This is a genomic window from Bradyrhizobium sp. USDA 4506 (assembly GCF_054058795.1).
Genome location: NZ_JBSSBM010000002.1, coordinates 5,098,529 through 5,156,199, shown reverse-complemented (window position 1 = coordinate 5,156,199; position 57,671 = coordinate 5,098,529). Strand labels below are relative to the sequence as shown.

Here is a 57,671-nt window from a genome sequence, read left to right as displayed (position 1 = left end):
ATTTCCTAGTGCGCGTCCACTCCCACGGCATTGCCGAGAATGCGGACGTATTCCTCTATCATGGCATCCAACGAATAACGCGACTTCAGGCCCACGGCACTTTGCCGCAGCTGGTCGCTCAACAAACGATCGGTCAGGACTTTCGACACGGCGGCCGAAAACTCCGCCTCGTTAGCCGCGTCAACGAACACTGCGGCAGGCTGTCCCTGGTAGGACAGCACCTCGCGCAGCACCGGCAGATCGTTGACAACGCAGGGGATGCCGGCGCTCGCGGCTTCCACCGCAGCGAGGCCGAAGGTTTCGGCCTGCGTCGGAAAGACGAAGACGTCGAGGCACGCCAGAAATTCGGCCATCTGGCGCGGTTTGATCTCGCCGACGAAGTGCAGCCGGTCCGCGACGTTCAGCTCGCTCGCCAGGGCTCGCAGCCGTTCCTCGTCCGCGCCTTGTCCGGCGAGGGCAAGATGCCAGGATTGGTCGGCGGCCAGCAGGCGAATTGCCGCATCGAGCCGCTTGTGCGGATGCAGCCTTGCCGCGCAGCCAAGCAGCGTGCGATCCGGCGGCAGCCTGAACTGCTGCCGCGCGACGTTCTTCGGCAGGCTGTGCGACTTGTCGTCGAAGCCATGCGGGACGTGCGTCATGCGCGCGCGATAGGTCGCGGGATAGCGGGCGTATTCACGCTCCATGTCCCGCGAATTCAGCGTGATGCACTGGAAGAAGCCGGTCGAGCCCATGAAGATGTCGGCGGCGCGCACCGGCATGCTCATCGACATCGCCGAGGACACCTGATTGGCGATCACCGGGGCTCGGCTGACGAGCCGCGACACGCCTCCGCCGATCACATTGCCGAAGTGCTGGAAGGTCAGCACGACATCGGGCCTGATGGTCCTGAGATGACCGGCGAGCGTCCACAGCATCCGCAGCAGCGCCAGCGGGTTTCCTGGACGGCTCGGCGCGCAATAGAAAGTATTGGGCGGCTCGTCGAAGGAATCCGATTTGCGGAAGAAGAACAGGTTGGCGACGTCATAGCCGCGCGCGGAGAGGCCCGCGCCGAGCAGCCGCGATATCTCCTGCGCGCCGGCGTTCTCGGCCTGGGTCTGTACCAGGACGATACGCAGCTTTGGCTTGCTCTCGTTCGGTCGATCGCGTGATGCGGTCGATGCCTCGCGCAATTCTGTGCTTGGCCTGTAATGAAGCACGGCTTCCTCACCCGTCGAAGGAGTGAAATCGTCTCCCTCGCTATTACGCGCGTACTTATCACGCGAAGCGCGCTCGTAGATCGAGTAGCGCGTGTTGAGGTTACTGCTCATTTAGTGCGATCAGACATTGCCAGCAATCGAGAGCCATTGTTTCACACATAGGGTACAGCCGGCTCGTTAACTAATTGGTTACGTCCGCATGAGGAGGGGGTAACCGTGGATTAACCATAGATATTTACGTTGGAGCAGTACTGTCAGTTGAATTCGAGTAACAGCCCCATGAAGTTCGGTAGCCGCGTAGGCCCGAGACGTTCCGAACCCACGGAACCCGCCGCGTCGTGGGAAGCTGCCGGCGTGCCGACCAGCCGATCCTCTGCGGAAACCACCAAGGGCGTGCTTAGCATTCCCGGCGTGGTGGCTTTTTTCCGCGAGAACGGTCAACGCATTCTGATGCTCGCCGCGGTGATCTTCGCGGTCGGCGTCATTCTGCTGATGTTGATTCCGGCGCGCTATGCCGCGACCGCGCTCGTCGTGGTCGACCCGCGCGAGCAGCGCGTGACCACCGATCAGGACGTCCTGCCGGGGATCGGTCAGGATGCCGCAGCACTGCAGAGCTATGTCGAGATCGCCAAATCCGACGGATTTCTCGGGCCGCTGATCGAGCAGCTCAAGGTCGCCGAGGACAGCGACATCTCCGGCGGCAGGACCGACCCGACGCGGCTGCTCGACCGGTTCCGCAACCGGCTCGACATCTCCCGGCGCGGATTGACCTATGTCATCGCCATCAAGTTCACGTCCAACAACCCGCAGCGTGCGGCCTATTACGCCAATGCGGTGGCTGAGGCGTTCGTCGCCAGCCAACGTGGCACGCGCAGCGTGGCGACCGACGAAGCCGCCGACTGGCTGAAGAGCCGGCTCAAGACATTGAACGACCGCCTGCGGTCTTCGGAAGATGCCGTTGCGAAGTTCAAGCTCGAGCACCGGATCGTCAACGCGGGCAAGGAATCGACGACGCAGCAATTGCGCGTTACGGATCTGACCCAGCAGGTCGCCGCCGCGCGCGCCCGCACCGAGGAGGCCAAGGTTCGCTACGAGCAGCTGCAGCGCGACCTGAAGGCCAATGTCGACGGGCCGGTCAAGCAGGACCTGCTGAGTGCGCTGCGCGCCCAGCGCTCCGCGCTCAACGACCAGATCGCACAGAAGCGCGGGGTGCTGGGCGATCGTCATCCAGACCTCGTGATGGCTCTCAGCCAGCTCAGCGATCTCAACCGACAGATCGAGATCGAGCGGAAGAAGAACATCGACACCGCGAAGTCGGAGTATGAAGCGCAGCGCGATCAGCAGAAGGCGCTCGAGGATCAGCAGAAGGCGGTCGAACAGCAAATCCTGGTCGACGGTCAGGCGCTCGTCAAGCTGCAGGAATTGCAGCGCGACGCCGATGCCAACAAGAATATCTACGAGCAATTCCTCTCGCGCTACAAGACTACCGACGAGCAGCGGCTGCTGCAGAGCTCGCAGACCAAGGTCGCATCGCCTGCGACGCCGCCGGTGCGCTCGACGCTGCCGCCGCTTCCGCTGTTGCTGGTCGCGCTCGCGATCGTCTCGCTGCTGACATCGACGGCGATCGTCGCCGTTCCCGGTCTGAATCTGAAGCAGCTCCCGATCAAGGCCATTCCGCCGCTTCGTCGGGCCGAGGCGCCCGCGCCGCCGGCGCGTGCCGCGCCGCAACCAGCGCCGCCGCCGGGATTGCCGGTGCTGGCCCGCATTCCCAACATGGTGTCGCCGGACGCCGTCAGGAGCGTCTGGCAGACCCCGATCTCGTCGACGGCCGAACCCGATCTCAGTCCGCATCTTCAGCTGCTGATCGAGAACATCGAGCAGCTTTCGGGAGAGCACGGCAAGGTGGCGCTGTTGCTGTCGGTCGAGGCCGGTGCGGGCGGCAGCACCGTTGCACGGTCGCTGAACCGATCCGCCGTCAAGAACGGCATGCTCAGCGTCCTGATCGAGGTGGAATCCAGGCGCGCCGAGGCCGCGCCGCCGCAAGGATCGGGCATCATCAAGGCCGACCTGCCGTCGGTCGTCGAGCTGCTGGGCGCCAGCAGCAAGGCGCCGCCCTATCCGCCGGACGATATTCGCGCCGATTTCGGCTTGATCATCGTCGACGCATCGTCGCTTGCCCTTCAGCCGGCCGCGGTGGCGCTGGCTGCCCATGCCGACCTCGTGATCCTCGTGGTTCGCGAAGGTGCGGCCAACTCGGCCGCGATCGGCAAGGCGCGGGCCGATCTATCCGGCTATGGTTCGGTCCCGACCGCGCTGGTCGTCAATCGCGTGGCGGTCGATGCCGCCGTTCGCGGTCGCCAGGGCGAGGCGCTCGGCCTGGCGAGCTGAAGGCGGTTCGGCTGAAGCTAGTGTCCTGAACCAAAAGTTCATGGCATTTTATGCCTTGGCGGGCAGATTGTAAGCGCAGAAGCGTTCGATTGAGCCGAGAATGTCGTCAGCTGATTTGGTCCATCGGAACGGCATTGGGTCAGCGTTGTGATGGTCGATGAAGGAGGCAATCTCGGCCCGTAGCGCCGCCACACTGCGATAGATGCCGCGCCTAATCTTACGCTCGGTGATGAGTGCAAAGAAGCGTTCGACCTGATTGAGCCAGGATGAACTGGTTGGCGTCAGGTGGACGTGCCAGCGCGGCCTCTTTGCCAGCCAGTTGCGGATCAACGGCGTCTTGTGGGTTGCGTAATTGTCCATGACGAGGTGGACGTCCAGATCGTCTGGAACCGCAGCTTCGATCTCATCGAGAAACTTGCGGAACTCTTTGGCACGATGGCGTCCATAGCATTTGCCAATGACCCGGCCGGTTGCGACGTCGAGGGCGGCAAACAGCGAGGTGACGCCATGGCGTTTGTAGTCGTGACTACGGCGCGCCGGCTGGCCAGGTCGCATGGGCAGCATGGGCTGGCTGCGATCCAGCGCCTGGATTTGCGACTTCTCATCGACACACAGTACGATGGCGCGCTCGGGCGGAGCTACGTAAAGGCCGACGATGTCGCGAACCTTGGCGACGAAGTCGGGGTCGGTTGAGAGCTTGAAGGTCTCCAACCGATGCGGCTGCAAGCCGAAAGCGCGCCATATACGCTGTACTGTTGAGACTGACAGCCCGCTGGCCCGCGCCATGCTGCGCGAACTCCAGTGGGTGGCCCCGGGAGGCTGGGTCTCAAGGGTGCGAACGATCACCGCCTCGATCCGGGCATCCTCAATCGTGCGTGGCGTCCCCGATCGCGGCTCGTCCCAAAGACCTTCAAGCCGATGCTCGGAGAACCGCCGCCGCCATTTGCCGACCGTGTCGGGATCGACAGCCAAACGGGCCGCCACGACCTTGCTCTGCTCGCCCTCAGCACAGGCCAGGACGATCCGAGCCCGCAGTGCCAACGCCTGAGCAGTGCTTCGACGCGACGCCAACGATGTCAACTCAGCACGTTCCACCTCATCAAGCTCCAGCGGAGCAAAGCGCCGACCCATCGCCAATCCTCCCCAAATCAGGAGAGTCCGCTATCATCGAGTCGATTTGGAGTCCGCCGAACTTTTGATTCAGGACACTAGCGCCTTTTCCGTTCCGATAGTATCGGAACGCGGCTCTTCGCTCGAAAAACGCTCTAGTCGTTGCTGTCCGCAACGCGGACCGCGTAGGCGTCACCTTTCGACGGCCACAGATGCGACAGCACCAGAATGGATGGGTCGACGCCGGTCCGCCGCCGGCACAGCACGTTGAGCGCGATGGTGGCGACGACCAGCGAAACCGTCGCCGAGATCGCGGCGCCGAGCACGCCGAGCCACGGGATCAGCACGACAAATCCCAGCAGCCGTAGCGCCACATTGGCCGCGACGACGGGAACATAATCACGCTCATGGCCCGTCAGCTGCAGAACAGCGGCAGAGGGTCCGCCTGCCGCCTGGAAGGCCGTTCCGATCGCGAGCACGATCAGCACCCACTGCTGCGCCGCGAAGTGCGGCCCGAACAGGCCGAGCAGATAGGGGGCGCCCACCCAGACAATGACGAGCCCGCTGAGCACGCAGAGCGCGGTCACCTCGGCCATCAGCTTCAACGTATGTTCAAGCTCGCCGTGGTTCTTGCTGAAATACAGCGAGGGCAGCCGGCGCGCGCCGAACGTGTAGAGCGCAGCCGACAGCATCGCGAAGATGTTAGCCAGCCGCGAGGCGGCGAAATAGACGCCGGCGGTGGCCGGATCCAGCATCCAGTAGACCAGGATGACGTCGAAATACTGGTTTGCCGCTTCGAGAATGGAGGCGAGCCAGAACCGGAATGCGCTTTTGTTCCAGCGCGAGGCCTCGAAGCGCGCCGTGACCGACCGCAGGTTCGGCAGCGCCCGCATGATCGATACGATCTGCACGACGAGCCCGAGCGCCATCGCGGCCGACATCGCGCTGAACAGCTCGGCGGGGGTGAGCTGCCGGTGGCCGAACAGCACCGCGATCAGGAACAGGACGACGGCGACGCGCCAGAAGAACTCCCGATTGCCTTCGCCCATCAGGATGCTGACCAGCGATCGCGCGATCTGGCTGCCGAGCATCAGCCCTGCATTGATCGCGGTGAACGCCGAGACCGACAGGATCAACAGCCACCACTCGCCGCGAATGCTTGCCACCGCGGCGATCGCGGCGATCGAAATCAGCATCCCGATCGCGGAGTTCTTCAGGCTCGACAGCAGCACACCCTTGGTGAACTCGGCCTGGCCGCGCACCTCATACTCATTGAGAAATCGAACCAGGAGCAGCTCCTGGCCGACCAGGCCCACGACCGAGGCGATCTGGGCGACGGAGAGCAGGGTTGCGAAGTTTCCAAACGCGTCCGGCGTCATCGCCCGCGCGGCGAGCGAGAACAACGCGAATGCGAGCCCGCCGCTACCAACCTTGAGCAGGATGGTCCCGGCAACGCCGCGCGTAACGTCGCGCCGTAACAGTTGGAGCACGGAGGCAATCACCAGAGACGTCTCAATATCCAGTCGGGCTGTTGACCGCAGCAATCGGTGAAGCCTGGAGTGTTAATGTTCTCTTGCTAAGATTCCGTTCCTTTCGAACGGCTGCCGGGCCCAACGCAGTTGTGAACAGGGCCAGGTCGCGTTGCTCCATTCTGGAACGGCGCCGTCTGCCCTGTCTCCAAACGGCGCAGGTTGGATTTGCCTCCAGCGTCCGGTCCAGTGGCGCGGACCTTGCCGGAACAGACTGCGCTTGCGCGTCAACGCCATTTGTCGCTGCTCGATGGCCTGGCAATTGCCTCGCCATCCCGCTGCGGAGCCTGCAAAGGTTCGGTTTCATGGCCGACCGCCGTGCAAGCCATGTGCCGAGAGACCGCTGATCGTGGTCCGGACGTTTTCATTAACCGCAATTCTGGAACTCGCCGTGTTCGATCGGCAAGGCGGCACCGCAGGCAAGGAAATTGCAGTCCTGCGGCCAACCAGAGCTTTTCCCGTTCCGATGGAATCGGAACGAGGCTCTAGATTCTTGTTTTGACGCGTTTTCTTCACGCGAACCGGTATCCACTTCGCTCGAAAACGCTCTAGCCGTCGGAGCGGACGAACATGATTGCCGAGAAAAGTGCGACCAAGCCAATCGTGGCCTGCGAGACCGAGGTCATCGAAGCGGACGTCGCAATTGTCGGAGCCGGTCTGGCAGGCTCGCTCGCAAGGGCTGTGCTCGCCCGAGCCGGATACCGCGTCGTCCTGATCGACAAGCGATCGATCCCGCCGGACGAATTCCGGGTTGAAAAAATCGCCGGACGGCAGATCGACATCCTGCGCCGCCTCGGCTTCATCGACGACGTCGAGGCCATTGCCGCGCCCTATGACCGGGTGCTCAACATCAGGAGCGGCAAGCTGGTCGATATCGGCGTCGGCCGGTCCTACGGGATTTCCTATGCCAACCTCGTCAACATGGCACGCGGCCTGACGCCCGATGCGTCGAGCTTTCTGCTCGACCAGGTGACCAATGTCAGCTGCAGCGAGGAACGTCAGCAGTTGACGTTGGCCTCCGGAAAGCGCGTCGTCTCGCGTCTGGTCGTTCTGGCGACCGGCATGGCGAACGTGCTCGGCCATAATCTCGGAATGCGCCGGCAGATGCTTGCTGCGCGCCACTCTGTCTCGTTCGGCTTCACGATTGCACGGCCGGACAACGCGCCATTCGATTTCGATGCGCTGACCTGCTATGGCGAGCAGGCGGCTGACGGCGTCGACTATCTCAGCCTGTTTCCGATGTCGGGCGGCATGCGGGCGAACCTGTTCATGTTCCGCGATCCGACCGATCCGATCATGCGTGAGCTGCGCCGCGACACCAGACGAACGCTGCTTCGCCTGATGCCGGGATTGCAGCCCTATCTCGGGGATTTCGAGGTGGTCGGCCAGGTGCAGAACTGGGTCATGGATCTGACCGTGACCGAGGGCCATCTGCAGCCCGGCGTCGTGTTGATCGGCGATGCGTTTCAGACCAATTGTCCCGCAGCCGGAACCGGCGTTGGCCGACTGCTGGTGGACGTCGAACGTCTTTGCACGGACTATGTGCCGCGCTGGCTGAAGACCGCCGGTATGGGCGCGGACAAGATTGCGCAGTTCTATTCCGATCAGGACAAGCTCGCCGCGGATCAGCACTCGCTGCACCTGGCGAGCTTCCGCCAGGCCTTGACGTTGAACACCGGTGTGCGCTGGAACTTGCGGCGGAAGCTGCACTTCCTGCGCCGCATGATCACACACCGGGTGGACCGGATTCATCCGGGATGGGTGATGCGCGTCCGCAGCGCGCTCCGCTGATCGGGCTGCCAGCGCCGGGCGGCGCTAGCGCGTGCCGGTCGAGGTGCGGACCGGCCTGAAATCGGTCACACGCTTGGCGGCCTGCTTGATCCAGGGCGCCTGCTTCAAGGCAAACAGCGCGAGCGAGCCGGCTGCGCTCCCGGCCTGCGTCACGGCCGACATCGGGGTCGGCTGACCGCCGAAGTACGTCTTGTAGGGTTCGTCACCGATGGTGAAGTCCAGCACCCGGCCGCCGCGCTCGATGCAATCCCTGGCGACGCTCTCGAATGTCAGCGCGCCGATCGATTGGCTCTTGTACCCCTCGACATCAAACGCCGTCATGACGACAAGGAGGCTGTCACGGTGAACCAGCCCAAGGGCCGCCGCGATGACTTTGCCGTCCATCTTCATGGCGTAGAGCCGGGTAAACGAGCCCATGCCGCGAAGCGCCACGCTCGAGTAGAAATCGAAATACTCCGGTCGCTGCAATAGGTCGCCATCACCCTGTTCGTGAAACCGCGGACCGCGAAACTTTCTCATCGTCTCCATGGCTTCGCCGACGGAAGCGCTATCGTCGCAGCATGAGAAGGTGAGTGTGCCTTTCTTGTGGATCTGGCGCCATTTCTTTGCCAGCTCCTTCTGGTACGACTTTCCCATTGCATTGATCTGCCATTGCTCGAACGGCGCGACCAGGACCGTCGCGTAAGCATTGGTATCCATCAGGCTGCGATGGGGCGCTCCCAGCAGATTCTCGATCGGCATCCTCGCATCGAGCAGCTTGGGTATGCGCAGCAGGTCGAACGGCCGCAGCAACTGTCGAAGCCTTTCGCAAGCACGCTGGTCTTGCAGCAGGTCGGTGAAGGTCGCGATGCTGCACACCGGCGACAAATAGTCGGACACGCGGAGATCGGCGAATTCGATGGTGCGCATCGGGCCGCGCCGCACGCACAGCATCGGCAGCACGGCCGCAAGCGACCTGTTCGCACGATGGCGGACGGCGACGACCAGCGGTTTGGCCGACGCAGCGGGAGCGAGCTTGCGATAAAGGCTGTCCAGCCATATCGGATGCTGGAAGGCGGTCGCGTCCGAGCCTTCAAATAATTTGACGTACTCTTCAGACAGGAAGTCGAATGCGTCGTCGATGCTGACATCGAACGCGTCATCATTCTTGTTCATGTGAGACCAAACAAAACGACAGTTTCAAAGCGCCGATTGTATCCGGCACGCCGCCCTTATAGCAAAGGTCGATCGGCTCGGGCAGCGGCAGAATACGATTTGTATTAATGTAATGCCTCGACCTTTGCACATTGTTGCTGGGGCGGGCCATTGCCGTCATCGCATCGACTGCGATCGGCTGTCATCTCAACGTGGCCGGGTCCGAGGGATCAGCATCATTAACAATCCTTTAAGGATGCGTTCAATCGCGCCGTGGTGAGATATCGCACCCGGTCTGGACCGGATATTGCAGTTAAGGGCTCGCAAGTCCTGGAGTCCCGCCGAAATGCTGAGTCACAACCAAAAAACCCGCGCTTCCTACGCAATTTCGTTCCCGCAGGCCGACCGCAAGCCGGCTCGGCGTCTCAATTCGGACATGGCTGCTCCGCCTGTCCGGATTTGCGACATATCGCGGGCCGAGCGGATGTCCCCGGCGCCGGCACAGATCGGATCATTGCCACACGGCGCGCCGGAGCGGCGTATCAATCCTGTCGGCAGGGCTGCGACTGCCGGTGTTCCCCGGGCAACCATCGGTGGACTGCGGCTCGCCGTGCTCGATCGCGAGCAGACCGCCGAGTTCATGGTCGAGGCTGTGCATCCGAACCGGCGTGCCAATCGTCCGCTGTATCTGACCTCCGCCAATGGCGAGGTGCTGTCGCGCTGCTCGACCGAGCCGATGACGGACCGGCTGTTCCGTACCGCCGACCTGATCAACGCCGACGGGCAACCGCTGGTCATGGTGTCCAAGCTTCGGTCGCCGAATCCGCTTCCCGAGCGCGTCGCGACCACGGACCTGTTTCACGACGTCGCGCGCAAGGCGGAAGAGCTCGGGCTGACCTTCTATCTGTTCGGCGCCAACGAAGCCGAGAACAAGGCTGCCATCGCCAATGTCCGCCGGGCCTATCCGGCACTCAAGATCGTCGGCCGTTCGCACGGCTATCTGCGCGGTGACGCGCTGCGGGCCAAGGTCGACGAGATCAACGCTCTGGCGCCGGATTTTCTCTGGGTCGCGCTCGGCGTGCCCTATGAGCAGGCTTTCGTCGACGAGTTCATGCCTCGGCTCGGCAATGTCGGCGTCATCAAGACCTCGGGCGGGCTGTTCAACTTCCTGTCCGGCTCGCGGCCGCGTGCGCCCAGATGGATGCAGATCGTCGGCCTCGAATGGGCCTGGCGCCTGTGGCTCGAGCCGCGGCGGCTGTTCTGGCGCTACCTGACGACCAATCCGCACGCGCTCTATCTGCTGTTCAACCGGACCCGATCCTCCTCAACGAAAGACTGACGCCTCTCACGAGTGCAATGTGCTGCTCCGATCCACCGGAGCAGCAAGCTCATTCCATGAGCGGGGTACAACCGAATGGACGGACGTGCGATCGACAGTTCGATCTGGCAGGCACCCGGCGTCGGGGCGGAGAATTTCGCCAGGACCGTCGTCGGTTGGTCGATCACCATCAATGTGATCATGTCGATGGGGACCTTTCACGCGGCGCTGCTTCCGACTGAATTGACCCTGGTACAGCAAGCCGTCGCCCTGTTGATGTGGGGCGTCCTGATTTACGCAAGCCTGTTCATCCGTCCCTGCCTGCGGCTGGCCCTCAATCTCGACACGCTCGTGATCGTCGCGTTCTATGCGTTCGCCACTGTTTCCGTGCTGTGGACCAACCTCGGCGTGGCGGCCCTGATGAAGGCCGCGGCGCTCGCAATCACGACGCTTGGCGCGTTCTGCATGATCACTCGCGTCGATATCGACGACATCGTGACATCGGCCACCCGCGGCCTGTTGGTGCTGATCGCGGCCTCTGCGCTCTGTGCTGTGATCCTGCCGGACATCGGGATCGATCAGACCTGGATGCACAAGGGGCAGTGGCAGGGTGTCTTCGAGTCGAAGCAAACCCTCGGCTTCGCCGGCGCCTATCTCATGTTCTTCGCCTGCTATCGAAAGATAGCGGGACAAGGATGGCTGCCGTTCCTCGTGACGTTCGTGCTGGCCTCGACCTGCGTCATGCTTTCGGAGTCGCGCGGCGCCGGCGCCCTGTCGTTGGTTGCCTGCGCGCTGCTGCTCACCTCCCTGTGGTCGGTCCGGTGCATGCAGGTCTACGCGATCCTGCCATGTGTCATGTGCGTCGCGGCAGCGCTATTGATCCTGTATTTCTACACGACCGGATACGATTCGATTCATGCCTTCGACACGACGATCGACTTCACCGAGCGAACCTTCATCTGGCAGTACGCCATCAGCCATTTCGATGACGCGCCGCTGTTCGGATTCGGCATCAACGGTTTCTGGACCAATCCGGCGATCTACGACTATTTCAACCAGAACCACGGCTGGGTGCTCGACAATTATCACAACGGCTATATCGCCATTCTCGTCGAGACCGGATTCCTGGGCTATTTCCTGTTCACGGCGAGCGTCTTCCTGTTTTCCTACAAGGTGCTCTGCCTGATCGTAGGGCGGGCGATCGACCGTCTGCACTGCGCGTTGATCATCGGGTTCGTCTTCCTCAACTGTCAGACCAATTTCACCGAGACGGTCTTCCTTCGCTCGACGATGTTCACGTCGGTGCTGCTGATCGCCTTCTTCCTCGCCATTTGCCGGCCGGTGCCGTCATCGCGCGTAGAGCCGCGCGAGTTGGAGCAGCCATGACCGCGTTCCGATTGCTTCTGCAAAGAGCCTTCGTCATGCTGGCGGCGGCGGCACTTGCTCTCCCGCTGATCGCGCCGGCGAACGCTGCGGGGCAGGGGGCATCGCCGGACGCCGCGCCATTGGGGCGCGGCATCAATATTCTCGGCTATGACGGCATCTGGGAAGGCTACCGGAACGCGCCGTTCCGGCTGGAAAACCTCGCCGCGATTCGCAGGGCCGGATTTTCCCATGTCCGGATCAACTTCTTCGGCTTCAGGCATATGGAGTCCGGCAACATCCTCGATGATGCCGTCCTGCGGCGCCTCGATGCCGTGATCGAGCAGGTGCTGGAGAATAGGCTCGTTCCGATCCTCGATGAGCACGACACCGATCTCTGCCAACGCGACGTGGCCGAATGCGGCGTGAAGCTCAAGGCATTCTGGCGCCAGATCGCATCGCGCTATGCGGGGAAATACCCGGCGCTGGTGTTCGAGATCCTGAACGAGCCCGGCGGCAACATGACCTCGGCCGAATGGAATGCGCTGCTCGGCGATTGTCTTGCCATCATCCGGGATACCAACCCGAAGCGCAATGTCGTGGTCGCGATCCTGAACACCGAGGAGCTGCCGATCGATCAGCTGGTGCTGCCGGCCGGCGACCGAAACCTCATCGTCACATTCCACTATTACCTGCCGCTGCAATTCACCCATCAGGGCGCGCCGTGGTCGCCGACCTTCTCGAAGATCGGTCCGTTGCGCTGGGGCTCTGCGGAAGACGAAGCCAGGGCCTCGGCCGATTTCGACAAGATCCGCTCCTGGTCCGAGAAGGAACAGCGCCCGATCTATCTTGGCGAGTTCGGTGTCTATGAACGTGCGCCCGCGGAGAGCCGCGCGACGTATCTGTCGTTCATGGCGCGACGCGCGGAACGCAATGGCTGGGCGTGGGCGTACTGGCAGTTCGACCACGATTTTGCGGCATTCGACGGCGCCCGGCAACGCTGGAAGGCGGACATCCTCCGCGCGATCATCCCTCCGGTCCGCTAAGCCGTTCGATTGGACGCAGCGTCCGATTCAGGATTGGCCGGCGGCCTTGACGACGCGATTGTCCCGCGCAACGAGCACGCCACCCTTGTAGACTGAACGCCCGGACGGCCGCGCCACCACGGCCTCCTGGATATGCACGGCGTTCAAGGTCACGAAATCGGCCTTGGCCCCCACATGCAGGCCGTAGTCCTCGAGCCTGAGCGCCTTGGCGCCGGCCGCGGTGATCATGTCGAACGCGATCGCGAGCTCCTCATCGGTGTAGAAGCCCGAGCGGTATCCGATCATCATGGCACGGCCCAGCATGTCGCCGTCGCCATAGGGCCACCAGGAGTCGCGGATGTTGTCGTTGCCGCTGAACACGGTGACGCCGGCCTTTCTCAACACGGCGACGGGCGGGAACGGCCGGCTGCCCGGCGCATTCGTCATGATCGCCACGCCCGAGCGCGCCAGACTGTCGGCGGTCTTCTTCAGCGCATCGGCGGGAATGTCGCCGAGCCCGTAAGCGTGGCTGACGGTGACGCGGCCCGCCATGCCGAGCGCGCGGGTTCGCGCCGCGATCTGCTCGACCTCGAAGGCACCGAGCATGCCGCCGTCATGAAGATGGATATCGACATCGACGCCGTGCTTTTGCGCAACGCCGAACACGACATCGAGATGGCCCTCGACATCCCGGTCGAAGCTTGCGGGATCGAGCCCGCCGACCGCATTGGCCCCGAGCTTGACGGCCTCGTCGAGCAGTTGCGGCGTGCCGGGGCTGGTGAGGATCCCGTTCTGCGGGAACGCCACGAGCTGGATATCGATCAAATCCCTGTATTTCTCGCGAACCCCGAGGATGGTCTCCAGCGACTTCAGTCCCACCGAACCGTCGACCATGACGTGGCTGCGCATCTGCGTCGTGCCATGGCCGATGCAGAGGTCGAGCTGGTTCCGTGCGCGCACGTCCATCGGCGCGGCGGCGGCAAGGTTCTCGGCCTGAAACGCCACCCGCTCATGGACGTCGAATCCGTCGGTGCAGGGGCGGTGCGGCCGCCAGGTATCGCCGTAAAAACTGGTGTCGAGATGGATGTGGCCTTCGACAAAGCCGGGCACGACCAGCGCATTGCCGAGATCGACGATCTCGACCCCGCTCGGGCGTTCGCCTTTCGCCTCGATCGCAACGATGCGGCCGGCACGGACCAGCATATCGCGGCTGGCGCCGTCACCGAACCTGGCATTGATGAAGAGTTTGTCGGCTGGCATCGGATCTGTTCCTCTTGTCGCTTGCGTCGTATGCAGATCGCGCGGCTCTCCATGCCTTGCCTAACATGGTCGGAGGAATAATACTCCGCTCGCACAAGCAGACAAGGAACCGAGAGCGTTGCCGGAGATTGCAAGCAGGGAAGAGTTCGATGTCAAGCGCGCAGCCCTTGCCGCGACCATCGGCAACATGCTGGAGTTCTACGACTTCATCACCTACAGCTTCTTTGCGACCGAGATCGGCCGCACCTTCTTTCCCGCGCACAGCGAATACGGCAGCCTCATGCTGTCGCTTGCGACCTTCGGTGCCGGTTTCCTGACGCGGCCGATCGGCGGCATCGTGCTCGGCATCTTCTCCGACCGGGTCGGACGGCGGCCGGCGATGCTGCTGAGTTTCGCGCTGATGGGCGGCGCGATCCTGACCATCGCGCTGACGCCGTCCTATGCCGCGATCGGCATTGTGGCGCCGATCATCGTGATCCTGGCGCGGATGGTGCAAGGATTTGCGCTGGGCGGCGAGGTCGGGCCGACCACGGCCTATCTGATCGAGATCGCTGCACCGAGGAACCGCGGCCTCGTGGTCGCCTGGCAGCCTGCCAGCCAGGAGATCGCGGCGACGGTGGGCGCGCTTGTCGGTGTCGTCCTGAGCAGCGCGATGGCGCCCGACATGCTGCAGGCCTATGGATGGCGCATCGCGTTCCTGCTCGGCGCCGTCTGCCTGCCGTTCGGCATCTGGATGCGCCGCACGCTGCCGGAAACCGTCTCGCACGGCGAGCACGTCGCCGGGCAGATCGAACGCTCGAGCCATGTGGCGCTGGCGCGGCGGCATCTTCGCGTCATCGTGCTGGCGGTGATGATCCTGGCCAGCGGCACGATCTCGACCTATGTGACGCAATACATGACGACCTACGCCAAGAATACGCTGCATGTGTCGCCGTCGCTGGCGTTCACGGTATCGCTGGTCAGCAACGGACTGCAGATCATCGGCGCGGTGCTGGGCGGCTGGCTTGCCGACCGGCTCGGACGCAAGCCGATCATGATCTGGCCGCAGCTGGTCGTGCTGGTGCTGACCTATCCGGCCTTCCTGTGGATCGTCCAGGACCCCGGCGCGTGGTCGCTGCTGTTCGGCTTCGGCATCCTGTCGTTCATCGGATCGCTGCCGTTCACCGCGTTCTATGCCGCCTTCACCGAAGCGCTGCCGCAGAGCATTCGCGGCGGCGTATTCGCCACGATCTACGCGGTCGCCATCGCGACGTTCGGCGGCACCGCGCAACTCGTGGTCACGTGGCTGCTGCACGTGTCAGGCGATCCGCTGGCGCCGTCCTGGTATCTTCTGCTTGCGGCGGCGGTCGGCATCGTGGCCATGAGCCTGATGCCCGAGACCGCCCCGGTGAAGGTCGGCGAGAAATAACGCCGGCAGACGCGCTCAATCCATGTCGCGAAAGGCGTGGCCGTTGGCCTCGATTTCCTTCACGAGCTGCGGCGGCAGATTGGCCTGCGCCGAGGTGCCGTCGAACACCCAGTCCTTGGCGTCGGCAAGGTCGGGAAGGCCGGCGCCCTTGCGGACGTAGAGACCGACCGATGCCTTCTTCGGATTGATGTAGAGATCGTAGTCCATTGCGCGCCTCCTCTCCGTTTCACGTTTGGCGGAAGCTCCGGCAACGGCCGGAGACTTCCCGGATAGGTCAACGCCGGCAAGACTAGGCGGGTTTCTTCGCCTCCGGCGCAAGCACCACCGACGCTTCGCTCGTCAGCATCAGGAAGGTGATGGTCTCCTGGAAATACAGCTGAACCGATTTCGCCGAGTGGCTGAGATAGCCGATCGAAAGGTCCTGGCCGATCGAGAGCTGGAAATCGCCGCCGCGGGTGGTCAGCAGGACGCCACCCTCGATCGCGGGCGCCCAGATGATCTTGCCGTCAATCAGGCGCTGGATGTGCTGCAGCACCGGATAGCCGTCGTCGGTCGCCCCGCCGATCGCGGTATAGGGCTCGGTGCCGAGCAGCAGCGTATAGGGACCGTTGACGCCGGCAAGCCGCAACTGGCTGACCGCCTGCGCGACCACGGCGGGATAGTTCTTGACGCTCGACGGCAACGTCAGCACCGGGTTGCTGGTGCCTTGACGGATGCCCTGAATGCCGGCGGCTGCATAGCCGTCGAACACCGCGCGATCCTCGGCGAAGGCGATCTTGCGCGCGGCATCCTTGAGCGGATCCCAGTCGGAATCATTCGCGCCGCGCTCGACATCGTCGATCGCCTGGCGCGAGAGCTCGAACGGCACACGCAGTTCGACCAGCGCCTGGACGTCGCGCTGCGTCGCCTCGACCCCGTCGCCCGGCGCCGCAATCTTCTTGAGATGACCGGTGCCGACCGCGGAGAAATCCGTTCCCTTCGGACCGTCGACGTCGACGACACGGCGCGCCGCCAGATGGCGCTTCAACGTGCGCGAGGCCTCCTCTTCGATCTGGGCCCATGCCGCGTCCGAGATGGGAGCGAGTCCCCGATGAAGATTATTCATGTCCAGCCTCTCCTTTCAGTGAGCCGATCCCGAGCGAGCCGTCGGACGGCGGTATTCCCGGTGCAGGTGTGTCGCCAGCCCCGGCGTCATCCAGCGACGGCTCGGCGGGCGAGGGTGCCGGCGCCTCGCTCGCGACATCCTCCAGGAAGGTCGCCGACGGGACGAAGAACAGCATGCCGGTGACGGCACGGCTGAAGTCGAGCAGGCGGTCGTAGTTGCCCGGCGGCTTGCCGACGAACATGTTCTCGAGCATCTGCTCGATCCGCTGCGGCGACTTGGCATAGCCGATGAAATAGGTTCCGAACTCGCCCTTGCTGATATTGCCGAACGGCATGTTGTCGCGGACGATATCGAGCTCCTCGCCATTCTCGACGATCGTGGTCAGGGCGTTGTGCGCGTAGCTCGGCTTCACCGCATCGTCGAGCTCGATGTCGGACAGCTTGGTTCGGCCGATGATCTTTTCCTGCATCTCGACCGGCAGCTCGTTCCACTTCTTCAGGTCGTGCAGGTATTTTTGCACGATCACATAGCTGCCGCCGGCGAACGCCGTGTCCTCGTCGCCGATGATGGTGGCGTCAGTGGCCGCCTGGTCCTCCGGATTCTCCGTGCCGTCGACGAAGCCGAGCAGGTCGCGTTCGTCGAAATATTTGAAGCCGTGCACCTCGTCGGAGGTCGCAACCGCATCGCCGAGCCGCGTCATGATCTGGGTCGCCAGCTCGAAGCACAGATCCATCGGCACGGCGCGGATGTGAAACAGCAGGTCGCCCGGCGTTGCGACGGCGTGGTGGACGCCGTCGATCTCGCGGAACGGATGCAGGCCTTTCGGCTTCGGCGCGCCGAACAGCCGGTCCCATGCGTCGGAGCCGATGCCCATGACGCATGACAGCCGGCCCTCGAGATCGCGGAAGCCCACCGCACGCAGGAGCGCGCCCAGATCGGCGCACAGCGACCGCACCACCGCGTCATATTCCGGATTGGGCTTGATCGTGACCGCAAGGAAGATGGCCGCGCGCGTCAGCTTCGCAGCGACCGGTTGCGGAACGGCTGATGGCACGCATGTCTCCTTGACTAAACGGCACTTCCACGAGGACAAAAGGCAGGCGCTGGACGCCGGATCGGCGTCCAGACAGGGTCAGAGGAGCATGCCGGTGGAACCTTTACAAGGGCTCGAATGGCTCACGCTCTTGCAGAGGTGCCTGCCTCAATCGACGGGCTTCCCGGACTTCTCTTCCTCGAGGGTCACCGCGATCGCGGCGTTGGCCGAGAGCCGAACCTTGGAGCCTTCGACACCCGCCACGAAGCCGAGCTCGATGAAGTGATGATGGCCCTTGTGGAAGCCGTCGCTCTCGCTCTTCTTGAGCTTGATGCGGTTGCCCTCGACGTGATCGACGGTGCCGACATGCACGCCATCGGCGCCGATGACCTCCATGTTGTCCTTGATCTTGTGCTGCGTCATGGCGCTCTCCTGGTTGCAGGTCAGCTTGTATATTCGGCTTGCATATGATGCCGGCAGACGACGCGGCGATGACAGCGCGTCGTTGGCGATCCGGCCTGTCTCACACCGGTTCGAATTCGTCCGCCGCCGCGTTCTCCGGCTTCTTGCCGTTGAAGGTGAGGCCGGCCTTGGTGGCCGAGAGTTTTACCTCTGAGCCGTCGCGCACATCGCCGGAAAGGATCATCTCCGCCAGCGGATCCTGCACGCTGCGCTGGATCACCCGCTTCAGCGGGCGGGCGCCGTAAGCCGGATCCCAACCCTTCTCGGCGAGCCAGTCCCGCGCCTTCGGGTCGAGCTCCAGCTCGATCTTGCGATCCTCGAGCAGCTTGCGCAGCCGCGAGAACTGGATCTCGACGATGCGGCCCATGTCGCTCTTCTGCAGCCGGTGAAACAGGATGATCTCGTCGATCCGGTTGAGGAATTCGGGACGGAAGTGCGCCCGTACCATGTTCATCACCTGCTCGCGCACCGCGCTCGTGCTCTGACCTTCCGGCTGGTTGACCAGATATTCGGCGCCGATGTTCGAGGTCATGATGATCAGCGTGTTGCGGAAATCGACGGTGCGGCCCTGGCCGTCGGTCAGGCGGCCGTCGTCGAGCACCTGCAGCAGTACGTTGAAGACGTCGGGATGCGCCTTCTCGATCTCGTCGAACAGCACCACCTGATAAGGCCGCCGCCGCACCGCTTCGGTCAGGGCACCGCCCTCATCATAGCCGACATAGCCGGGCGGCGCGCCGATCAGCCGCGAGACCGAATGCTTTTCCATGTATTCGGACATGTCGAGGCGGATCATCGCGGTCTCGTCATCGAACAGATATTCGGCAAGCGCTTTCGCAAGCTCGGTCTTGCCGACGCCGGTGGGACCTAAGAACATGAACGAGCCGATCGGCCGGTTGGGGTCCTGCAGGCCGGCGCGGGCGCGGCGCACCGCGGTCGACACCGCGCGGACCGCCTCGGCCTGGCCGACGACGCGCTTGCCGAGCATCTCCTCCATGCGCAGCAGCTTGTCCTTCTCCCCCTCCAGCATCTTGTCGACTGGCACGCCGGTCCAGCGCGACACCACCTGCGCGATATTGTCGGCGGTCACGGTCTCGCTGGTGGACGAGGTCTCGCCGGCCTCGACCGCCGCGAGCTTCTTCTCGAGTTCGGGAATCCGGCCATAGGCCAGCTCGCCCGCCTTCTGGAATTCTCCCTTGCGCTGCGCATTGGCGAGCTCGGTACGCAACTGTTCGAGTTCGCCCTTCATCTTCTGCGCATCGGAAAGCTTGCTCTTTTCCGACCGCCATTTCGACGTCATGTCCGCCGATTTCTTTTCCAGGTCGGTGAGATCCTTCTCGAGCGTCTGCAGGCGGCTCCTGGAGCCGAGATCGGTCTCCTTCTTCAGCGCTTCCTGCTCGATCTTGAGCCGGATGATCTCGCGGTCGAGCGAATCGAGTTCTTCAGGCTTGGAATCGACCTGCATCTTCAGTCGCGCCGCGGCCTCGTCCATCAGGTCGATGGCCTTGTCGGGCAGGAAGCGGTCGGTGATGTAGCGGTTCGACAGCGTGGCAGCGGCGACCAGCGCCGAATCCGCGATGCGCACGCCGTGATGTTGCTCGTATTTGTCCTTCAAGCCGCGCAGGATCGAGATGGTGTCCTCGACCGTCGGCTCGGAGACGAACACCGGCTGGAAGCGCCGCGCCAGCGCTGCATCCTTCTCGACATGCTTGCGGTATTCGTCGAGCGTGGTGGCGCCGATGCAATGCAGCTCGCCGCGGGCGAGCGCGGGCTTCAGGAGGTTTGATGCGTCCATCGCACCGTCGCCCTTGCCGGCGCCGATCAGCGTGTGCATCTCGTCGATGAACAGGATGATGCCGCCCTCGGCCGAGGTCACTTCCTGCAGCACTGCCTTGAGCCGTTCCTCGAACTCGCCGCGATACTTTGCGCCGGCGATCAGCGCGCCGAGATCGAGCGCGAGCAGCGCCTTGTCCTGCAGGCTTTCCGGCACGTCGCCGTTGACGATGCGCAGCGCGAGGCCCTCGACGATCGCGGTCTTGCCGACACCGGGCTCGCCGATCAGCACGGGATTGTTCTTGGTCCGCCGCGACAGCACCTGGATGGTGCGGCGGATCTCCTCGTCGCGGCCGATCACCGGATCGAGCTTGCCATCGCGCGCGGCCTGGGTAAGGTCGCGGGCATATTTCTTCAGCGCGTCATAGGCGTTCTCGGCCGATGCGCTGTCGGCGGTGCGGCCCTTGCGCAGCGCGTTGATCGCCGCATTCAGGTTCTGCGGATTGACGCCGCCCTTGGCGAGCAGCTTGCCGGCCTCGCTGTCCTTGTCGGCTGCGAGCGCCTGCAGCAGGCGCTCGACAGAGACGAAACTGTCGCCGGCCTTGTCAGCGGCCTGTTCCGCCGCGGCGAAGGCGCGCGCGGTCTCGGGCGCCAGATAGATTTGTCCGGAGCCGGCGCCGCTCACCTTCGGCACTTTCGCCAGCGCGTCCTCGGTCGCCTTGAGGATCGCGCGCGAATTGCCGCCGGCGCGGTCGATCAGGCCGGCCGCGAGGCCCTCATTGTCGTCGAGCAGCACCTTCAGGATGTGCAGCGTCGAGAACTGCTGATGCCCCTCGCGCATCGCGAGCGATTGCGCCGACTGAATGAAGCCGCGAACGCGATCGGTATATTTTTCTATGTTCATCGTGGCACCTCAAGCAACGCAAGCTCGTCGAGATCCATTATGCCACGCAGTTCCGTCGGCGACAGATGGCGGAACGATGACATCCATCATGCAACAGCCCCGTGCAATTGCGCCGGCGGAAAACCGCGGGCCCAAGGCTGCCGCGTCTCGCATCGTGTGGTCCTTTCAGGGGAGTGTCAATCGCGCAGCGCGCTCGCTGGGATGCTGCGGTTAAGCCGTTGCGAGCGCTGATGTTCGTCGCTGGCACTCATCGGGAGGCACTGCTACGGCCGCGCCGGCAAGCCGGGTGCACGCATCGCGCTGACTACGGTTCGATGGATCGCCGGGCTCGCGAAGCGAGTGTTGGATGAGCATGGACCGCTGTGATCGTACAAAGGCCCAGGTCATGATCGGGACACGTTATCGGAATCGATCGCGTCGCGTTTCGCGTCGCTCGCTCGCTGATACAGAGAAGCAACGCGCGATGTTCCACTGAATCGCGCAACGTTGCATCACGGCGCACTCTGAACCGACCGTGAATAGCCGGATGAGCGCGTTTCCGTTTGCGTCGATGCGTTTCAGGCTGGTGTAAGGTCAAGGCGCTAGCGATGAAGTGTGTCGGTGCATTGCCGACACACGGAACTTTTGTTCCGTCTCACGTTGAACGTGCTCATCGAAGAGGCTCCCAATGACAACTCGTCTCCTTTCGACCGTGTCGTGTGCAGCGATTGCCACGGCGCTGTTCTATGCGACGGCAATGCCCGCAATCGCGCAGGATGCGGCATGCGCGCCGGTCTCTGCCGTCGAGACCGCGCCGCCGCCGTTGCCGACCTACGATCAGCCGCCGGTGCCTGGGCCCGGCTACATGTGGTCGCCGGGCAATTGGTCGTGGGACGAGGATCGCGGCGATTACTACTGGGTGCCGGGCACGTGGGTGCAGCCGCCGCGGGTCGGGCTGCTGTGGACACCTGGTTATTGGGGCGCGTTCGGCGGCGGCTTCATCTTCCATCAGGGCTACTGGGGTGATCGCGTCGGCTTCTACGGTGGCATCAATTACGGTTTCGGCTACGGCGGGTCGGGCTATGAAGGCGGCCGCTGGGATCACGGCAACTTCTTCTACAATCGGACCGTGAACAATCTGCAGGGTGCGCGGATCACCAACGTCTACGAGAAGAACGTCACGATCAATCAGACCACCGTCAACAACGTCAGCTACAATGGCGGCCGCGGCGGCATCGAGGTGCGGCCGACGCCGGCCGAGCGCGCGGTCGCCAAGGAGCAGCACTTCGCGGCGACGCCGTTGCAACGCAAGCAGGTCGAGACCGCAAGCCAGGATCCGAGCCTGTTCAAGCGGACCAACAATGGCGTGCCCGCAGTCGCCGCAACGGCGCGTCCCGGCGAATTGAAGGGACCGGGCGTAGTTCGCGCGCGGCCGGCCGGCGAGGCGGTGCCGGCCAACGCCGCACGGCCGGCGGCCGGGGAGCCGGGGCACCCGGGAGCTGCACCTGCACCCGCGCCCGCAACAGCACCGGCTGCTTCCCATGCGCTCCCGGTCCCGGGAAAGGAGCTTCCGGCGGCGCATCCGCCCGCCGAGGCGAACAAGCCCGCGGCCGAGGAGAAGCGCGCAGCACCTGCTCCCGAGACCAAGGCCGAGCCGCACCCTGCTGCGCCGGCACCTGCCGGATCCCACGCGCTTCCGGTTCCCGAGAAGGGCGTTGCGGCGCATCCGCCCGCCGAAGCGAACAGGCCCGCGGTCGAAGAGAAGCGCGCGGCGCCTGCCGCCGAGCCGAAGCTTGAGCCGCATCCTGCAGAAGCGGCGCGGCCTGCCGTGCAGGAGAAGCGGCCCGAAGAGGTGCGCAAGGAAGAGCCGCGTCCCGAGCCTGCCGCGAAGCCCGTCGCGCGGCCCGAGCCAGCGAGGCCCGAAGCGCGACCGGAGCCAGCAGCGAAGCCGCAAGCGCACCCGGAGACGATGGCGCGCCCTGAGCCGCATCCGCAGCCGCAGGCCGCCCATCCCCAGCCGGCGGCACGGCCGGAGCCGCACGCCGCTCCGCATGCTGCGCCTGCGGCAGGTCATCCCGCAGAGGAGAAGCGGCAGGAGCAACACTAAGGCACGTCCGCGCTCCGCTGGCTCGTTCCGGCGGAGCGCGGTATTGTTCCGCCTGTGCAAGCGATCATCAGTGGAGGTTGGTCATGGCACAGAGTCATGGCGGCGATGGACAGCTCGACGATGGCAAGCCGCGCTTGAGCGAGGACGACATGCAGCGTGCCCTGCTCGGTCCGAGGGGCGTGCCAGGCAAGGCGGATACCGCCAAGATGACGCCGCAACAGCAAAAGAACATGCCGAACTATCTGGACCCCGGACATACATCTTAACTTGTCATGTGACGTGAGCGCATGCTGCGTCGGCCGCTTCCGGGCGGCGCGCCTGCGCACTTGCAAATCGCCTGCTTTTGCGCCCTCATGATTGCAGGTGCACTCACGGTGTTGCGGAGCAGGTTGTGAGAAATCCGTACGAGGTTCTTGGCGTTGCCCCGACGGCGTCTGCGGCCGATATCCAGAAGGCTTATCGAAAGCTGGCGAAGAAGCTGCATCCGGATCTCAATCCGGGCGACAAGGCGGCCGAAGACAAATTCAAGGAAGTCGCTGCTGCGAACGATCTGCTCTCGGATGCCGAGAAGCGCAAGCGCTTCGACGCCGGCGAGATCGATGCTGATGGCGCCGAGCGGCCGCAGCATCGCTACTACCGGGATTTCGCCACCGCGGATGCGGGGCATCCCTATGCCGACAGCTCCGGCTATGCCGACTACATGGACCAGGACGACGCCTTCGCCGAATTGCTCCGGCGCAGCGAGCAGGCGCGCGCCAACCGGCGTGGCCGCGATTTGCATTACGCTCTCGCGATCGACTTCGCGGAATCGATCACCGGTGCGAGCAAGCGGCTGACGCTTCCCGACGGCGGTACGCTGGACGTGACGATCCCGCCGGGGCTCGTCGATGGCCAGATCATTCGGCTGCGCGGCAAGGGCATGCCCGGCAGCGGCAAGGGCGGTCCCGGCGATGCGCTGATCGAGGTGGAAGTTCGCCCCGATCCGCGCTTCACCCGCGAAGGTGACGACATTACGCTGGAACTGCCGATTTCGCTGTCCGAGGCGGTGCTCGGCGGAAAAGTCCGCGTTCCGACGCCGACCGGTGCCGTGACCATGACGGTTCCGAAGGGATCGAACACCGGCACGACCATGCGGTTGCGCGGCAAGGGCGCGCCCCGCGTCGGCGGAGGCCATGGCGACGAACTCGTCAAGCTCAAGGTGGTCCTGCCCAAGGGACCCGATCCCGAGCTCGAGGCGTTTGTGTCGAACTGGGATCGAAAGGCATTCGATCCGCGCGAGGATGGTGCATCATGAACAAGCAGCAGTTCCTCATCGATGCGGGTCTGGAGGTGCAGACCCTGGAGTTCTGGATCGAGCAGCAATGGCTGGTGCCGGACGAGACCGCCAGCGAGATCAGCTTCTCCGACACCGACGTGGCGCGCGCGCATCTGATCCGCGACCTGAAGGGCGACTTCGGCGTCAACGACGAGGGCATCGACGTCATCCTTCATCTGGTCGATCAGCTGCACGGCCTGCGCCGTGCGTTCGAGCAATTGCACAAGGACATCGCGTCGCCACCGCGCTAGGCGCCTCACTTGCGACGAACCTCAGCCTTGGGACTCAGCCTTGGGATCAGCCTGGGAGACGATCATGACGGACAAGCCGACGCCGCTGGCGCATGGCGAGATCGACGTTCTTATCCTGCAGGCGTTGGTGCGCAAGCTGATCGCGAAAGGCGTGCTGACGCCGGACGACGTCCGCTCGATGCTGTTCGAGGCCGCCAAGAATCTTGACCTGGTCGGCAGCGAGCTGACGACGGAAGCCGCCAACATCATCGTGCAGGAAGATCTGGCGCCGGCATTCCTTGGCGGCTAGGGCATGATCCGGAAAAGTGGAAGCCGGTTTTCCCTAGCGACAAACGCAAAGCGTTTGCGTGGAGATCACGCTCAAACAAAGAGCTCAAATAAAAAAGGCTTCAGGTCTGGCCGCCGCGGGTGGAGACCAGCCGGATCCGGGTGACTTGGCCGGCATTGCCGGCGAGATAGGCTTGTGCGTCACGCACCAGCCGCTCCACGGCGGCCGCGTCATAGCTCGGATGACGGGTGTTCAGATGCAGGTCGGTCTCGATCTGCATGACGTTTGTCGTGTCCGCGGCGCCGATCTCGACCGAGAACGACACCAGCGATACGTGCGGGCTCTTGAAGGCCATCGCTCGATCTCCCTCATCGCGTGACGCGCGGCGCGCATCTGTACGGTGGGTGCAGTCTATCTCAAGCTGCCGAATCCTGCTCGGCCGTTCGCATACCAGCCGGACGCGCCCTGTCGAGCTCCTCGATCATGCCGCGGGCGATCTCGCGCTCGCCCATGATCACGATGTCGGCGCCAAGTGCCTTGAGATGATCGACCTCGGCGTCGGAATGCGCACGGGCGATGATCTGGATATCGGCATTCGCGGCGCGAGCCTGCTCGACGATCTGGCCGGCCTCGAAGGCTTCGGGAATGGCGATGACCAGCGATCGCGCGCCGGCCGGATTGGTCGCGCGCAGCACGCTGGCGCGCGCGGCGTTGCCCATCAGGGCTTCGATGCCGCACTCCTTGAGCTTGGCGACCATGTCGTCGGACGCCTCGACCGCGAGGAACGGCGCGCTGCGTTGATGCAGCGCATCGCCGACGATGCTGCCGACCCGGCCGTAGCCGACCAGGATGGTGTGATCCTGCAATTCGGTGACCGGGATTGGTTCAGAAGCCGCGGCGGTTGGCGAGGAGGTCTGCTGCTTCTCGAGCCGCGACGTCAGCCAGTCGACCACCGCGAACACCAGCGGGTTGAGCATGATCGAGAAGATCGCGCCCGCCAGGATCAGGTCGCGGCCGGCCTTTGGCAGCAGATTGAGCGCAACGCCGAGTTCGGCCAGGATGAAGGAGAATTCGCCGATCTGGGCGAGGCTCGCCGAGATCATCAAGGCGGTTGCCATCGGATGACAGAACAGCACGACGATCAGAAGGGCGGCGATCGACTTGCCGACCACGATGACGAACAGCGTCGCGACGAATGGCCAGGGCTCGCGGACCACGCTCATCGGGTCGAACAGCATGCCGACGGAGACGAAGAACAGCACCGCGAACGCATCGCGCAGCGGCAAGGTCTCCTGGGCCGCGCGCTGGCTGAGCGGCGATTCCCGCAGCATCATTCCGGCGAAGAAGGCGCCGAGCGCCAGCGAGACGCCGAACAGCTTGGTCGCGCCGAACGCGATGCAGAGCGCGATCGCGAGCACGGTCAGCCGGAACAGCTCGCGCGAGCCGGTATGCGCGATGTAGTGCAGGACCCACGGGATCAGCCGGCGTCCGACCACCAGCATCAGCGCGATAAACACGGCGATCTTGATCAGCGTCAGCACCAGCACGCCGGTGAGCCCGAGACCGAAACGGGCGGCGAGGGGGTCGGAGGTGAGCGCCGCGCCATCGCCGCCCTGCAAGCTCGCCACCGCCGGGAACAGCACCAGCGCCAGCACCATGGCGAGGTCTTCGACGATCAGCCAGCCGACCGCGATCTTGCCGCGTTCGGTGTCCATCAGGCGGCGCTCCTGCAGCGCGCGCAACAGCACGACGGTACTTGCGACCGACAGCGCGAGGCCGAACACCAGACCCGCGCCGACGGTCCAGCCCATCAATAGCGCGAGGCCGAGGCCCATCAATGTGGCGACCGCAATCTGCGCAATCGCGCCGGGCACCGCGATCGCCCGCACCGACAACAGATCGTTTAGCGAGAAATGCAGGCCGACGCCGAACATCAGGAGAATGATACCGAGCTCCGCCAGCTCGGTTGCCAGCGCCTGATCGGCAACGAAGCCGGGCGTGAAGGGACCGACGGCCACGCCCGCGAGCAGATAACCGACCAGTGGCGGAACCCGAAAGCGCTGGGCGATGGTTCCGAAGACAAAAGCGAGGCCGAGGCCCGCGACGACGGTCGCGATCAGAGGTGTGTCATGCGGCATTTCGCCTTGTCGCACAGCATCCCTGGCGGTGCACCGCGACCATTTGAGGCGCGGCATTCCGCGCGGAAACTGTGATCTATTGCTCATGGCGTGAGCATATGATCTCATGCCGGGATGGATCCGCGGCTTCCCGAGACCGATCTCGTCATCTTCGACTGCGACGGCGTGCTCGTCGACAGCGAGGAATTGAGCTGCCGCTGCCTTGCCGAGGCGATGGTTCAGGCCGGCATCGGGATGAGCACCGAGCGGGCGCTCGAGCTCTTCCTCGGCCGCAGCACCGCGGCCCTGGTCGACTACTGCCGGGGCGTGGGAAAGCCGCTGCCCGAGACGTTTCTGCCTGACCTCGCGCTGCAGGTCCGTGAGACCTTCCGCTCCCGGCTGAAGCCGATCGCCGGCATCGCGGCGGTGCTCAAGGAATTGCGGCTGCCATATTGTGTCGCCTCATCGAGCGATCTCGAGCGGGTGAAGTTCTCGCTGGAGCTGACCGGCCTCGCCGCCAGCTTCGGGCCGCGGCTCTACACCGCGCAGATGGTCAGGCAGGGCAAGCCGGCCCCTGATCTGTTCCTGCATGCGGCAAGCGCCATGGGCGCCGCGCCGCGCCGCACGCTCGTGATCGAAGACAGCGTCAGCGGCGTGATGGCCGCGAAGGCGGCGGGCATGAAAGTGTGGGGATTTGTCGGCGGCGCCCACTATCGGTTGGCGGATGGCAGTGCTCTGCTGCGGCAAGCGGGGGCGGATCGAATCTTCGCCGCGATGACGGATTTCTGGATGGAAGGCTGACGCAAGACGATGGCTGCGCCCGACAACGAAAAGTCTCGCCTCGACGATGCGGCGCGCGCCGGCTGGCTGTATTTCATCGCGGGCCACACCCAGGATGAGATTGCGAAAATGCTGCAGGTGTCGCGCGCCTCGGCGCAGCGCCTGGTGTCGCTGTGCCTGGCGGAGCGGCTGATCACGTTTCGCCTCGAACATCCCATCGCGGCCTGCATGGAGCTGGCCTCCCGGCTGAAGGCGCGGTTCGATCTGGTGCATTGCGACGTCGTGCCGACCGATCCGGCGGCGCCGCTGTCCAATGCAGGGATCGCCGAGCGCAGCGCCAATCTGCTGGAGACGACGCTGCGCTCGGAGACGCCCGTGATCGTGGCGCTCGGCACCGGCCGCGCGGTGCGCGCCGCGGTCGAGCGGGTCTCGCCGATCGAGCGGCCCGATCACCAGATCGTCTCGCTGGTCGGCAACATCTCCGCCGACGGCTCGGCGAGCTTCTACGACACAGTGGGACGGCTCGCCGACCGCACCGGCGCGCGCCATTACCCGATGCCGCTGCCGTTCCTGATGTCGAGCGAGGACGAGCGCGACCGCATGGTGCGCATCGACCCGATCGCGCGGGTGAGGGCGGTCGCCGCCAAGGCCGATCTGCGGCTGATCGGCATCGGCCAGATGGACCAGAAGGCCCAGGTCCATGTCGACGGCTTCGTCACCCGCGAGGAGCTGCTGGAGATGATGCGGCTCGGCGCGGTCGGCGAGGTGACGGGCTGGGCCTATGACGCCAAGGGCCGCCTGATCAAGGGCGGCACCAACAAGCGCCTGACCAGCATTCCGCCGCAGATCCCAGCGGAAGCGACCACGATCGCCGCGGCGGTCGGCGGCGCCAAGGTGCCCTCGATCAAGGCCGCATTGGGGGGCCGGGTGATCAACGGCCTCATCACCGATGAGGCCACCGCGCGCGCGGTGCTGGATCGTTAGGCGCCACGAGTCGTACTTCACCTCGCCCCGCTTGCGGCAGGGGTGTCCGGGGAATGATTCACTGTGTCGCGGTGCATGCTCGGCAGGACCGAGGCAAATCGGTCTTTTCTGGTTGTCGAGACACAGAGGGCCGAGCATGCGATATCGCGGTAGCATTTTTGGAAGGCTGCTTGAACCGATCAATCGACGGCAGTTTCAGACGGTTGTGGATCGTCTGGACGGGGATGCCTACGACAAGTCGTTCAGGAGCTGGGATCATCTGGTGGCGCTGATCTATGCCCAGCTTAGCGGCAACAGCAGTCTGCGCGGGGTGGTGACTGGCTTCAACGCCAATTCGCAGCATCACTATCACTTGGGAACCGGCAAGCTGTCGCGCTCGACGTTGTCCGATGCCAATGCCCGCCGTCCGATCGGCATTTTCGCGCAAACCTTTGCGGCGCTGTCGGAGACGCACCATCTCCATGCCTTCACTCCGCAGCTGGCGACGCGCCATCGGTGATCGACGCCAGTCCGATCCCGCTCGGCAAGGTCTGCAGTTGGGCGACGTGGAACGGCCGCATCCGCGGCATGAAGCTGCATGTCGTCTACGACCCAAGGAGCGATGTCCCGACCTGCGTCGAGATGACGGCCGCGAACGTCAATGACATCGAGATCGGCCGACAGACCCCAATCCAGCCCGCCACCACCTATGTGTTTGACAAGGGCTATTGCCGTTTCGACTGGTGGCAGAAGATCAATGATAGCAAGGCTTTCTTCGTTACCCGGGCGAAGACGAGCATCCGTCTTCGCTCGCTCAGGCATCGCGCCATCCGCAAGCGTAACGGGGATGGCTTCGAAATCCTTGCCGATGACGAGGTGAAGCTCACCAGCAAGGGCGATTCGCGCCTTCCAATCCCGCTCCGCCGCATCAAGATCAGACGCGAGAAAGGCGGCAAGATCACACTCCTGACCAACGACCTTGCCCGTAGCGCCGTCGAGATCGCCGCCCTCTACAAGAGCCGATGGCAAATCGAGCTGCTGTTCCGCTGGATCAAGCAGCATCTCGATATTCGCAAGTTCCTCGGCGCCAACGACAACGCGATCCGCCTTCAGGTGCTCGCTGCGATGATTGCCTACCTGCTGCTGCGCATCGCCGCTCACACCAACTGCATCAAAATGCTCCCGCTCAGGTTCGCCGAACTCGTCGGCCAGCTCCTGCTCACGCGTCGATCCCTCGCTGCCATCGACAAACCTCCGCCCATCAACCCCAGCCGTCGGAAATCAACCATCTCACCTGACCAGATGGAGCTCCGCTATGCCTGAATTTCCCCGGACACCCCTGCGCTTGCGGGGAGAGGTCGGATCGCATCGGAGATGCGATCCGGGTGAGGGGGAGTCTCCGCGCATTCGTCCGCTTCGTATGCGCGGAAAGAGCCCCTCACCCCGACCCTCTCCCCGTAAGAACGGGGCGAGGGAGCGCAGTCCCGCTGTGGCCGCAAATCAAGTTGCCTTCTGGGTCTCAGCGCCCTTCTTCATCTCCGCAGACACCTCCATTCCAGCGTGCAGTGGAACCCGCGAACGCGCGGGACGGCGCTCCCGCGCGCTTGACAAAGTTTGGCGACAGAGTGAACATACGCTCAACACGTGGGCATATGCTCAACGTGACATAAGGGAGGTCACCTTGAAAAACGTCCTTTGCGCCGTTGCGGGCGCGGCTGCTGTTTTGATCTCTGCCCCCTCGATCGCCCAGACCACGCTGACGGTGGCGACCGTCAACAATGGCGACATGATCCGCATGCAGGGGCTCACCAGCGAATTCACCGCGAAGAATCCCGACATCACCGTCAAATGGGTGACGCTCGAGGAGAACGTGCTGCGCCAGCGCGTGACCACCGACATCGCCACCAAGGGCGGCCAGTTCGACGTGCTCACCATCGGCACCTATGAGGTGCCGATCTGGGCCAAGAAGAACTGGCTGGTGCCGCTCGACAAGCTCGGCGCCGACTACGACGTCGGTGACCTCTTGCCCAAGATCAAGGATGCGGTCTCGGTCGACGGCAAGCTCTACGCCGCGCCGTTCTACGGCGAGAGCTCGATGGTGATGTATCGCACCGACCTGTTCGACAAGGCCGGCCTGAAGATGCCGGAGAGCCCGACCTGGGACTTCGTGGTCGACGCCGCCAAGAAGCTGACCGACAAGTCCGCCGGCGTCTACGGCATCTGCCTGCGCGGCAAAGCCGGCTGGGGCGAGAACATGGCGTTCCTGACCGCGATGGCCAATTCCTACGGCGCGCGCTGGTTCGACGAGAAGTGGGAGCCGCAATTCACCTCGCCGGAATGGAAGAAGACGCTGACGACCTATGTCGACCTGATGAAGCAGGCCGGCCCTCCCGGCGCCTCTTCCAACGGCTTCAACGAGAACCTCGCGCTGTTCAACGCCGGCAAATGCGCGATGTGGATCGATGCCACCGTGGCGGCGTCGTTCGTCAGCAATCCGAAGGAATCCACGGTCGCCGACAAGGTCGGCTTTGCGCTGGCGCCGAACACCGGGCTCGGCAAGAACGCCAACTGGCTGTGGGCATGGAGTCTCGCGGTTCCTGCCGGTTCGAAGAAGGTCGAGGCGGCCGAGAAGTTCATCGCCTGGGCGACCAGCAAGGATTACACCAAGCTCGTCGCCGCGAAGGAAGGCTGGGCCAACGTGCCGCCGGGCACGCGCACCTCGCTGTACAAGAACCCCGACTATCTGAAGGTCGCCCCCTTCGCCAAGCTGACCTTGGCCTCGATCGATGCCGCCGATCCGAACAAGCCGACGGTGAAGCCGGTGCCTTACGTCGGCGTGCAGTACGCGGCGATCCCTGAATTCCAGGGTATCGGCACCCAGGTGGGCCAGCAGTTCTCGGCGGCGCTCTCAGGTTCGACCACCGTCGATGCGGCGCTCACCGCTGCGCAGTCCGTGACCGAGCGCGAAATGAAGCGCGCGGGCTACATCAAGTAGAGCACGCCTGAAACAAAGCCGGGGCGCGACAGCCGCCTTGGCCGCCCGACCAGCTTAGACCTCCCGAGCTGGGCCACTTGCGACCATCCTGTCCCGCAGCGGGATGGTCGCTCCTTTCCTTGAGAAGGAGGCGGGGATGGCGACCCAGCAGACCCAACTGCTTGCACGCACGCTGCTCACGCCCGCGGTGGCGCTGCTGTTCATCTGGATGATCGTGCCGCTGGCGCTCACGATCTATTTCGCGACCCTGCATTACAATCTGCTCGATCCCGGCTCTGAATCATTCGTTGGGCTGGAGAATTTCCGCTACTTCCTGACCGATCCGGCCTTCCTCGCCTCGTTGCAGAACACGTTGGTGCTGGTCGGCTCGGTGCTCGCGATCACGATCATCCTCGGCGTGCCGCTGGCGCTGCTGCTCGACCAGCAGGTGGTCGGGCTATCGATCGTCCGGCTGATGGTGATAGCGCCGTTCTTCGTGATGCCGACGGTGAGCGCGCTGGTCTGGAAGAACCTGTTGATGCATCCGGTGTCGGGCCTGTTCGCCTGGATCGCGCATCTGTTCGGGCTGCCGGCGATCGACTGGTTCAACGACGCGCCGTTGTTCTCGGTGATCCTGATCATCTCCTGGCAATGGCTGCCGTTCGCGACCCTGATCCTGCTGACCGCGCTGCAATCGCTCGACGAGGAGCAGAAGGAGGCCGCCGAGATGGACGGCGCGAGCGCGATCTCGACCTTCATCTACATCACGCTGCCGCATCTGGCGCGCCCGATCACCGTGGTGATCCTGATCGAGACCATCTTCCTGCTCACGGTGTTCGCGGAGATCTTCGTCACCACCGGCGGCGGCCCCGGCCTGCAGACCACCAACATCGCCTTCCTGATCTATTCGCAGGCGCTGATCCAGTACGACGTCGGCAGCGCCTCGGCGGGCGGCCTGGTCGCGGTGGTGCTCGCCAACATCGTCGCCTTCTTCCTCGTTCGTATCGTCGGCCGGAATCTGGAGGCGTAACGTCATGGCGCGGATGGTCACGACACGGCGCAAGGTCATTTCGACGGTGGCGGCCTGGCTGGTCGGCTTCCTGATCTTCTTCCCGATCCTCTGGATGGTGCTGGCGAGCTTCAAGACCGAGCTCGAGGCGTTCGCGATCCCGCCCTCGTTCCTGTTCTTCCACTGGACCACCGAGAACTACGCCGCGGTGCAGGAGCGCAGCGACTATTTCCACCATGCGCTCAATTCGATCATCATCGCCGGCGGCTCTACGCTGATCGCGATGCTGATCGCGATCCCGGCGGCGTGGTCGATGGCGTTCTCGCCGACCAAGCGGACCAAGGACGTGCTGCTCTGGATGCTCTCGACCAAGATGATGCCGCCGGTCGGCGTGCTGGTGCCGATCTATCTGATCTACCGCACCTTCGGCCTGCTCGACACTCGCTCCGGCCTGATCTTCATCCTGTGCCTCGGCAATCTGCCGATCGTGATCTGGATGCTGTTCACCTATTTCAAGGAGATCCCCAAGGACATCCTCGAGGCGGCGCGGATGGACGGCGCCACGATCGGCCGCGAGCTGATCTATGTGCTGACGCCGATGGCGGTGCCGGGGCTGGCCTCGACGTTGCTGCTCAATCTGATCCTGGCGTGGAACGAGGCGTTCTGGACCCTCAATCTGTCGACACTCGAGGCCGCGCCGCTCACCGTCTTCATCGCGTCCTATTCCAGCCCGGAAGGATTGTTCTGGGCGAAATTGTCGGCGGCGTCGACGCTCGCGATCGCGCCCATTCTCGTGCTCGGCTGGTTCAGTCAGCGGCAGCTCGTCCGCGGCCTGACCTTCGGCGCGGTCAAGTAGCAGAAAGGCGTTTTGCCATGGGTCAGATTACGCTGCAGGGTGTGCAAAAATCGTTCGGGCCGGTCCACATCATCAAGGGCGCCGACCTCGACATCGCCGACGGCTCCTTCGTCGTCTTCGTCGGCCCGTCCGGCTGCGGCAAGACCACGCTGCTGCGGCTGATCGCGGGGCTCGAGGATGTCACCGGCGGCGCTATCCTGATCGATGGACGCAATGTGGTCGACGTGCCGCCGGCCAAGCGGGGGCTGTCGATGGTGTTCCAGTCCTACGCGCTCTATCCGCATATGAGCGTGCGCGGCAACATCGCGTTCGGCCTGAAGATGGCCGGCATCGCCAAGGACGAGATCAACCGCAAGGTCGAGGCCGCCGCGGCGACGCTCAATCTGACGCCCTATCTCGACCGCAAGCCGCGCGAGCTCTCCGGCGGCCAGCGCCAGCGCGTCGCGATCGGGCGCGCCATCGTGCGCGAGCCGAAGGCGTTCCTGTTCGACGAGCCGCTGTCCAATCTCGACGCCGCGCTGCGCGTGCAGATGCGGCTCGAGGTGACGCGGTTGCAGAAGCAGCTCGGCACCACGGCGATCTACGTCACCCACGACCAGGTCGAGGCCATGACCATGGCCGACAAGATCGTGGTGCTGAACGGCGGCAAGATCGAGCAATACGGCTCGCCGCTCGAGCTCTATGAGAAGCCGGCCAACCTGTTCGTCGCCGGCTTCATCGGCTCGCCGAAGATGAATTTCGTCACCGGTGAGATCGCCAAGCAGCAGGGCGCCGCGACCATCGGAGTGCGGCCCGAGCATTTGAGGGTCGAGCGCGACGGGCAGGGCGGCTGGCACGGCACCGTCTCGGTCGCCGAGCATCTCGGCAGCGACACCTTCCTCTATGTCGACGCCGGACCGCTGGGAATGCTGACCGCGCGCTATGTCGGCGAGCTTGATCTGCATCCCGGCGACCGGGTGTCGCTGATCCCGGATCCGGCGCGCATCCACCGTTTCGACGACAGCGGAAAATCGATTCACGCGTAGAGCATGATCCGGACCCGGAGGGCCGCGTTAGCGCAAAGCGTGAAGCGGTTTTCCGAACGGATCATGCTCAAAAAGAAGCTAAGGAAGAAGAAAATGTACCTCGAAAAATTCAGGCTCGGCGGCAAGACCGCCATCATCACCGGCGCGGGTCAGGGCATCGGGCTCGCTTGCGCCGAGGCGCTCGCCGAAGCCGGCGCCAAGGTCATCATCGGCGATCGCGACGCCAAGGTTGCCAATGACGCGCAGGCGGCGCTGAAGGCCAAGGGCTTTGACGCCGACATCGCGCTGATGGACGTGACGGATTCCGGTCGCGTCGCCGCGGTCGCCGACGAACTGGTCGGCAAGTACGGTAAGGTCGACATTCTCGTCAACAATGCCGGCATCGCCCGCAGCGAGACGCCGGCGGAAACCGTGACCGACGAGCACTGGCTCAACGTCATCGACGTCAACCTGAACGGCACTTTCTGGTGCTGTCGCGCCTTCGGCAATCACATGCTGAAGGCGAAATCCGGCACCATCGTCAATGTCGGCTCGATGTCCGGCTTCATCGTCAACAAGCCGCAGGAACAGTGCTTCTACAACGCCTCCAAGGCCGCGGTGCATCACCTGACGAAATCGCTCGCCGCCGAATGGGGCGCGCGCGGGGTTCGCGTCAACGCCGTGGCGCCGACCTATATCGAGACGCCGCTGAACGCCTTCGTGAAGAACAGCCCCAGAATGTACGACGCCTGGATCGGTGGAACCCCGATGGCGCGGATGGGGCAGGTTGACGAGATCGCCTCCGTGGTGCTGTTCCTGGCGTCCGAGGCGGCCAGCCTTATGACCGGAAGCATCGTTCTGGTCGATGGCGGCTACACTTGCTGGTAGGCTTGCGCCCGGGGAGCGTGCTCAACGGAAGATAGAGCGGTCATGCGGCAAGCCTATATCGGGGTGGACGTCGGCAGCACCAGCGCCCGGGCGGGCGTGTTCGACGAGTCGGGGAAGCTGCTCGGGTCGGCCCGGCATCCGATCCGGGTCTGGCACGAGCCCGGCGATATCGTGGAGCAATCGTCCGATGACATCTGGGCGGCCTGCGTCGCCTCCGTGCGCGGTGCGATGCGGGAGGCTGCGGTTGCCGCCGAACACGTCAAAGGCATCGGCTTCGACGCGACCTGTTCGCTGGTCGTGCTCGACAGGGCGGGCCGGCCGCTCACCGTCAGCCCGTCGGGCGATCCCGCGCGCAATGTCGTGGTCTGGATGGATCACCGCGCGATGGATGAAACCGAATTCGTCAACGCGACCGGCGACAAGGTGCTGCGCTATGTCGGCGGCGCCATCTCGCCGGAGATGGAGATCCCGAAGATCCTCTGGCTGAAGCGGCATCTGCCCGCGACCTTCGAGGCCGCCGGGCATTTCTTCGATCTTGCCGACTATCTCTCATTCCGCGCGTCCGGCTCGCTGGCGCGCTCGACCTGCACGGTCACCTGCAAATGGACCTATGTCGCCGGCGAGGGCGGCTGGAGCGAATCCTTTTTCAAGCGGGTCGGGCTCGAGGCGCTCGCGGCCGACCGTTTTGGGCGGATCGGCAGCGAGATCGTGCCGCCCGGCTCGCCGCTCGGTCGCGGGCTGTCCGAGGATGCCGCGCGCGATCTCGGCCTGCTGCCGGGAACCGCGGTCGGTGCCTCCCTGATCGATGCCCATGCCGGCGGCGTCGGCGCGATCGGCGGCCGCGATGGCTCCGGCGCCGAGGTCGATGTTTGCCAACGGCTCGCCTACATCATGGGAACGTCGGCCTGCATCATGGCGACGACGGTCGATCCCTGCTTCGTGCCCGGCGTCTGGGGTCCGTATTTCGAAGGCATGGTGCCGGGCTTCTGGCTGAACGAGGGCGGCCAATCCGCGGCCGGCGCTGCGATCGATCACCTGCTCAAGTCGCATCCGGCGCATGCCGAGGTTGCGCTCGAGGCGAAGACCGACGGCGTCGACGTCATCGAATATCTCGAGAGGCGCATCCTGGCGCGCAGCGGCAATGCCGGTGCTGCGGCGTTGCTCGCGCGCAACGTTCACGTTCTGCCGGAGTTCCTCGGCAACCGTTCGCCCTATGCCGATCCCGGCTCGCGCGCGGTGATCGCAGGGCTCGATCTCGACACCGACGCGTCGGCGCTGGAGCGGCTGTTCATCGCCGGTCTGTGCGGGCTGGCCTATGGCCTTGCCGACGTCATCGACACGTTGCAGGCGCATGCCGTCAACGGCAAGACCATCGTGATCGGCGGCGGCGCGAGTCGCAGCCCCCTGGTGCGCCAGATCATGGCCGACACGACAGGCTACACGGTGGCACTGCCGCAGACCCAAGAACCCGTCTTGCTCGGCGCCGCGATGCTGGGCGCGGTCGCCAGCGGCGCGCACAACTCGATCAATGCGGCGATGGCCGGCATGTCGGCGCTTGGGCGGTTGAGCGAGCGGACCAGGCCGGAGCTCGCCGAGTTCCACCGCAAGAAGCGCGGCGTGCACAAGATGCTGCGAGAGCTTGACCGCGACAGCCGCGAGGCGATGAGGCGGGCGCCCGGCGAAGCGCCGACGTAAGGTTTGCCCCATGCTGCTGAGTTGCGGAGATGCGCTGATCGATTTCCTGCCGTCGAAGACGGCGGATGGACGTGAGGCCTTGACGCCCGCCGTCGGCGGCTCCTGCCTCAACATCGCGATCGGCAGCGCCCGGCTCGATGTTCCCACCGGCTTTGTCGGCGGCATCTCGACCGACACCTTCGGCAGGATGATCGCCGATCATGCCGCGGCGTCCGGCGTCGATCTTCGTCGCGCCACGCGGAGCAATCGCCAGGCCACGCTGGCCTTTGCGCGCGTCACCGGCACCGAGACGCAATACGCCTTCTACGACGCCGACACCGCGTCGCGGAACTGGACCTATCGGCGCGATGCGGTCGCGCTTGACGGCGTCACCTGCGTGCATACCGGCTCGACCACGCTGGTCCATGACAAGGGTGCGGCGGAGACGCTGGCCTTGATCGAGGATGCGCGGCCGAACGTGACGATCTCGCTCGATCCGAACTGCCGACCGAACCTCGTCAAGGACAAGGACGCCTATCGCGCGCGCATGCTGGCGTTCTGCGGCAAGGCCGACATCGTAAAGATGTCCGACGTCGACTTCGCCTATCTGTTCGGTGACGAGGCCCATGCTGCGCGGGCCGAGACGCTGCTGTCGGGCGGCGCATCGCTCGTCGTCATTACGCGCGGCAATGATGGCGCTTGCGCCTGGCATCGCAAGGCAGGACCGATCGCGGCCGAAGCGCCGGTGGTCAACGTCGTCGATACGATCGGCGCCGGCGACAGCTTTCAGGCGGCGCTGCTCGCCGCGTTGCATCGGTTGGACCGGATCGCGCAGCCGCAGTTGCGCGACGTCTCCGCAGCCGAGCTGACCCGTGCGTTGTCCTTTGCCTGCAAATGCGCCGCTTTCACCTGCACGCGGCCCGGCGCCGATCCGCCGCGCAGCCGGGAGTTGCCGGCCGACTATTGGTAAGCCATGCAGGGCCTCAGCCGGCGCGGCGTCCCGCGCGATGCCGTCGCTTGACGCTTAGTCTCATTTTGCGTGCTGCGCCTGCGAAGGCAAATCTGCCCGGCGATGCGTGAAGGCGTCCGAAGCACCCGATATCGCTCGGATTTGATGGCCAACCCGCGATCGCTGCATTTCGATCGTGCGAAGTCATGCTGCTTCGGCTTCGCATTGAGCGCATCGGTTGTCTTTGTGAAAGACCGCGCTAACATGGAACCCATCCATCGATACCTGTCGTCGTCTTTTTTGATCGTCTATTGCAGCGCAACCAGGCCATGCAACGGGTTGCGGGCTCGCCAGGGCGACCGGGCCTCGAAGGGAAGTAGCAGACACGCATCCCTAATATTGCAACCAAGAAATAACGGGGGAAGATATGTATGTGAGAGGGATTGCGGCATTCGCCGCCGCGCTCGGCGTTGGCCTGTTGTCGGGCGCCGCCATCGCGCAGGAAGTCAAGCAGGAGAAGCAGTCGGTCCTCGGCAACGCCAATGTTTCTCCGGTGACCCAGGAGCAGCTCAACGCCGCCGACAAGAACAGCAGGGATTTCCTGCTCACCAACGGCAACTATGCCCAGACGCGATTCTATCCGGGCAAGCAGATCAGCCGGGACAATGTGAAGGACCTGCACGTCGCATGGATCTTCCAGACCGACGTCAAGGAATCGCTTGAGACATCTCCGATCGTCGTCGATGGCGTGATGTTTGTCACGACGTCGTTCAGCCATGTCTATGCGCTCGACGCCAAGACCGGTCAGCAGCTCTGGCACTACGCCCACAAGATGGGCCCGATCACGGTTTATTGCTGCGGTCCCAACAATCGCGGCGTCCAGGTGCTCGGCGACCGGGTCTATCTGGCGACGCTTGATTCCAAGCTGATGGCGCTGAATGCCAAGACCGGCGAGGTGGTCTGGACCACCAACATCGCCGATCCCGAGCTCGGCTACAGCGAGACGATGGCGCCGACCGTGGTTAAGGACAAGGTGCTGATCGGAACCAATGGCGGCGAATACGGCATCCGCGGCTTCGTGCGCGCCTATGACGCCAAGACCGGCAAGCAGCTCTGGAATTTCCACACCATTCCGGAGAACTCCGTCGGTGTCTGGGCGACCAAGGATGCCACCGGCCGTGACATGCATCGCAATATCCAGGCCGAGAAGGACATGCTCGCCAAGATCGGCGATCCCTATGCCAAGCTCGGTGGCGGCGTGTGGCAGAACCCGTCGGTCGATCTCGCGACCAACCGGATCTACTTCGTCGTCGGCAACCCGTCGCCCGACCTCGACGGGTCGAACCGGCCCGGCGACAACCTCTACACCAATTCGCTGGTCTCGCTCGATCTCGACACCGGCAAGTATGTCTGCCACTTCCAGTACATCGCCCATGACGTCTGGGACCTCGACGCGGTCAGCCCGACGGTGCTGGTCAACGTCAAGGACAAGAGCGGCAAGACGATTCCCGGCGTCATCCATGCCGGCAAGACCGGGCACATCTATGTGCACGATCGCAAGGACTGCAGCCTGATCCGCTTCTCCGAGGCGATGGTGCCGCAGGAGAATATGTGGGTGCTGCCGACCAAGGAAGGCGCGCGCATGCTGCCCGGCGCCAATGGTGGCGTCGAATGGTCGCCGATCGCGACCGATCCGGGACAGGAGCTGGCCTACGCCATCAACCTGCATCAGCCCATGCACTACCGTGTCGAGAGCTCGCCTTATCCGAACGGCAAGCTGTGGCTGGGTGGAGCCTTCACGGCAATCCCCGGTGAACAGCAGTCAGGCAACATCACCGCGGTAAACTACAACACCGGCAAGATCAAATGGCAGGTCAAGACACCCGAACCCATGATCGGCGGCATTCTGGCTACCGCCGGCGGTCTGGTGTTCACCGGTGAAGGCAATGGCAAGTTCGCGGCCTATAATTCCTCCACGGGCAAGGAGCTGTGGAGCTTCCGCGCCGGTGCCGGCGTCAATGCGCCGCCGTCGAGCTACATGGTTGGCGGCAAGCAATATGTCGTGGTCGGCGCAGGCGGTAACACCCAGGTCGACTTCAAGCGTGGCAACAACATCATCGCCTTCACGCTCGACTGAGCCAAGGCGCGATGTATCATCACGCGTGCAAACATTGACGGCGAGGCGGGACCCGTTCGGTCCCGCTTCGGCTTTGTTCGGATGAGCTAATGTTCGGTAAATGGATGATTTGCTGCGCCGCGCTGTTGCTGGTTGCGTCACAGGCGCGCGCGGAGACGATCGAAGAGAAGGCGCAGGTCTGCACCGGTTGCCACGGCGAAGACGGCAAGCCCGTCGACAAGACCATTCCGACGATCTGGGGCCAGCAGGCCGGCTATCTCTATATCCAGCTCCGCGATTTCAAGCGCGGCGATCGCAAGAGCGATATCATGCAGCCGATCGCGACGCAGTTCGAGCGCGACGACATGCTGGCGATCGCGGAATATTTTTCGCAGAAGCCGTGGCCTGACCTCGGCCAGCCGCGTGCGTCCAAGGACGTCGCGGCGAAGGCGCTCAGTGCCAGCGCTTCGGTCGGCTGTCCGGCCTGCCATCTCGATCGCTTCCAGGGCGACGGCACCGTGCCGCGGCTTGCCGGGATGGGGCGCGACTACCTCGCCAAGACCATCGCCGATTTCCGCACCCGCGCGCGCGGCAACAATCCCGGCATGTCCGACCTGATGCTGGCAACGTCGCCCGACGACCTTGCCGCACTGGTGGACTATCTGGCGGGGCTATAGCTGCGGACACTCGTCATGCCCGGGCTTGTCCCGGGCATCCACGTCTTGATATCCAGGCAAAAGAAGACGTGGATGGCCGGGACAAGTGTTTAGTCCGGAGACATGGCTGACACCTGTTCGGACACATCACTGACAGGTTGGCCATTGGTCAAGTCGATCGATGCGACCTGCCAGCTGGCGAAGAAGATTCCGTAGTGACCGTCGCGATCCAGCGGCCGGATGGCAAGCTGTTCGCGCGCGAAGGCCTGTGGAACCTTCCAGAAGCGTCCCTTGAAGGAGATGTAGGGTCTCGTCGATGAGACCCTGCGCACGATCTCGCCGCTGTCGTATTCGACGTTCGGGACGCGGGCCGGCATGGCACGGATACTCGGTCGGAAGCGATCGGCGGGAACGTGCATATCGAGGCCCTGGTGGGGACGCTGCAGATTGTAGACCGGCCGCCAGGCATCGAAGGCACGCTGGACTTCCGGGAGGGTGCGGAAGCGGCGCATTGCAAAGACCTCGGCCTTCAGGGTGCGATGGAAGCGTTCGTTCTTGCCGCGGGCCTGCGGGTGGCAAGGCCTGGCATGCACGACCCTGACGCCCAGCTTGAGCAGCCACACCTTCAGTCCGGTCCAGCGAATGCCGGACGTATCGCCCCAGGGTGAGCCGTTGTCGGTGTAGAACGCCTCCGGCAGGCCGTAGCAGCGGAACGTCGTCGTCAGGTGGTCCTGCACGGTGAGACGCTGCTCGTCGGCGCAGGCCTTCAGGCACAGCACATAGCGCGAGTGATCGTCGACGACCGTCAGCGGATGACACCGCGTCCCGTTGGCGAGCGGCAGGTGGCCCTTGAAGTCCATCTGCCACAGCAGATTGGGAGCCTCCTTCTCGAAGCGATGCCCTGGATTTGGCGGTGCATTCTCGCTCGGTTTGACCCGCCCGTTCCGGCACAGGATCCGGTGCACCGTCGACGGCACAGGCACCGTCTGCCCGCTCCGCTTCAGGCAGTGGGCGATCTTGCGTGCTCCCCAAGCCGGATGCTTGTCGCGCACAGCCAGGACCCCTGCCTCGACCGCGGCCTCGCTGCGCTTGGGCATCGCATGCGGGCACCGGGAACGGTCGGCCAGCTCCCGATCGCCGGCCTGCCAGCGCCGCAGCCACTTGTAGCCGACGTCAGGGCTGATGTTGAACCGACGGCAGAGCTCGCGCCGGTTGGCCCCCTCTTGCAAAGCAAGCCGCACAAACTCATGGCGCTGATCCATCACTGACACCTCACTCCAAGGCATGGACGGCCTCCCGAATCGGACCAATCCAGCCAATGTTGATGTGTCAGCTATGTCTCCGAACACCCGTCAGTGATCTGTCCGGGCTAAACAAGAAGCCCGGCCATGACGTCCGAGCAAGTCGCCTCAGCGCGGCGTCAGCTCTTCGCGCAGCGCCGACAGGATGGTGAGATCGGCGGCGTGCTTGCCGGCCTTGTCGGCCAGCGCAGGGTCGGCGCCGTGCGCCAGCAGTGTCCTGGCAATCGCCGGATGGTTGCCTTCGGCGGCGATCATCAGCGCGGTGCGGCCGCGCGCATCGCGGTCGTCGACCTTGGCGCCGGCGTCCAGCAGATATGAGACGACCTCCAGCGCTTGCGCCTCCGGCACAGTCTCGTCAGGCCCGGCCGCCCACATCAGGAGCGTCAGATCGTTGGCGTAGCGCGCGTTGATGTCGATCTCGCGCGCGAGCAGTTGCTTGACGATGCCGAGCTGGCCGCCGGCCGCGGCGTAGACGACCGGCGGCTTGCCGGTGTCGTCGGCCTTGCGGCCGTCGGCGCCGTGCGCCAGCAGCATGCGCACCACCATGTCCCTGCCGGCATAGGCCGCGGCCGCGACCGGGGAGGCGCTGCTGCGTCCGGTGAGATTGACGTCGGCGCCGCGGTCGATCAGGCGCTGCACGATCGCCACATGGCCGCGCTCGGCAGCAAAGTACAGCGCGGTCGATCCCGCGAGGTTGCGTGCATCGACCGGCGCGCCGCGCGCCAGCAGCAGGTCGACCATGGCAAGATGGCCGGAGCGGGCGGCATGGCTCAGCGGCCTTGCGCCCATCCGGTCCCGCGCATCGACCGAGGCGCCGTGATCGAGCAGCTCGGTGGCAAGGTTGATGCAATCGGCATTGGCGGCCGCAAACAGCGACAGCGAGATCTCGATCGCGCTGAGCTGGGCCTTGTCGGTTTCGTATTTGCGGATCAGCTCGCGGCACCGCGCCGGATCGGGCGCCGCGAGGCTGCCGTGCACGCTGCCGGCAACGATCAGCGCGGCGAGGGCGATGCGGCGATACAAGGCGTGGTCCTCCGTCATGCTGACAGCAGCGCCATTCGGTTCGAGCGTCGCATGATCCTCCGTCGCTGCCAAGCCGCGCGGCCGGGAAAGCCCCGCCTACTCGGCAGGCCATGCGCCGTCGCGGCTCCGTGGCATTTCGCCATGCGTCCGAGCCGATGGACTTGCCGCCTGCCGCGCGGCACGATGCGGGCGTCGACCCTATCTGACGCGAGTCCTTGCCTAAATGAGCGACGATCTGTGTCTGCTGTCTGCCGTTGAGCTTCGTGGGCGCATCGCCCGCAAGGAGGTTTCGCCTGTCGAGGTTACGCGCGCGGTGCTCGCCCGTGCCGAGCGGCTGCAACCCGAATTGAACTGCTTCATCACGCTGTGCGGCGATGCGGCGATGGCGCAGGCGAAAGCCGCCGAGCGGCAAATCACGGCTGGTGAGCCGACCGGTCTGCTCCACGGCATCCCTTTCACCGTGAAGGACATCGTCAACACCAAAGGTGTCCGGACCACCTTCGGCGCGGTACCGTACCGCGACAACGTGCCCGACAATGACGCCGTCGCGGTGGCCCGCCTCCATGCCCAGGGCGGCATATTGATCGGGAAGACCACGACGCCGGAGTTCGGCAGCAAGTGCCTGACCGATTCGCCGCTGTTCGGGCGGACGCGCAATGCATGGAGTGCCGAGCGGTCCAGTGGCGGCTCCAGCGGCGGCGCGGCGGTGGCCGTCGCGAGCGGCATCGCGCCGCTGGCGGTTGCGACCGATGGCGGCGGCTCCACCCGGATTCCCGCCGCCTGCAACGGCGTGGTCGGAATCAAGCAGACCAACGGGGTGATCCCGCATAGCCAGGTGCAGGACGCTTTCGGCAACCAGACCTATGTCACGCCGACCACGCGCACCGTTGCCGATACGGCGCTGATGATGCAGGCGATGGCGGGAGAGGATCCGTCGGATCCCTGGTCGATCGGGGTGCCGGTGCCTGACTATCTCGGGCTTGCCGCGCCGCGCGGCGACCTCAAGGGCCGGCGGGTGCTGTTCTGCCTGTCGCCGCCGGGGCGTCCGGTCACATCCGATGTGGCCGCGGCGTTCAAGGCAAGCCTCGACCGTCTGGCGAGCCTCGGCGCCGCGCTCGAAGAGTTTTCCGGCGACGGCTTTGACATCGAGCCGATCTGGCGTGCGATCAATCACACAGTCTGGCGCACCCGCTTCGAGAAGCTCGCGGCCGATCATCAAAATGATCTCAGTGCAACCTTCCTGAAGCAGCTCGCGCTGGTGGCGCAGGTCAGCGGTGTCGACTACCAGCGGGCGATGTTCGAGCGCACCGCGCTGTTCCGCCGGGTGCAGTCGTTGTTCGCGCGCGGCGATCTCCTGGCGATGCCGACCTTGACCCGGTCGGCTCTGCCGATCGACCAGGACCTGTTCGGCACGATCGAGATCGACGGCCGGAGTTTCGACAGCGTGCGGCCGCACTGGTTTCCCTGGACCATGCTGTTCAACATGACAGGTCATCCCGCCGTCAGCATCCCCGCAGGTTTCGGCCGCGACGGCCTGCCGATCGGACTGCACCTGGTCGGCCGCTTCCGGGCCGATGCCGAACTGTTGCGCGTTGCAGCGTTGTTCGAGGCGGCGAGCGACTTGCTTGGTCGCTGGCCGACCTGACGTTGTCGGCGACGCCGGCCGCGGCGTCGCTGGTTCAGCCGCTTTGCCCGGTGCTCGCATTGGCGACGGCGCGCGCGACATTGGCGATCACCTCGTTGCACTTCTCCATGGGGGCACTTGCCCCGGTCAGGTAAACCGTCACCACGATCGGCTTGCGGCCGGGCGGCCAGAACACGCCGATGTCGTTGTAGGTGCCACGCTCGCCGGTGCCGGTCTTGTCGCCAACCCGCCAGTCGCGGGGCACGCCGGCACGCAGCCTTGCGTCGCCGGTTTTGTTGGCAACCATCCAGTCGATCAGTTTCTGGCGCGAGGCAGCGGACAGGACATCGCCGAGCAGCACGCGCTGCAAATCCTTCAGCATCGCGACAGGACTCGTGGTGTCGCGTGGGTCGCCGGGCACGGCTTCGTTCAGCTCCACCTCCCAGCGGTCGAGCCGGCTGACATTGTCGCCGATGGTGCGGAAGAAGCTGGTAAAGCCGGCGGGCCCGCCGATCTCCCGCAGCAGCAGGTTGGCGGCGGTGTTGTCGCTGAGCGTGATGGCGGCCGCGCAGAGTTCGGACAGAGTCATGGCCGATCCGACGTGCGCCTTGGTGACCGGCGCGTAGGCCAAGATATCCTTGGCCTCGATTTGCACGCGCTGATCGAGGCTGGATTCGCCGCGGTCGACCCGGTGCAGCACCGCGGCCGAGGCCAACGCCTTGAAGGTGCTGCACATCGGGAACCGCTCGTCGCCGCGCCGGCTTGCGCGCAATCCCGTCTCCATGTCGAGCGCGGCGACGCCGAGCCGGCCGCTGGTTGCCAGCTCGATGCGCGCAAACTCCTGCTGCAGCCGCTGCGCCGGCTCGCCTGGTCCTGCCGCTGCGCCTTGCCGCGGCAAAGTGCAGGACGCCGCAAGGCCCAGCGCGCACAATCCAAATGTCCGTCTCGTCAGCATGTCGAATCTCCCGTTGGCGGCGCGAACCTGCCGGGCGGCGTGACGGCGCACAAACAATCATTTATACAGCGAGACATGAGGAAAACTTGGTCATGACGCCGTGCGCCGGCATCTCCCGCTGAACGCGCTGCGCGCCTTCGAGGCCTCCGCGCGGCTGCTCAGCTTCACCCGCGCCGGGCTGGAGCTGCGCGTGACGCAGACTGCGATCAGCCATCAGGTCAAGCAGCTCGAGGATCTCCTAGGCACGAGCCTGTTCCGCCGGCTGCCGCGCGGGCTGGTGCTCACCGACGAGGGGCTGGCGCTGCTGCCGGTGCTGTCAGACGCGCTCGACCGGATCGGCGCCGCGATCGACCGCATCGAGGCCAAGGGCACGCGCGAGGTCGTGACCGTCGGCTGCGTCACGACGTTCGCGACCGGATGGCTCTTGCAAAGGGTCGACCGCTTCAAGCGCGCGCATCCCTATATCGATTTGCGTCTGCTCACCAACAACAACCGCGTCGACATCGCAGGCGACGGGCTCGATCTCGCGCTGCGCTTCGGCGACGGCTCGTGGCACGGCACCGAGGCGATCCATCTGTTGTCCGCACCGCTCTCGCCGGTGTGCTGCCCCGACGCGGCGGACCGGCTGCGCAAGCCGTCCGATCTCGCGCAGGAATTCCTGCTGCGGTCCTACCGCGCCGAGGAATGGCCGCTATGGTTTGCGGTCGCCGGCGCGCCGTGTCCGAAAATCCAGGGGCCGATCTTCGACAGTTCGGTCGCGATGGCCGAGGCCGCCGCGCGCGGCGTCGGCGTCGGGCTGGTGCCGATCGCGATGTTCGAAAATGAGCTGGTCTCCGGCCGGCTGCTGCGGCCGTTCGCGGCCGAGGTCCCGGCGGGATCCTATTGGCTGACCTGGCTGAAGTCGCGCGAGGTGACGCCGGGCATGCGCGCGTTTCGCGACTGGCTGCTCGAGACGCTGCGGACGGAGGTGAATGAGGTGGAGGACGCCGTCGCGCCTGCACCGCGGCGGAAGATCAAGACAAAGGCCGGACCGAAGCCGCGGACCAAGACCAAGCGGCGTTAACGTCTGACGACGTGATTCAACTATCGTCGCCATTATTTCGGAATTATCGAATGATGCCGCTGATTTGCCCGACATGTCAAGTGCCGTGTCGAACGCCCGCAGCCGCCGGCTACTTTGCATGGGGTTGTTTTCGATATTTTTGGCGGTGCGCTCCCGCCGGCTGGCTATCGCATCTGGCGCGCGACCTACGCCAGATGGCACGCCACGGAATGCCCGTTCCTGCCTTCCAGCAACTCCGGCGCGCTCTGCCGGCAGCGCTCCTCGGCGATTGGACATCTCGTGTGGAAGTGGCAGCCCTTGGGCGGATTCATCGGGCTCGGCACGTCGCCCTTCAGGCGGATGCGGTCGCGCTTCGCCTTGGGATCCGGCACCGGCACCGCCGAGAGCAGCGCCTTGGTGTAGGGATGCTGGGGGTTGCGGTAGAGATCGCTGGCCTTGGCGAGCTCGACGATGCGGCCGAGATACATCACCGCGACGCGGTCGGAGATGTGCTCCACGACCGAGAGATCGTGGGCGACGAACAGATAGGTCAGGTTCAGCTCGGCCTGCAGATCCTCGAGCAGGTTGATGACCTGGGCCTGGATCGAGACGTCGAGCGCGGAGACCGGCTCGTCGCACACGATCAGCTTCGGCTCCAGCGTCAGCGCGCGGGCGATCGCGATGCGCTGGCGCTGGCCGCCGGAGAATTCGTGCGGGTAGCGGCGCATGTGCTCGGCCTTCAGCCCGACCTTGACCAGGAGGCTCGCGACGCGGTCCTCGCGCTCGCTGGCCGAGCTCACGAGGTTATGGATGATGAAGGGCTCGCCGAGGATCGCGCCGACCGTCATGCGCGGATTGAGCGAGGCGAACGGGTCCTGGAACACGAGCTGCATGTTCCGCCGCATGGCGCGCAGGTCGCCGCCGCCGAGGCCGGTGACGCTCCGGCCGTCGAACACGACCTCGCCCGAGGTCGGCTCGATCAGCCGCAGCACGCAGCGGCCGGTGGTCGACTTGCCGCAGCCGGATTCACCGACCAGCCCCAGTGTCTCGCCGCGGTTGACCGAGAACGACACGCCGTCGACCGCATAGACCTGACCGACCTCGCGCGAGAGCAGGCCGCCCAGCACCGGAAAATGCTTCTTCAGATTGGAAACGCGCAGCAGCGGCTCGGTCATGACGCGTCTCCGAGGTGGCAGGCCATGCGGTGGCCGGGCGCGATCTCGCGCAGCCGCGGCTCCTTTTCGGTGCAGATGCTCATGGCGTATTTGCAGCGGGCGGCAAAGCGGCAGCCGGGCAGCGGATTGATCAGGATCGGCACCGAGCCGCCGATCGCCTCCAGCCGCGTCTTGTGCGCGGCGTCGAGATCGATGCGCGGGATCGAGCGGATCAGGCCCTGGGTGTAGGGATGGCCGGGATTGCCGAACAGTTCGTCGACCGGCGCCTCCTCCACCACCTTGCCGGCGTACATCACGACGACGCGCTGCGCGGTCTCGGCGACCACGCCCATCGCGTGCGTGATCAGCATCACCGCCATGCCGAAGCGTTCCTTCATGTCCTGCAACAGGTCGAGGATCTGCGCCTGGATGGTGACGTCGAGCGCGGTGGTCGGCTCGTCCGCGATCACGAGCTTGGGCCGGCACGCCAGCGCCATCGCGATCATCACGCGCTGGCGCATGCCGCCGGAGAACTGGTGCGGATAATGATGCACGCGGCCCCCGGCGTTGGGGATCTGCACCAGCTTCAGCATCTCGATGGTGCGCTCGAGCGCCTGCTTCTTGGTCACCGCCTCGTGGCGGCGCAGGCTCTCGGCGATCTGCTCGCCGATGGTCAGCACCGGATTGAGCGAGGTCATCGGCTCCTGGAAGATGAAGCCGATCTCCTTGGCCCTGATGTCGTCGAGCTGGTGGCTGGTCAGCGGCACCAGGTCGCGGCCCTCGAAGATGATCTCGCCTTCGACGATCTTGCCCGGCGGCATGGCGATCAGCTTCAGGATCGACATCGCGGTGACGGTCTTGCCGCAGCCGGATTCGCCGACCACGCACAGCGTCTCGCCGCGGTTGATGCTGATGTCGATGCCGTCGACCGCCTGGAGGATGCCGTCGTCGGTGGTGAAATGGGTTTTCAGGCCCTTGATGTCGAGCAGCGCCATCAGATCACCTTGCGCGCGTCGAGCGCGTCGCGCAGCCCGTCGCCGATGAAGTTGATGGCGACCACCGCGATGAAGATCGCGCCACCCGGGAACAGCGCCCAATGCGGGCCGATGTCGAGAAAATCCTTGGCGTCATAGAGGATGCGGCCCCAGGTCGGCGTATCCGGCGGGAAGCCGAGGCCGAGGAACGAGAGCGTCGATTCCGCGATGATGGCGGCGGCGACGTCGATCGTGCCGGCGATGATCACGGGGCCCAGCGCGTTGGGCAGGATGTGGCGCACCACCTGGCGCACCGGGCTCGCGCCGAGCGCGCGCGCCGCCTCGACGAATTCCTTCTCGCGCAGCGACAGGAACTGGGCGCGCACCAGGCGCGCGACCGGCATCCAGCGCAGGCCGCCGATCACCAGTACGATCAGGATGAAGATGCCGCCCTCGGGGCCGAACATCGCCTTCAGCCCGTCGCGGAACAGGTAGATCAGCATCAACAGCAACGGCAGCTGCGGCAACGACAGGAACAGATCGGTCAGCCACATCAGCGCATAGCCGAGCGCGCCGCGCGACATGCCGGCGAGGGCGCCGATCAGCGTGCCGACGAACACCGAGACCAGCATCGCGGCGAGGCCGACCGCGAGCGAGATGCGCCCGCCATAGATCATGCGGGCGAGCAGGTCCTGGCCGAGATCGTCGGTGCCGAACGGGTGCGCCAGCGAGGGGCCCTGCAGGCCGGCCACGACGTCCATGTCGCTGATCGAGACGCGCCAGACGAACGGACCGATCACGACGGCTGCGATCAGCAGCAGCAGCAGCACGGCGCTGACCACGGCCGGACGGTGCCGGCGGTAGCGCCGCCAGGTTTCGCGCCAGGGCGAATAGCCGCGCCGCTCAGCGGAAGGAGATGCGAGGGTCAAGCCAGCCATAGAGGACATCTGCGATCAGGTTGAACAGCACCACGAGACACGCGAAGACGAAGGTCACGGCCATCACGACCGGCGTGTCATTGGCGAGGATGGAGGAAATCAGGAGCGAGCCGATGCCGGGAATCCGGAAGATCTGCTCGGTGACGATGGCGCCGCCGAACACGGCGGGCATTTGCAGCGCAATCAGCGTGACGACCGGGATCATCGCGTTGCGCATCACGTGTTTGACGATCACCTTGGCTTGCCCGAGCCCCTTGGCGCGGGCGGTGGTGACATAGTCGAGCCGGATCACGTCGAGCATTGCCGAGCGCACGAAGCGGGTCATCGACGCCGCCTGGAACAGGCCGAGCACCATCACCGGCATGATCGCCTGCCGGACCATCTCCAGCAGCCAGGGAATGCCGCTGCCCGGCACGTCGGTGTAGACGAAGGGCAGCCAGTCCAGCTTCACCGAGAATACCAGGATGAACAGGATGCCGGTGAAGAAGGTCGGCAGCGAGAAGCCGATGAAGGCGAAGGTGTTGGCGAGCTGGTCGAAGATCGAATAGGGCCGGGTGGCGGCATAGACGCCGACCGGGATCGCGATCAACAGCGCCAGCAGCTGCGCCGAGCCGATCACGTAGAGCGTGGTCGGCAGCCGCTGCAGGATCAGCGTGTCGACATTGATCCGGCTGACAAAGGAGAAGCCCCAGTCGCCCTGCGCCATCGCCGCGAGCCAGTGCAGGTAGCGAAGATAGATCGGGTCGTCGAGGCCGAACTTGGCGCGCAGCGCGGCCTGCACCTCGGGCGGCACGTTCGGATTGGTCGCGAGCTCGCTGAACGGATCGCCCGGCGCGAGCGCCAGCACGACGAACAGCACGAGCGAGATCCCGAGCAGGCTCGGGATCGCGATCATCAGGCGACGCAGGATATATTGACTCATCGAGAGATCATCTAACTAACGCTCGCACCTTGAGCACGTTGATCTTGCTTCCAGTCGAAAGGCGAGCTTCACCTCGCCCCGCGTGCGGGGAGAGGTCGGAATTCAAGCACGGCTTGAATTCGGGTGAGGGGGAGTCTCCACGAACTCATCTTTCACGGTGTTTGCTGCGAAAGCCCCTCACCCCAACCCTCCAAGAGCGAGCTCCGCTCGTCTCATCCCCGTAAGAACGGGGAGAGGGAGAAGATGCACCTACTCAAACTCCGAACCTGTCCCCGTGTCTCAGGTTTCACGATACCAGTCTTGCAGATTGTCGGTCTGGTTGGCCCAGCCGGAGAGCGCGGGCCGCACCGTGTTGGAGCAGGCTTCCACCGCGAGGCGGTGCATCACCGGGATCACCACCGTGTCCTGCCACATCAGATCGTTGCACTTGATGTAGAGCTCGGCCCGCTTGATCGGATCGGTCTCGGTATCGGCCGCCTCGATCGCGGCGTCGAAATCCTTGTTGACCCAGCGCGGGAAGTTCTGCCCTTGCCACTTGTTCTCCTTGGTCGCGACATTGCGCGACAGATAGCGGCGCATGTGCAGGCCCGGGTCGGGTTGTGTCATCGGGATCTGGAACATCTCGATGTCGGCGTAGAACTTGGAATAGGTGTCGGGGTTGGCGACGTCGGAGGAGAAGAACACCGAGGCCACCACCGACTTCAGCTCGACGTCGATGCCGGCCTTCTGGCAGGCCTGCTTGACGATCGCCTGGGTCTTCTGCCGCGGGCCGTTGATCGAGGTCTGGTACAGCAGCTTCAGCTTCTTGCCGTCCTTCTCGCGGATGCCGTCGGAGCCGACCTTCCAGCCGGCCTGTTCGAGCAGCGCGCTCGCCTTCTCGACCGAGAACTCCCATCTGGTGTTCTTGGAAACGAACTCCTCGGGGCCGTTGAGATAATTGGCGGTGGCGCGGCCGGCGCGGCCGTAGATCGCCTTCTTGACGGAGTCGCGGTCGACCAGCAGAGCCAGCGCCTTGCGCACCGCCGGATCCGACAGGATCGGATGCTTGGTCTTGATCGACGAGCGTTCGCCGTCGACCTCGGTGTTCGGGTCGGTGAAGTTGATGGCGATGAATTCGATGTCGCCGCCGACGGCATAGAGCGTCTTGCCCTTGCCGCCCTTTTCCAGCCGCAGCAGCACCTCGTCCTCGACCTGGATGTTCCAGGCGAAGTCATATTCGCCGGTCTGGATCACCGCGCGCGCCGCCGACACCGCATCGCCGCCGCCCTTCATCTCGATCGTGTCGAAATAGGGCCGGTTCGGCATGTGGTAATCGGGATTAATCTCGCCGCGCACCAGATCGCCCGGCTTGAACTCGACGAACTTGTAGGGGCTGGTGCCGACCGGCTTCAGATTGTTCGGCGCCTCGCGCGACTTGCTGCCCTTGTACTCGGCGAACAAATGCTTTGGGATGATGCAGCCATAGGCGCCGACGAACGCATTGGCCCAGAACGGCGTCGGATCCTTGAACTTGATGCGGACCGTGAGGTCGTCGACCTTCTCCACGGTCATGCCGGAATAGGTCCCGCTCGAGACGGCTGCGGTCGCGGGGTCGGTGGCATATTCCCAGTTGAACACGACGTCGTCGGCGGTGAAGGGTTTGCCGTCATGCCATTTGACGCCGGGCTTGAGTTTCCAGACCACCGACTTGGCGTCTTTGGAAAGCCCGCCGTTCTGGATCGAGGGGATTTCGGCGGCGAGGATCGGGTTGAGATGGCCGTCGACGTCCCAGCTTGCCAGCGGTTCGTAGAACAGTCGCGAGCCGTCCTGGTCCTTGGTGCCGGTGGCGAAGTGCGGATTGAGCAGGGTGGGGCCCTGCCACCACAACAGCTTCAGCGGACCGCCGCCGCCGCGCTTGGTCGGCTTGTAGGGATTCGGGCTCTGCGCCATCGCGACGCCGCCGATCGCAAGGATCTGGTTGGCCATCGGCGCGGTGAGGCCGACGGCAATCATTCGCTTGACGAAGGCGCGGCGATCCATCCGCCCGTCCTTCACGTCGTCGATCATGCCACGCAGATTCCTGTCGAACATTGTCCCCTCGGTCCGGCTCAATTGGTTATTGCGGCGGGCCGTGGAACCGGCCGCCGTGTTGGCGGCAGGATGGCACACCGAATGACCGCGAAGGTCAACGCCTCCCGCCCTTCAGCGCCTAGGTCTTTTGGCTATCGCTTGTGCAGAACCTCCCCTTGCCGCACACCGGTTCAGCAGATCGGCGCCAAAAGCGCGCCCTTGCGCGCCTCGCAGTGCGGAAAATTTGTTCGTTATCCTTTGTTCCGAGATGCTTTTTTGCCACGCAGGCCGGAGTTCGCGTCTGAAGCGATCCCTCCGCAAACTCGTCATGCCCGGCCTTGTGCCGGGCATCCACGTCTCCGTTTCCGCGTGAGAATGTCGTGGTTGGCCGGGACAAGCCCGGCCATGACGATGGGGATATGCGATTGCTTGATCCCGGAGAGCAGGTCCGGCCCGCACACGCGGTTCTCAGGCGATCGACATGTCCAACGGCGGTGCAACATTCGCCGGCAGCGGACTGACATAAGGCGTTCTTGTGGTCCGCTTCTTGAGGTCGGCCTTGGCGGCCGCGATCAGCTCCGGCTCCATCAGCGCCTTGACGCCGAGGCCTGCCATCGCCTTGGCGGCCTGCACCATCGCCTTGTGCGCGGCCGGCGTCTTGCCCTGCGCCACAACCTGCCAGGTGTGGAACGGCGTGCCGATTGCAACCGTCGGTGCATGGACCTGCACGGTCGGCACCACCCAGCTGACGTCGCCGACGTCGGTCGAGCCGATCAGCGGATTGCGCGTGGCGTCGATCGGCACCAGGAAATCGGCGAGCGGCCGGTCGGTCGGCTCCATGCCGATCGCATAATAGACCGAAGCGATGTCCTTGTCGGTCAGGGTCGCGCGGATCTTGCCGGCGAAATCCTTGTCGGCATCGTCGAAATGCGGGGGGCCGAGCTCTTCCATGATCCGGTGCAGCGTCTGTTCCAGCGGCGTGTTGGGCAGGATGTTGGAGACCGCGGAGATGATCTTCATCTCCACCTTGGTCTCGGTCATCAGCGCCGCGCCCTGTGCGATCTTGTGCACGCGCTCGACCAGCTCGTTCATGCCGGGCAGGTCGCGGGCGCGGATCGAATAGCGCACCCGGGCATGGGCCTGCACCACGTTGGGCGCGATGCCGCCGGTGTCGAGCAGTGCGTAGTGCACCCGGGCGTCGCTCGGCATGTGCTCGCGCATGTAGTTGACGCCGACATTCATCAATTCCACCGCATCGAGCGCGCTGCGGCCGAGATGCGGCGAGGCTGCCGCATGCGAGGTGCGCCCGATGAACGTGAAATCGGCGCGGGTATTGGCGAGCGACGGCGTCACCGCCACCTCCCAAAAACTGTGCGGATGCCAGGTGATGGCGATGTCGGCGTCCTCGAACGCGCCACAGCGCACCATGAAGGCCTTTGCCGCGCCGCCTTCCTCGGCAGGACATCCGTAATAGCGCACGCGCCCCGGCACCTTGTTGGCGGCCAGCCAGTCCTTCACCGCGGTCGCGGCGAGCAGCGCGGAGGAGCCGAGCAGATTATGTCCGCAGCCATGGCCGTGGCCGCCGCTTTCGACCGGGCGATGCTCGGCGATTCCGGCCTCCTGGCTGAGCCCGGGCAGGGCGTCATATTCGCCGAGGAAGGCGATCACCGGGCCGCCTTCGCCCCATTCGCCCATCACCGCGGTCGGGATCTCGGCGACGTTCTCGGTGATGCGAAAACCCTGATGGCGCAGTTCGGCCAGATGTTCGGCGGATGAGCGCGCCTCGGTGTAACAGACCTCGGGCATCGCCCAGACCCGGTCGCTCAATTCGATGAAACGCGGCTTGATCGCGTCGACGCCGCGCCAAACATCACTACGGTTGTCCATTTGCTCCGATCCCTTAACGCTAGAGCATGATCCGGAAAAGTGTGAAGCGGTTTTCCGAAAAGATCATGCTCAGACAATGAGCCGAAGCGCGATGATCTCATCGCGCTTTGGGCAATCTGAAGCGCGAAACGCTAGCAGCTTGTCGCGACGCCGCCTAGCGCGCGCCGGCAGACCTGCATTTCCGAATGTCACGTCTTGGTGTGCAGAAATGTTTCTGCGTCAGGCGACGCTGAGCCGCTCAAGGCCTTTCCAGTCGAAGGCGATGCCGTGCCCCGGGCGATGATCGGGCGCGATCGCCATGCCCTGCTCCAGAACCAGCGGGTGCTCGATATAGCGGTCGAGGCCGAAGCCGTGCGCCTCGAGATACGACCGGTTCGGGCACGCAGCCAGCAGATGCACGGTGATGTCATGCGCGCCATGGCTGGTGACGGGAATATTGAAGGCCTCGGCGAGCCGGGCGACCTTCATGAAGCTGGTCACACCGCCGCAATTGGTGACGTCGGGCTCGGCATAGGACAGCGCGCCGCCGGCGATATACGGCTTGAACTCCCACAGGCTGCGCAGGTTCTCGCCGGCCGCGATCGGCACGCCGCCGGCCTGCACGATGCGGGCGTGTCCCGCGACGTCGTCCGGAATCGTCGGCTCCTCGAGCCAGGTCAGGTCGAACGGTTGCAGGGCGCGCGCGGCGCGGATCGCTTCCTCGACGGTCCATTTCATGTTGGCATCGGCCATCAGCGGAAACTCGTCGCCGAGATGGCCGCGCATCGCCTTCACGCGCGCCACGTCGGATGCAAGGCTCGGCCGGCCGACCTTCATCTTGATGGCGCGAAAGCCCTTGGCAAGATTGTCGTCGGTCTGCTTGAGCAGGCCATCGAGCGGCAGATCGAGATCGATGCCGCCGGCATAGCAGGGCACCCGGCGGTCGAAGCCGCCGAGCAGCCGCCACAGCGGCAGCGATGCCCGCCGCGCCTTGAGGTCCCACAACGCGATGTCGAGCGCGGACAGCGCCAGCACCGCCGGGCCGCCGCGGCCGCCATAATGCAGCGCCCACCACACCTTGTGCCAAAGCTGCTCGGTGTCGTCGGCCTCCATCCCGCGCGCGATCTCGGTGATTTCGCGGCCCAGGATATCGGCGATGGCGCCGCCATTGCGGCCGACCGTGTAGGTGTAGCCGGTGCCTTCGGCGCCGTCGGCATCGCGGGCGCGGATCGTGACGAGCTCGAACGCCTTGATCTCGCCATGCGTGCTGTCGCTCAGCACCACCGGAAGCGGGATCTTGTAGAATCCGATGCTGAGGTCCTTGAGGATGGCCACGCCGGAACTCCTTGTCATGGGACGAATGCAATGCGTGAGACACGATCTCAAAAGCCCCGGCTGCCTGCAACCTTGCGCCTGCGAATGTCTGCCTTGAGCGATCAGTCTGCCTTCCTCTATGATGTGGCTCGCGAGGACGTGGTCCGACCATGGATGATGCAATTCCGTCTCTATTACCGAGAAATTCGGGCCACCAGTTCGTGATCTATGCCGATGCCTGCTCGGGCGTTCCGGGCGCGCTGCATGAGCGCACCTTCGCGTCGGTGAACGACGTGGTGCGCCGGCTGCATCCTGCGCCCGAATTCATTCTGTTCCCCGGCGACGAGATCATCGGCCTCACCGCCGATGCCGACGCGCTGCGTGCGCAATGGCGGCATTGGTTCGAGGTCGAGATGTCCTGGTTCGACCGGCGCGCGGTGCCGTTGTGGCACACGACCGGCAACCACACCACCTATGACGAGATGAGCGAGGCGGTGTTCCGCGAGGTGCTGCAGCTGCCGCGCAACGGCCCGCCCGGTCAGGAGGGGCTGTCCTACTGGGTTCGCCGCGACGATCTCCTGATAGTGTTCGTGCACACGCTGTGGAGCCGCCTCGGCGGCGAGGGGCATGTCGAGACCGACTGGCTGCAAGCCGTCCTCGCACAGCACAAGGACGCCAGGCACAAGCTGGTGCTGGGCCATCATCCCGTGTACGCCATCAACGGCTACAGCGGTAGCTATCAGCGCGAGATCGGCCACGAATACCGCGAGCGCTTCTGGGATATCCTCGTCCGCGCCGATGTCGCCGCCTATCTGTGCAGCCATATCCTTGCATTCGACGTCCAGGTTCATCGTGGTGTGCTGCAGGTCTGCACGGCGGGCGCCGGCACCGCGCACCGGATGCCCGAAGGCGTCGAGTATCTGCATTGCGTGCAGGCCGCGCTCGATCAGGATGGGTTCCGCTATCAGGTGCTCGATACCGAAGGTGTGGTGCGCGAGCAGCTCGCATGGCCGCTGCCATCGCTGGACCAGGCCGCGTGGTCGCCGCTGCCGCGCGGGACCAGCCCTGCACCGCTGTCGGGGACATTGGCGCCCGCGACGGTCATCGCGCTGAAACTGTCGGGCCGCACCGCCGCGGGAACCGCCGCGCCACAAACGCTGCTCTGCACGCCCGCGCCCGGCGTGATCGCACCGCTCTGGCTTGGCTTGCGCGGGCCGAACCAGACGCTCACCTTGATCCTTGGACGTGAGCGTGGACGCAGTCCCTATTACTGGATCGGTCCCGATCTCGGTGCCAACAGCGATTTCGACCTCGACATCGCCTTCTATCCGGACATGGGACCGGGCGGCGTGCTGTGGCGACGCAGCGGTGACACGCGCTGGACGTCGTGCGCGGCGATATCGGCAACGGGGCTGGAGCGGTTCGCATGGCCGGCGGTCTGGAACGTCGGGTGCGGCGAGGGTGGGCCGGATGACAGGCGCTATGCCGGACCACGGTTCGAGATCGCTATTTCCGTCATCGCATCGTAGTTAATCGCGCCCGGGCCGACGCGCTCGACGTCGGCGCTGCGGCTGAGCGGGCTTCGACGCCCGCATTGCGGTCGCATTGGCTCCAATGAATGGCCATGGAAAAATCAGATGCCAGCCAAACTTCGCGCGTAGGTTTTATCGCTTGCTGACCTCGAAAAGGAATCGACCATGCGCAATCTCACAGCATTCGTCACTGTTGCCGCGCTCGTCCTCGGAACGCCCGCCTTGGTGCAAGCGCAAGGCACGCAACCCAATGCGCCGCCGCAGTCATCTGATCAG

General features: G+C 64.7%; 48 protein-coding genes and 1 pseudogene (1 of these 49 cut by a window edge). 27 read left to right on the top strand and 22 right to left on the bottom strand.

Annotated features, from left to right (window positions below):
• Positions 1-5: 5 nt before the first annotated feature.
• Entirely contained in the window at positions 6-1,307 is a 1,302-nt protein-coding gene (locus ACVIHF_RS26595) for a glycosyltransferase family 4 protein (protein WP_256558655.1), read from the bottom strand.
• A gap of 168 nt (positions 1,308-1,475) precedes the next feature.
• Here ACVIHF_RS26595 and ACVIHF_RS26590 point away from each other — a divergent pair, with 168 nt between their 5' ends.
• On the top strand, positions 1,476-3,584 hold the full coding sequence (locus tag ACVIHF_RS26590) for a GumC family protein (protein ID WP_375167058.1): 2,109 nt from the start codon (positions 1,476-1,478) through the stop codon (positions 3,582-3,584).
• Between the two features lie 48 nt (positions 3,585-3,632).
• On the opposite strand, the gene ACVIHF_RS26585 is transcribed toward ACVIHF_RS26590, so the two are convergent.
• Together ACVIHF_RS26585 and ACVIHF_RS26580 are read right to left on the bottom strand one after the other, a co-directional pair.
• Positions 3,633-4,715 carry an IS630 family transposase gene (locus ACVIHF_RS26585; RefSeq protein ID WP_253604297.1) on the bottom strand — a complete coding sequence of 361 codons (1,083 nt, stop codon included), beginning with the start codon at positions 4,713-4,715 and terminating at the stop codon, positions 3,633-3,635.
• Between the two features lie 134 nt (positions 4,716-4,849).
• Positions 4,850-6,175: a lipopolysaccharide biosynthesis protein gene (locus tag ACVIHF_RS26580; protein WP_233285827.1), complete on the bottom strand. Its 1,326-nt coding sequence runs from the start codon at positions 6,173-6,175 to the stop codon at positions 4,850-4,852.
• Positions 6,176-6,793: 618 nt separating this feature from the next.
• Between ACVIHF_RS26580 and ACVIHF_RS26575 the strand changes: the two genes are divergently transcribed.
• On the top strand, positions 6,794-8,014 hold the full coding sequence (locus ACVIHF_RS26575; protein WP_253607222.1) for an FAD-dependent oxidoreductase: 1,221 nt from the start codon (positions 6,794-6,796) through the stop codon (positions 8,012-8,014).
• 24 nt (positions 8,015-8,038) lie between these two features.
• Here ACVIHF_RS26575 and ACVIHF_RS26570 read toward each other — a convergent pair whose 3' ends face one another.
• Positions 8,039-9,169: a GNAT family N-acetyltransferase gene (locus tag ACVIHF_RS26570; protein ID WP_456792788.1), complete on the bottom strand. Its 1,131-nt coding sequence runs from the start codon at positions 9,167-9,169 to the stop codon at positions 8,039-8,041.
• A gap of 463 nt (positions 9,170-9,632) precedes the next feature.
• On the opposite strand from ACVIHF_RS26570, the gene ACVIHF_RS26565 reads away from it, so the two are divergent.
• The 3 genes from ACVIHF_RS26565 (at position 9,633) to ACVIHF_RS26555 (ending at position 12,874) form a co-directional block, all read left to right on the top strand.
• A complete protein-coding gene (locus ACVIHF_RS26565; RefSeq protein WP_253607224.1) occupies positions 9,633-10,487 on the top strand; it encodes a WecB/TagA/CpsF family glycosyltransferase in 855 nt (284 codons plus the stop codon).
• A 75-nt stretch (positions 10,488-10,562) separates the two neighbouring features.
• Complete coding sequence (locus ACVIHF_RS26560) at positions 10,563-11,852, top strand: O-antigen ligase family protein (RefSeq protein WP_253607225.1); 1,290 nt, start codon at positions 10,563-10,565, stop codon at positions 11,850-11,852.
• Positions 11,849-12,874: a glycoside hydrolase family 5 protein gene (locus tag ACVIHF_RS26555; protein WP_456792787.1), complete on the top strand. Its 1,026-nt coding sequence runs from the start codon at positions 11,849-11,851 to the stop codon at positions 12,872-12,874. The genes ACVIHF_RS26560 and ACVIHF_RS26555 overlap by 4 nt, the downstream gene beginning before the upstream one ends.
• A gap of 27 nt (positions 12,875-12,901) precedes the next feature.
• Here ACVIHF_RS26555 and ACVIHF_RS26550 read toward each other — a convergent pair whose 3' ends face one another.
• The gene (locus ACVIHF_RS26550; RefSeq protein ID WP_253607227.1) at positions 12,902-14,113 is read right to left on the bottom strand and encodes an amidohydrolase family protein; all 1,212 of its coding nucleotides are present in this window, start codon (positions 14,111-14,113) and stop codon (positions 12,902-12,904) included.
• 118 nt (positions 14,114-14,231) lie between these two features.
• Between ACVIHF_RS26550 and ACVIHF_RS26545 the strand changes: the two genes are divergently transcribed.
• The gene (locus tag ACVIHF_RS26545; protein WP_256558656.1) at positions 14,232-15,521 is read left to right on the top strand and encodes an MFS transporter; all 1,290 of its coding nucleotides are present in this window, start codon (positions 14,232-14,234) and stop codon (positions 15,519-15,521) included.
• Positions 15,522-15,536: 15 nt separating this feature from the next.
• Here ACVIHF_RS26545 and ACVIHF_RS26540 read toward each other — a convergent pair whose 3' ends face one another.
• From ACVIHF_RS26540 to clpB, 5 genes are all read right to left on the bottom strand, one after another.
• On the bottom strand, positions 15,537-15,728 hold the full coding sequence (locus tag ACVIHF_RS26540) for a hypothetical protein (RefSeq protein ID WP_057019217.1): 192 nt from the start codon (positions 15,726-15,728) through the stop codon (positions 15,537-15,539).
• Positions 15,729-15,810: 82 nt separating this feature from the next.
• Positions 15,811-16,626: a family 1 encapsulin nanocompartment shell protein gene (locus ACVIHF_RS26535; RefSeq protein WP_069279514.1), complete on the bottom strand. Its 816-nt coding sequence runs from the start codon at positions 16,624-16,626 to the stop codon at positions 15,811-15,813.
• The gene (locus tag ACVIHF_RS26530; RefSeq protein ID WP_253607228.1) at positions 16,619-17,680 is read right to left on the bottom strand and encodes a Dyp-type peroxidase; all 1,062 of its coding nucleotides are present in this window, start codon (positions 17,678-17,680) and stop codon (positions 16,619-16,621) included. The genes ACVIHF_RS26535 and ACVIHF_RS26530 overlap by 8 nt, the downstream gene beginning before the upstream one ends.
• A gap of 147 nt (positions 17,681-17,827) precedes the next feature.
• Positions 17,828-18,082, bottom strand: coding sequence for a DUF2171 domain-containing protein (locus ACVIHF_RS26525; RefSeq protein WP_057019219.1), 255 nt, complete (start codon positions 18,080-18,082; stop codon positions 17,828-17,830).
• A gap of 100 nt (positions 18,083-18,182) precedes the next feature.
• Positions 18,183-20,795 (bottom strand): ATP-dependent chaperone ClpB, encoded by a 2,613-nt coding sequence (clpB, locus tag ACVIHF_RS26520; RefSeq protein ID WP_253607229.1) that lies wholly within the window; start codon positions 20,793-20,795, stop codon positions 18,183-18,185.
• 667 nt (positions 20,796-21,462) lie between these two features.
• On the opposite strand from clpB, the gene ACVIHF_RS26515 reads away from it, so the two are divergent.
• The 5 genes from ACVIHF_RS26515 to ACVIHF_RS26495 all read left to right on the top strand — a co-directional run bounded on the left by ACVIHF_RS26515 (position 21,463) and on the right by ACVIHF_RS26495 (position 24,736).
• Entirely contained in the window at positions 21,463-22,881 is a 1,419-nt protein-coding gene (locus tag ACVIHF_RS26515) for a YXWGXW repeat-containing protein (RefSeq protein WP_253607230.1), read from the top strand.
• A gap of 83 nt (positions 22,882-22,964) precedes the next feature.
• Complete coding sequence (locus ACVIHF_RS26510) at positions 22,965-23,147, top strand: hypothetical protein (RefSeq protein ID WP_028343296.1); 183 nt, start codon at positions 22,965-22,967, stop codon at positions 23,145-23,147.
• Positions 23,148-23,272: 125 nt separating this feature from the next.
• Complete coding sequence (locus tag ACVIHF_RS26505; RefSeq protein WP_212056530.1) at positions 23,273-24,175, top strand: DnaJ C-terminal domain-containing protein; 903 nt, start codon at positions 23,273-23,275, stop codon at positions 24,173-24,175.
• Complete coding sequence (locus ACVIHF_RS26500) at positions 24,172-24,447, top strand: chaperone modulator CbpM (protein ID WP_092081643.1); 276 nt, start codon at positions 24,172-24,174, stop codon at positions 24,445-24,447. The genes ACVIHF_RS26505 and ACVIHF_RS26500 overlap by 4 nt, the downstream gene beginning before the upstream one ends.
• A 64-nt stretch (positions 24,448-24,511) precedes the next feature.
• Positions 24,512-24,736 (top strand): hypothetical protein, encoded by a 225-nt coding sequence (locus ACVIHF_RS26495; protein ID WP_016843345.1) that lies wholly within the window; start codon positions 24,512-24,514, stop codon positions 24,734-24,736.
• Positions 24,737-24,836: 100 nt separating this feature from the next.
• Here ACVIHF_RS26495 and ACVIHF_RS26490 read toward each other — a convergent pair whose 3' ends face one another.
• Both ACVIHF_RS26490 and ybaL read right to left on the bottom strand, forming a co-directional pair.
• A complete protein-coding gene (locus ACVIHF_RS26490) occupies positions 24,837-25,070 on the bottom strand; it encodes a hypothetical protein (RefSeq protein ID WP_028343292.1) in 234 nt (77 codons plus the stop codon).
• 61 nt (positions 25,071-25,131) lie between these two features.
• A complete protein-coding gene (gene ybaL / locus ACVIHF_RS26485) occupies positions 25,132-26,853 on the bottom strand; it encodes a YbaL family putative K(+) efflux transporter (RefSeq protein ID WP_456792786.1) in 1,722 nt (573 codons plus the stop codon).
• Between the two features lie 114 nt (positions 26,854-26,967).
• On the opposite strand from ybaL, the gene ACVIHF_RS26480 reads away from it, so the two are divergent.
• The 12 genes and pseudogenes from ACVIHF_RS26480 to ACVIHF_RS26425 all read left to right on the top strand — a co-directional run bounded on the left by ACVIHF_RS26480 (position 26,968) and on the right by ACVIHF_RS26425 (position 40,722).
• Complete coding sequence (locus tag ACVIHF_RS26480; protein WP_456792785.1) at positions 26,968-27,633, top strand: HAD family hydrolase; 666 nt, start codon at positions 26,968-26,970, stop codon at positions 27,631-27,633.
• Positions 27,634-27,642: 9 nt separating this feature from the next.
• Complete coding sequence (locus tag ACVIHF_RS26475; RefSeq protein ID WP_456792784.1) at positions 27,643-28,596, top strand: sugar-binding transcriptional regulator; 954 nt, start codon at positions 27,643-27,645, stop codon at positions 28,594-28,596.
• Between the two features lie 136 nt (positions 28,597-28,732).
• A pseudogene (locus ACVIHF_RS26470) lies at positions 28,733-29,898 on the top strand (IS4 family transposase).
• Between the two features lie 358 nt (positions 29,899-30,256).
• Positions 30,257-31,570, top strand: a complete 1,314-nt coding sequence (locus ACVIHF_RS26465) for an ABC transporter substrate-binding protein (protein WP_253607234.1) — start codon at positions 30,257-30,259, stop codon at positions 31,568-31,570.
• A gap of 136 nt (positions 31,571-31,706) precedes the next feature.
• Positions 31,707-32,579: a carbohydrate ABC transporter permease gene (locus tag ACVIHF_RS26460; RefSeq protein WP_024583852.1), complete on the top strand. Its 873-nt coding sequence runs from the start codon at positions 31,707-31,709 to the stop codon at positions 32,577-32,579.
• Between the two features lie 4 nt (positions 32,580-32,583).
• Complete coding sequence (locus tag ACVIHF_RS26455; protein ID WP_253607235.1) at positions 32,584-33,414, top strand: carbohydrate ABC transporter permease; 831 nt, start codon at positions 32,584-32,586, stop codon at positions 33,412-33,414.
• A 17-nt stretch (positions 33,415-33,431) separates the two neighbouring features.
• Positions 33,432-34,439, top strand: coding sequence for an ABC transporter ATP-binding protein (locus ACVIHF_RS26450; RefSeq protein WP_028352159.1), 1,008 nt, complete (start codon positions 33,432-33,434; stop codon positions 34,437-34,439).
• 93 nt (positions 34,440-34,532) lie between these two features.
• Positions 34,533-35,306 carry an SDR family NAD(P)-dependent oxidoreductase gene (locus tag ACVIHF_RS26445; protein ID WP_057019317.1) on the top strand — a complete coding sequence of 258 codons (774 nt, stop codon included), beginning with the start codon at positions 34,533-34,535 and terminating at the stop codon, positions 35,304-35,306.
• A gap of 42 nt (positions 35,307-35,348) precedes the next feature.
• Complete coding sequence (locus tag ACVIHF_RS26440; protein ID WP_310880213.1) at positions 35,349-37,001, top strand: FGGY-family carbohydrate kinase; 1,653 nt, start codon at positions 35,349-35,351, stop codon at positions 36,999-37,001.
• A 10-nt stretch (positions 37,002-37,011) separates the two neighbouring features.
• Positions 37,012-37,950: a carbohydrate kinase family protein gene (locus ACVIHF_RS26435; RefSeq protein ID WP_057019232.1), complete on the top strand. Its 939-nt coding sequence runs from the start codon at positions 37,012-37,014 to the stop codon at positions 37,948-37,950.
• A gap of 406 nt (positions 37,951-38,356) precedes the next feature.
• Complete coding sequence (locus tag ACVIHF_RS26430; RefSeq protein ID WP_456792783.1) at positions 38,357-40,066, top strand: outer membrane protein assembly factor BamB family protein; 1,710 nt, start codon at positions 38,357-38,359, stop codon at positions 40,064-40,066.
• 89 nt (positions 40,067-40,155) lie between these two features.
• Positions 40,156-40,722 (top strand): c-type cytochrome, encoded by a 567-nt coding sequence (locus ACVIHF_RS26425; protein WP_456792782.1) that lies wholly within the window; start codon positions 40,156-40,158, stop codon positions 40,720-40,722.
• Positions 40,723-40,811: 89 nt separating this feature from the next.
• Here the strand turns inward: ACVIHF_RS26425 and ACVIHF_RS26420 are convergent, their stop codons facing one another.
• Positions 40,812-41,987 carry an IS481 family transposase gene (locus ACVIHF_RS26420; RefSeq protein ID WP_310883542.1) on the bottom strand — a complete coding sequence of 392 codons (1,176 nt, stop codon included), beginning with the start codon at positions 41,985-41,987 and terminating at the stop codon, positions 40,812-40,814.
• Positions 41,988-42,110: 123 nt separating this feature from the next.
• Entirely contained in the window at positions 42,111-43,043 is a 933-nt protein-coding gene (locus tag ACVIHF_RS26415) for an ankyrin repeat domain-containing protein (RefSeq protein ID WP_456792781.1), read from the bottom strand.
• A 205-nt stretch (positions 43,044-43,248) separates the two neighbouring features.
• On the opposite strand from ACVIHF_RS26415, the gene ACVIHF_RS26410 reads away from it, so the two are divergent.
• A complete protein-coding gene (locus ACVIHF_RS26410) occupies positions 43,249-44,670 on the top strand; it encodes an amidase (RefSeq protein WP_456792780.1) in 1,422 nt (473 codons plus the stop codon).
• A gap of 34 nt (positions 44,671-44,704) precedes the next feature.
• Here the strand turns inward: ACVIHF_RS26410 and bla are convergent, their stop codons facing one another.
• Complete coding sequence (gene bla, locus ACVIHF_RS26405) at positions 44,705-45,604, bottom strand: class A beta-lactamase (protein WP_456792779.1); 900 nt, start codon at positions 45,602-45,604, stop codon at positions 44,705-44,707.
• Between the two features lie 100 nt (positions 45,605-45,704).
• Here bla and ACVIHF_RS26400 point away from each other — a divergent pair, with 100 nt between their 5' ends.
• Positions 45,705-46,667 carry a LysR family transcriptional regulator gene (locus tag ACVIHF_RS26400; protein WP_253607242.1) on the top strand — a complete coding sequence of 321 codons (963 nt, stop codon included), beginning with the start codon at positions 45,705-45,707 and terminating at the stop codon, positions 46,665-46,667.
• Between the two features lie 185 nt (positions 46,668-46,852).
• Here ACVIHF_RS26400 and ACVIHF_RS26395 read toward each other — a convergent pair whose 3' ends face one another.
• From ACVIHF_RS26395 to ACVIHF_RS26365, 7 genes are all read right to left on the bottom strand, one after another.
• The gene (locus ACVIHF_RS26395; RefSeq protein WP_168855782.1) at positions 46,853-47,821 is read right to left on the bottom strand and encodes an ABC transporter ATP-binding protein; all 969 of its coding nucleotides are present in this window, start codon (positions 47,819-47,821) and stop codon (positions 46,853-46,855) included.
• Complete coding sequence (locus ACVIHF_RS26390) at positions 47,818-48,798, bottom strand: ABC transporter ATP-binding protein (protein WP_456794125.1); 981 nt, start codon at positions 48,796-48,798, stop codon at positions 47,818-47,820. Before ACVIHF_RS26390 ends, ACVIHF_RS26395 begins: the two co-directional genes overlap by 4 nt.
• A complete protein-coding gene (locus ACVIHF_RS26385; RefSeq protein ID WP_028334911.1) occupies positions 48,795-49,712 on the bottom strand; it encodes an ABC transporter permease in 918 nt (305 codons plus the stop codon). The genes ACVIHF_RS26390 and ACVIHF_RS26385 overlap by 4 nt, the downstream gene beginning before the upstream one ends.
• Positions 49,678-50,634: an ABC transporter permease gene (locus ACVIHF_RS26380; protein WP_092081673.1), complete on the bottom strand. Its 957-nt coding sequence runs from the start codon at positions 50,632-50,634 to the stop codon at positions 49,678-49,680. The genes ACVIHF_RS26385 and ACVIHF_RS26380 overlap by 35 nt, the downstream gene beginning before the upstream one ends.
• Before the next feature lie 279 nt (positions 50,635-50,913).
• Positions 50,914-52,704 (bottom strand): peptide ABC transporter substrate-binding protein, encoded by a 1,791-nt coding sequence (locus ACVIHF_RS26375; RefSeq protein ID WP_456792778.1) that lies wholly within the window; start codon positions 52,702-52,704, stop codon positions 50,914-50,916.
• Between the two features lie 447 nt (positions 52,705-53,151).
• Positions 53,152-54,570 carry a M20 family metallopeptidase gene (locus ACVIHF_RS26370; RefSeq protein WP_225646505.1) on the bottom strand — a complete coding sequence of 473 codons (1,419 nt, stop codon included), beginning with the start codon at positions 54,568-54,570 and terminating at the stop codon, positions 53,152-53,154.
• Positions 54,571-54,789: 219 nt separating this feature from the next.
• Positions 54,790-55,902 carry a mandelate racemase/muconate lactonizing enzyme family protein gene (locus ACVIHF_RS26365; protein ID WP_092081675.1) on the bottom strand — a complete coding sequence of 371 codons (1,113 nt, stop codon included), beginning with the start codon at positions 55,900-55,902 and terminating at the stop codon, positions 54,790-54,792.
• Positions 55,903-56,033: 131 nt separating this feature from the next.
• On the opposite strand from ACVIHF_RS26365, the gene ACVIHF_RS26360 reads away from it, so the two are divergent.
• Both ACVIHF_RS26360 and ACVIHF_RS26355 read left to right on the top strand, forming a co-directional pair.
• Entirely contained in the window at positions 56,034-57,392 is a 1,359-nt protein-coding gene (locus ACVIHF_RS26360) for a metallophosphoesterase family protein (protein WP_310880207.1), read from the top strand.
• Between the two features lie 168 nt (positions 57,393-57,560).
• Positions 57,561-57,671 carry the 5' portion of a hypothetical protein gene (locus ACVIHF_RS26355; protein ID WP_057019241.1) on the top strand. 240 nt of this gene lie beyond the right edge of the window, so only the first 111 of its 351 coding nucleotides appear in the window; it begins with the start codon at positions 57,561-57,563; its stop codon lies beyond the right edge, outside the window.

Coding starts and splice junctions, on each gene's coding strand:
- ACVIHF_RS26595 (WP_256558655.1), bottom strand. CDS start 1,307: ATGAGCAGTAACCTCAACACGCGCTACTCGATCTACGAGCGCGCTTCG.
- ACVIHF_RS26590 (WP_375167058.1), top strand. CDS start 1,476: ATGAAGTTCGGTAGCCGCGTAGGCCCGAGACGTTCCGAACCCACGGAA.
- ACVIHF_RS26585 (WP_253604297.1), bottom strand. CDS start 4,715: ATGGGTCGGCGCTTTGCTCCGCTGGAGCTTGATGAGGTGGAACGTGCT.
- ACVIHF_RS26575 (WP_253607222.1), top strand. CDS start 6,794: ATGATTGCCGAGAAAAGTGCGACCAAGCCAATCGTGGCCTGCGAGACC.
- ACVIHF_RS26570 (WP_456792788.1), bottom strand. CDS start 9,169: ATGAACAAGAATGATGACGCGTTCGATGTCAGCATCGACGACGCATTC.
- ACVIHF_RS26565 (WP_253607224.1), top strand. CDS start 9,633: ATGTCCCCGGCGCCGGCACAGATCGGATCATTGCCACACGGCGCGCCG.
- ACVIHF_RS26560 (WP_253607225.1), top strand. CDS start 10,563: ATGGACGGACGTGCGATCGACAGTTCGATCTGGCAGGCACCCGGCGTC.
- ACVIHF_RS26555 (WP_456792787.1), top strand. CDS start 11,849: ATGACCGCGTTCCGATTGCTTCTGCAAAGAGCCTTCGTCATGCTGGCG.
- ACVIHF_RS26550 (WP_253607227.1), bottom strand. CDS start 14,113: ATGCCAGCCGACAAACTCTTCATCAATGCCAGGTTCGGTGACGGCGCC.
- ACVIHF_RS26540 (WP_057019217.1), bottom strand. CDS start 15,728: ATGGACTACGATCTCTACATCAATCCGAAGAAGGCATCGGTCGGTCTC.
- ACVIHF_RS26535 (WP_069279514.1), bottom strand. CDS start 16,626: ATGAATAATCTTCATCGGGGACTCGCTCCCATCTCGGACGCGGCATGG.
- ACVIHF_RS26525 (WP_057019219.1), bottom strand. CDS start 18,082: ATGACGCAGCACAAGATCAAGGACAACATGGAGGTCATCGGCGCCGAT.
- clpB (WP_253607229.1), bottom strand. CDS start 20,795: ATGAACATAGAAAAATATACCGATCGCGTTCGCGGCTTCATTCAGTCG.
- ACVIHF_RS26515 (WP_253607230.1), top strand. CDS start 21,463: ATGACAACTCGTCTCCTTTCGACCGTGTCGTGTGCAGCGATTGCCACG.
- ACVIHF_RS26510 (WP_028343296.1), top strand. CDS start 22,965: ATGGCACAGAGTCATGGCGGCGATGGACAGCTCGACGATGGCAAGCCG.
- ACVIHF_RS26500 (WP_092081643.1), top strand. CDS start 24,172: ATGAACAAGCAGCAGTTCCTCATCGATGCGGGTCTGGAGGTGCAGACC.
- ACVIHF_RS26495 (WP_016843345.1), top strand. CDS start 24,512: ATGACGGACAAGCCGACGCCGCTGGCGCATGGCGAGATCGACGTTCTT.
- ACVIHF_RS26490 (WP_028343292.1), bottom strand. CDS start 25,070: ATGGCCTTCAAGAGCCCGCACGTATCGCTGGTGTCGTTCTCGGTCGAG.
- ybaL (WP_456792786.1), bottom strand. CDS start 26,853: ATGCCGCATGACACACCTCTGATCGCGACCGTCGTCGCGGGCCTCGGC.
- ACVIHF_RS26480 (WP_456792785.1), top strand. CDS start 26,968: ATGGATCCGCGGCTTCCCGAGACCGATCTCGTCATCTTCGACTGCGAC.
- ACVIHF_RS26475 (WP_456792784.1), top strand. CDS start 27,643: ATGGCTGCGCCCGACAACGAAAAGTCTCGCCTCGACGATGCGGCGCGC.
- ACVIHF_RS26460 (WP_024583852.1), top strand. CDS start 31,707: ATGGCGACCCAGCAGACCCAACTGCTTGCACGCACGCTGCTCACGCCC.
- ACVIHF_RS26455 (WP_253607235.1), top strand. CDS start 32,584: ATGGCGCGGATGGTCACGACACGGCGCAAGGTCATTTCGACGGTGGCG.
- ACVIHF_RS26450 (WP_028352159.1), top strand. CDS start 33,432: ATGGGTCAGATTACGCTGCAGGGTGTGCAAAAATCGTTCGGGCCGGTC.
- ACVIHF_RS26445 (WP_057019317.1), top strand. CDS start 34,533: ATGTACCTCGAAAAATTCAGGCTCGGCGGCAAGACCGCCATCATCACC.
- ACVIHF_RS26440 (WP_310880213.1), top strand. CDS start 35,349: ATGCGGCAAGCCTATATCGGGGTGGACGTCGGCAGCACCAGCGCCCGG.
- ACVIHF_RS26435 (WP_057019232.1), top strand. CDS start 37,012: ATGCTGCTGAGTTGCGGAGATGCGCTGATCGATTTCCTGCCGTCGAAG.
- ACVIHF_RS26430 (WP_456792783.1), top strand. CDS start 38,357: ATGTATGTGAGAGGGATTGCGGCATTCGCCGCCGCGCTCGGCGTTGGC.
- ACVIHF_RS26425 (WP_456792782.1), top strand. CDS start 40,156: ATGTTCGGTAAATGGATGATTTGCTGCGCCGCGCTGTTGCTGGTTGCG.
- ACVIHF_RS26420 (WP_310883542.1), bottom strand. CDS start 41,987: ATGCCTTGGAGTGAGGTGTCAGTGATGGATCAGCGCCATGAGTTTGTG.
- ACVIHF_RS26415 (WP_456792781.1), bottom strand. CDS start 43,043: ATGACGGAGGACCACGCCTTGTATCGCCGCATCGCCCTCGCCGCGCTG.
- ACVIHF_RS26410 (WP_456792780.1), top strand. CDS start 43,249: ATGAGCGACGATCTGTGTCTGCTGTCTGCCGTTGAGCTTCGTGGGCGC.
- bla (WP_456792779.1), bottom strand. CDS start 45,604: ATGCTGACGAGACGGACATTTGGATTGTGCGCGCTGGGCCTTGCGGCG.
- ACVIHF_RS26395 (WP_168855782.1), bottom strand. CDS start 47,821: ATGACCGAGCCGCTGCTGCGCGTTTCCAATCTGAAGAAGCATTTTCCG.
- ACVIHF_RS26385 (WP_028334911.1), bottom strand. CDS start 49,712: ATGGCTGGCTTGACCCTCGCATCTCCTTCCGCTGAGCGGCGCGGCTAT.
- ACVIHF_RS26380 (WP_092081673.1), bottom strand. CDS start 50,634: ATGAGTCAATATATCCTGCGTCGCCTGATGATCGCGATCCCGAGCCTG.
- ACVIHF_RS26375 (WP_456792778.1), bottom strand. CDS start 52,704: ATGTTCGACAGGAATCTGCGTGGCATGATCGACGACGTGAAGGACGGG.
- ACVIHF_RS26370 (WP_225646505.1), bottom strand. CDS start 54,570: ATGGACAACCGTAGTGATGTTTGGCGCGGCGTCGACGCGATCAAGCCG.
- ACVIHF_RS26365 (WP_092081675.1), bottom strand. CDS start 55,902: ATGACAAGGAGTTCCGGCGTGGCCATCCTCAAGGACCTCAGCATCGGA.
- ACVIHF_RS26360 (WP_310880207.1), top strand. CDS start 56,034: ATGGATGATGCAATTCCGTCTCTATTACCGAGAAATTCGGGCCACCAG.